56 protein-coding genes and 1 pseudogene (1 of these 57 running past the window's edge) are annotated in these 57671 nt (G+C 31.4%); 31 read left to right on the top strand and 26 right to left on the bottom strand.

Annotation, left to right across the window (positions count from 1 at the left end):
- Together ABD730_RS02890 and ABD730_RS02885 are read left to right on the top strand one after the other, a co-directional pair.
- A protein-coding gene (locus tag ABD730_RS02890) for a PAS domain-containing sensor histidine kinase (protein ID WP_344712417.1) crosses the window boundary here: on the top strand, positions 1-2065 show its 3' portion. The gene continues 4037 nt to the left of window position 1, outside the view; 2065 of the gene's 6102 nt are visible here — the last part of the coding sequence; the start codon falls outside the window, past its left edge; it ends in the stop codon at positions 2063-2065.
- A gap of 2 nt (positions 2066-2067) precedes the next feature.
- Complete coding sequence (locus tag ABD730_RS02885) at positions 2068-2466, top strand: response regulator (RefSeq protein ID WP_215924805.1); 399 nt, start codon at positions 2068-2070, stop codon at positions 2464-2466.
- A 26-nt stretch (positions 2467-2492) separates the two neighbouring features.
- Here the strand turns inward: ABD730_RS02885 and ABD730_RS02880 are convergent, their stop codons facing one another.
- Positions 2493-3131, bottom strand: a complete 639-nt coding sequence (locus ABD730_RS02880) for an alpha/beta hydrolase (protein ID WP_344712415.1) — start codon at positions 3129-3131, stop codon at positions 2493-2495.
- A gap of 53 nt (positions 3132-3184) precedes the next feature.
- Between ABD730_RS02880 and ABD730_RS02875 the strand changes: the two genes are divergently transcribed.
- From ABD730_RS02875 to ABD730_RS02855, 5 genes are all read left to right on the top strand, one after another.
- A complete protein-coding gene (locus ABD730_RS02875) occupies positions 3185-3610 on the top strand; it encodes a PaaI family thioesterase (protein ID WP_334469791.1) in 426 nt (141 codons plus the stop codon).
- Between the two features lie 3 nt (positions 3611-3613).
- Positions 3614-4732: a chorismate-binding protein gene (locus ABD730_RS02870; protein WP_344712413.1), complete on the top strand. Its 1119-nt coding sequence runs from the start codon at positions 3614-3616 to the stop codon at positions 4730-4732.
- Positions 4733-4816: 84 nt separating this feature from the next.
- Positions 4817-6577 (top strand): 2-succinyl-5-enolpyruvyl-6-hydroxy-3-cyclohexene-1-carboxylate synthase, encoded by a 1761-nt coding sequence (gene menD, locus ABD730_RS02865; RefSeq protein WP_344712411.1) that lies wholly within the window; start codon positions 4817-4819, stop codon positions 6575-6577.
- Positions 6578-6685: 108 nt separating this feature from the next.
- Positions 6686-7024 carry a DUF2853 family protein gene (locus ABD730_RS02860; protein WP_215924800.1) on the top strand — a complete coding sequence of 113 codons (339 nt, stop codon included), beginning with the start codon at positions 6686-6688 and terminating at the stop codon, positions 7022-7024.
- Positions 7025-7110: 86 nt separating this feature from the next.
- Positions 7111-7941, top strand: a complete 831-nt coding sequence (locus tag ABD730_RS02855) for a CvfB family protein (RefSeq protein WP_215924799.1) — start codon at positions 7111-7113, stop codon at positions 7939-7941.
- On the opposite strand, the gene ABD730_RS02850 is transcribed toward ABD730_RS02855, so the two are convergent.
- Positions 7929-8354: a hypothetical protein gene (locus ABD730_RS02850; RefSeq protein WP_344712408.1), complete on the bottom strand. Its 426-nt coding sequence runs from the start codon at positions 8352-8354 to the stop codon at positions 7929-7931. The genes ABD730_RS02855 and ABD730_RS02850 overlap by 13 nt on opposite strands.
- A 117-nt stretch (positions 8355-8471) precedes the next feature.
- Between ABD730_RS02850 and ABD730_RS02845 the strand changes: the two genes are divergently transcribed.
- The 5 genes from ABD730_RS02845 to ABD730_RS02825 all read left to right on the top strand — a co-directional run bounded on the left by ABD730_RS02845 (position 8472) and on the right by ABD730_RS02825 (position 13864).
- Positions 8472-9311: a 1,4-dihydroxy-2-naphthoyl-CoA synthase gene (locus tag ABD730_RS02845; RefSeq protein ID WP_334469800.1), complete on the top strand. Its 840-nt coding sequence runs from the start codon at positions 8472-8474 to the stop codon at positions 9309-9311.
- A gap of 15 nt (positions 9312-9326) precedes the next feature.
- Entirely contained in the window at positions 9327-10232 is a 906-nt protein-coding gene (gene menA, locus ABD730_RS02840) for a 1,4-dihydroxy-2-naphthoate octaprenyltransferase (RefSeq protein ID WP_344712406.1), read from the top strand.
- A 58-nt stretch (positions 10233-10290) separates the two neighbouring features.
- The gene (locus ABD730_RS02835; protein ID WP_215924795.1) at positions 10291-10968 is read left to right on the top strand and encodes a metal-dependent hydrolase; all 678 of its coding nucleotides are present in this window, start codon (positions 10291-10293) and stop codon (positions 10966-10968) included.
- Between the two features lie 42 nt (positions 10969-11010).
- Positions 11011-11829, top strand: a complete 819-nt coding sequence (locus ABD730_RS02830; RefSeq protein WP_344712403.1) for an alpha/beta hydrolase — start codon at positions 11011-11013, stop codon at positions 11827-11829.
- Positions 11830-11908: 79 nt separating this feature from the next.
- A complete protein-coding gene (locus ABD730_RS02825; protein WP_334469807.1) occupies positions 11909-13864 on the top strand; it encodes a YgiQ family radical SAM protein in 1956 nt (651 codons plus the stop codon).
- A gap of 12 nt (positions 13865-13876) precedes the next feature.
- Here the strand turns inward: ABD730_RS02825 and ABD730_RS02820 are convergent, their stop codons facing one another.
- On the bottom strand, positions 13877-14773 hold the full coding sequence (locus tag ABD730_RS02820; protein WP_344712401.1) for a sterol desaturase family protein: 897 nt from the start codon (positions 14771-14773) through the stop codon (positions 13877-13879).
- 59 nt (positions 14774-14832) lie between these two features.
- Between ABD730_RS02820 and ABD730_RS02815 the strand changes: the two genes are divergently transcribed.
- From ABD730_RS02815 to ABD730_RS02800, 4 genes are all read left to right on the top strand, one after another.
- Positions 14833-15867, top strand: coding sequence for an o-succinylbenzoate synthase (locus ABD730_RS02815; protein ID WP_344712399.1), 1035 nt, complete (start codon positions 14833-14835; stop codon positions 15865-15867).
- A 1-nt stretch (position 15868) separates the two neighbouring features.
- The gene (locus tag ABD730_RS02810; RefSeq protein WP_215924790.1) at positions 15869-16804 is read left to right on the top strand and encodes a CPBP family intramembrane glutamic endopeptidase; all 936 of its coding nucleotides are present in this window, start codon (positions 15869-15871) and stop codon (positions 16802-16804) included.
- A gap of 3 nt (positions 16805-16807) precedes the next feature.
- Positions 16808-17893, top strand: a complete 1086-nt coding sequence (locus ABD730_RS02805) for an AMP-binding protein (protein ID WP_344712397.1) — start codon at positions 16808-16810, stop codon at positions 17891-17893.
- Between the two features lie 192 nt (positions 17894-18085).
- The gene (locus ABD730_RS02800) at positions 18086-20224 is read left to right on the top strand and encodes a YfbK domain-containing protein (RefSeq protein WP_344712395.1); all 2139 of its coding nucleotides are present in this window, start codon (positions 18086-18088) and stop codon (positions 20222-20224) included.
- Between the two features lie 73 nt (positions 20225-20297).
- On the opposite strand, the gene ABD730_RS02795 is transcribed toward ABD730_RS02800, so the two are convergent.
- From ABD730_RS02795 to ABD730_RS02785, 3 genes are all read right to left on the bottom strand, one after another.
- A complete protein-coding gene (locus tag ABD730_RS02795; RefSeq protein WP_215924787.1) occupies positions 20298-21155 on the bottom strand; it encodes an OmpA/MotB family protein in 858 nt (285 codons plus the stop codon).
- Between the two features lie 103 nt (positions 21156-21258).
- Complete coding sequence (locus ABD730_RS02790; RefSeq protein ID WP_344712392.1) at positions 21259-22251, bottom strand: glycosyltransferase family 2 protein; 993 nt, start codon at positions 22249-22251, stop codon at positions 21259-21261.
- Positions 22252-22701, bottom strand: coding sequence for a type I restriction enzyme HsdR N-terminal domain-containing protein (locus ABD730_RS02785; protein ID WP_344712390.1), 450 nt, complete (start codon positions 22699-22701; stop codon positions 22252-22254).
- Positions 22702-22856: 155 nt separating this feature from the next.
- On the opposite strand from ABD730_RS02785, the gene holA reads away from it, so the two are divergent.
- Positions 22857-23861, top strand: coding sequence for a DNA polymerase III subunit delta (gene holA / locus ABD730_RS02780; protein ID WP_334469817.1), 1005 nt, complete (start codon positions 22857-22859; stop codon positions 23859-23861).
- A gap of 1 nt (position 23862) precedes the next feature.
- Here the strand turns inward: holA and ABD730_RS02775 are convergent, their stop codons facing one another.
- Positions 23863-24390: a GNAT family N-acetyltransferase gene (locus tag ABD730_RS02775; protein ID WP_334469819.1), complete on the bottom strand. Its 528-nt coding sequence runs from the start codon at positions 24388-24390 to the stop codon at positions 23863-23865.
- Between the two features lie 56 nt (positions 24391-24446).
- Positions 24447-25001, bottom strand: a complete 555-nt coding sequence (locus ABD730_RS02770; RefSeq protein WP_334469821.1) for a thioredoxin family protein — start codon at positions 24999-25001, stop codon at positions 24447-24449.
- Between the two features lie 35 nt (positions 25002-25036).
- Here ABD730_RS02770 and ABD730_RS02765 point away from each other — a divergent pair, with 35 nt between their 5' ends.
- Positions 25037-25372: a tRNA-binding protein gene (locus ABD730_RS02765; protein ID WP_215924781.1), complete on the top strand. Its 336-nt coding sequence runs from the start codon at positions 25037-25039 to the stop codon at positions 25370-25372.
- Between the two features lie 100 nt (positions 25373-25472).
- On the opposite strand, the gene ABD730_RS02760 is transcribed toward ABD730_RS02765, so the two are convergent.
- The 3 genes from ABD730_RS02760 to ABD730_RS02750 form a co-directional block, all read right to left on the bottom strand.
- On the bottom strand, positions 25473-27974 hold the full coding sequence (locus ABD730_RS02760) for a M14 family zinc carboxypeptidase (protein ID WP_344712386.1): 2502 nt from the start codon (positions 27972-27974) through the stop codon (positions 25473-25475).
- 84 nt (positions 27975-28058) lie between these two features.
- Positions 28059-28448 carry a PUR family DNA/RNA-binding protein gene (locus ABD730_RS02755; RefSeq protein WP_215924779.1) on the bottom strand — a complete coding sequence of 130 codons (390 nt, stop codon included), beginning with the start codon at positions 28446-28448 and terminating at the stop codon, positions 28059-28061.
- 66 nt (positions 28449-28514) lie between these two features.
- Entirely contained in the window at positions 28515-30269 is a 1755-nt protein-coding gene (locus ABD730_RS02750; protein ID WP_344712384.1) for an ABC transporter ATP-binding protein, read from the bottom strand.
- A 131-nt stretch (positions 30270-30400) separates the two neighbouring features.
- On the opposite strand from ABD730_RS02750, the gene ABD730_RS02745 reads away from it, so the two are divergent.
- The 4 genes from ABD730_RS02745 (at position 30401) to yajC (ending at position 33675) form a co-directional block, all read left to right on the top strand.
- Entirely contained in the window at positions 30401-31504 is a 1104-nt protein-coding gene (locus tag ABD730_RS02745) for a Glu/Leu/Phe/Val family dehydrogenase (protein ID WP_215924777.1), read from the top strand.
- 106 nt (positions 31505-31610) lie between these two features.
- Complete coding sequence (locus tag ABD730_RS02740) at positions 31611-32555, top strand: transcription antitermination protein NusB (RefSeq protein WP_334469829.1); 945 nt, start codon at positions 31611-31613, stop codon at positions 32553-32555.
- A 229-nt stretch (positions 32556-32784) separates the two neighbouring features.
- On the top strand, positions 32785-33363 hold the full coding sequence (locus ABD730_RS02735; protein ID WP_334469831.1) for a DUF1573 domain-containing protein: 579 nt from the start codon (positions 32785-32787) through the stop codon (positions 33361-33363).
- A gap of 21 nt (positions 33364-33384) precedes the next feature.
- Entirely contained in the window at positions 33385-33675 is a 291-nt protein-coding gene (gene yajC / locus ABD730_RS02730) for a preprotein translocase subunit YajC (RefSeq protein WP_215924775.1), read from the top strand.
- A gap of 209 nt (positions 33676-33884) precedes the next feature.
- Here the strand turns inward: yajC and ABD730_RS02725 are convergent, their stop codons facing one another.
- The 4 genes from ABD730_RS02725 to ABD730_RS02710 all read right to left on the bottom strand — a co-directional run bounded on the left by ABD730_RS02725 (position 33885) and on the right by ABD730_RS02710 (position 40341).
- Positions 33885-35813 carry a DUF4139 domain-containing protein gene (locus tag ABD730_RS02725; protein ID WP_344712380.1) on the bottom strand — a complete coding sequence of 643 codons (1929 nt, stop codon included), beginning with the start codon at positions 35811-35813 and terminating at the stop codon, positions 33885-33887.
- 399 nt (positions 35814-36212) lie between these two features.
- Entirely contained in the window at positions 36213-36632 is a 420-nt protein-coding gene (locus ABD730_RS02720; RefSeq protein ID WP_344712378.1) for a thiol-disulfide oxidoreductase DCC family protein, read from the bottom strand.
- Positions 36629-38797 carry an endonuclease MutS2 gene (locus tag ABD730_RS02715; RefSeq protein WP_344712376.1) on the bottom strand — a complete coding sequence of 723 codons (2169 nt, stop codon included), beginning with the start codon at positions 38795-38797 and terminating at the stop codon, positions 36629-36631. The genes ABD730_RS02720 and ABD730_RS02715 overlap by 4 nt, the downstream gene beginning before the upstream one ends.
- Positions 38798-38847: 50 nt before the next feature.
- The gene (locus ABD730_RS02710; RefSeq protein ID WP_344712374.1) at positions 38848-40341 is read right to left on the bottom strand and encodes a YfcC family protein; all 1494 of its coding nucleotides are present in this window, start codon (positions 40339-40341) and stop codon (positions 38848-38850) included.
- A 56-nt stretch (positions 40342-40397) separates the two neighbouring features.
- On the opposite strand from ABD730_RS02710, the gene ABD730_RS02705 reads away from it, so the two are divergent.
- A complete protein-coding gene (locus tag ABD730_RS02705) occupies positions 40398-41072 on the top strand; it encodes a uracil-DNA glycosylase (RefSeq protein ID WP_334469842.1) in 675 nt (224 codons plus the stop codon).
- 356 nt (positions 41073-41428) lie between these two features.
- Here ABD730_RS02705 and ABD730_RS02700 read toward each other — a convergent pair whose 3' ends face one another.
- From ABD730_RS02700 to ABD730_RS02680, 5 genes are all read right to left on the bottom strand, one after another.
- The gene (locus tag ABD730_RS02700) at positions 41429-42283 is read right to left on the bottom strand and encodes a substrate-binding domain-containing protein (RefSeq protein WP_334469844.1); all 855 of its coding nucleotides are present in this window, start codon (positions 42281-42283) and stop codon (positions 41429-41431) included.
- Positions 42284-43156: a nucleoside phosphorylase gene (locus tag ABD730_RS02695; protein ID WP_344712371.1), complete on the bottom strand. Its 873-nt coding sequence runs from the start codon at positions 43154-43156 to the stop codon at positions 42284-42286.
- 3 nt (positions 43157-43159) lie between these two features.
- On the bottom strand, positions 43160-44089 hold the full coding sequence (locus ABD730_RS02690; protein WP_344712369.1) for a DUF1835 domain-containing protein: 930 nt from the start codon (positions 44087-44089) through the stop codon (positions 43160-43162).
- A 5-nt stretch (positions 44090-44094) separates the two neighbouring features.
- A complete protein-coding gene (locus tag ABD730_RS02685; protein ID WP_215924766.1) occupies positions 44095-44424 on the bottom strand; it encodes a translation initiation factor in 330 nt (109 codons plus the stop codon).
- Positions 44425-44494: 70 nt separating this feature from the next.
- Complete coding sequence (locus tag ABD730_RS02680) at positions 44495-45445, bottom strand: isopenicillin N synthase family dioxygenase (protein WP_215924765.1); 951 nt, start codon at positions 45443-45445, stop codon at positions 44495-44497.
- Positions 45446-45591: 146 nt separating this feature from the next.
- Here ABD730_RS02680 and ABD730_RS02675 point away from each other — a divergent pair, with 146 nt between their 5' ends.
- The 3 genes from ABD730_RS02675 (at position 45592) to ABD730_RS02665 (ending at position 49113) form a co-directional block, all read left to right on the top strand.
- Entirely contained in the window at positions 45592-47592 is a 2001-nt protein-coding gene (locus ABD730_RS02675) for an alpha-ketoacid dehydrogenase subunit alpha/beta (protein WP_344712366.1), read from the top strand.
- Positions 47593-47652: 60 nt separating this feature from the next.
- On the top strand, positions 47653-48273 hold the full coding sequence (locus ABD730_RS02670; RefSeq protein WP_344712364.1) for a hypothetical protein: 621 nt from the start codon (positions 47653-47655) through the stop codon (positions 48271-48273).
- A 414-nt stretch (positions 48274-48687) separates the two neighbouring features.
- Positions 48688-49113: a 3D domain-containing protein gene (locus tag ABD730_RS02665; protein WP_215924762.1), complete on the top strand. Its 426-nt coding sequence runs from the start codon at positions 48688-48690 to the stop codon at positions 49111-49113.
- Here ABD730_RS02665 and ABD730_RS02660 read toward each other — a convergent pair.
- The gene (locus tag ABD730_RS02660; RefSeq protein WP_344712362.1) at positions 49097-49663 is read right to left on the bottom strand and encodes an ExbD/TolR family protein; all 567 of its coding nucleotides are present in this window, start codon (positions 49661-49663) and stop codon (positions 49097-49099) included. The two genes, ABD730_RS02665 and ABD730_RS02660, sit on opposite strands and share 17 nt — an antisense overlap.
- Before the next feature lie 137 nt (positions 49664-49800).
- On the opposite strand from ABD730_RS02660, the gene ABD730_RS02655 reads away from it, so the two are divergent.
- The 4 genes from ABD730_RS02655 to ABD730_RS02640 all read left to right on the top strand — a co-directional run bounded on the left by ABD730_RS02655 (position 49801) and on the right by ABD730_RS02640 (position 53654).
- Positions 49801-51315, top strand: coding sequence for a DEAD/DEAH box helicase (locus tag ABD730_RS02655; protein WP_334469855.1), 1515 nt, complete (start codon positions 49801-49803; stop codon positions 51313-51315).
- Positions 51316-51466: 151 nt separating this feature from the next.
- Positions 51467-52150 (top strand): hypothetical protein, encoded by a 684-nt coding sequence (locus ABD730_RS02650; protein WP_344712359.1) that lies wholly within the window; start codon positions 51467-51469, stop codon positions 52148-52150.
- Positions 52151-52582: 432 nt separating this feature from the next.
- Positions 52583-53059, top strand: a complete 477-nt coding sequence (locus ABD730_RS02645; protein WP_334469860.1) for an Hsp20/alpha crystallin family protein — start codon at positions 52583-52585, stop codon at positions 53057-53059.
- A gap of 106 nt (positions 53060-53165) precedes the next feature.
- Positions 53166-53654, top strand: coding sequence for a hypothetical protein (locus tag ABD730_RS02640; RefSeq protein ID WP_344712357.1), 489 nt, complete (start codon positions 53166-53168; stop codon positions 53652-53654).
- A gap of 104 nt (positions 53655-53758) precedes the next feature.
- On the opposite strand, the gene ABD730_RS02635 is transcribed toward ABD730_RS02640, so the two are convergent.
- From ABD730_RS02635 to ABD730_RS02615, 5 genes are all read right to left on the bottom strand, one after another.
- Complete coding sequence (locus tag ABD730_RS02635; RefSeq protein WP_334469864.1) at positions 53759-53992, bottom strand: hypothetical protein; 234 nt, start codon at positions 53990-53992, stop codon at positions 53759-53761.
- A 308-nt stretch (positions 53993-54300) separates the two neighbouring features.
- Positions 54301-54510, bottom strand: a complete 210-nt coding sequence (locus ABD730_RS02630) for a hypothetical protein (protein WP_334469866.1) — start codon at positions 54508-54510, stop codon at positions 54301-54303.
- A 120-nt stretch (positions 54511-54630) separates the two neighbouring features.
- Positions 54631-54855, bottom strand: a complete 225-nt coding sequence (locus ABD730_RS02625; RefSeq protein ID WP_334469868.1) for a hypothetical protein — start codon at positions 54853-54855, stop codon at positions 54631-54633.
- A gap of 145 nt (positions 54856-55000) precedes the next feature.
- Positions 55001-55726, bottom strand: a complete 726-nt coding sequence (locus tag ABD730_RS02620; RefSeq protein ID WP_334469870.1) for a hypothetical protein — start codon at positions 55724-55726, stop codon at positions 55001-55003.
- Between the two features lie 177 nt (positions 55727-55903).
- Positions 55904-56986 carry a DUF4932 domain-containing protein gene (locus tag ABD730_RS02615; protein ID WP_344712352.1) on the bottom strand — a complete coding sequence of 361 codons (1083 nt, stop codon included), beginning with the start codon at positions 56984-56986 and terminating at the stop codon, positions 55904-55906.
- A 471-nt stretch (positions 56987-57457) separates the two neighbouring features.
- Between ABD730_RS02615 and ABD730_RS02610 the strand changes: the two are divergent.
- Positions 57458-57646, top strand: a pseudogene (locus ABD730_RS02610) (IS110 family transposase); the annotation flags it as partial.
- Positions 57647-57671: the final 25 nt, after the last annotated feature.

The raw sequence follows: 57671 nt of genomic DNA, 5'->3' as shown, positions 1-57671 counted from the left end.
TACGTTTTACAGTTATGTTCATCCAGAAGATAAAGAATATATTACGGACTATGTAGAAGGTTCGTTCCTAGAAAAAAAGTTCCCAAGTAATTTTATACACCGTATTATTACAGGTAGCGGAAAAATTAAAACCGTCCATTTCTTAGGGGAAGTTATTCTAAATGATAAAGGCGAGGTTATTGAAATGATGGGAACTTGCCAAGATATTACCGAACAAAAGATGGAGGAAAATAAGTTTAGAGGCTTATTAGAATCAGCTCCAGATGCTATGGTAATTGTAGATGAAAACGATGAAATCCAATTAATAAATAAAGAAGCCGAAAGATTATTTGGTTACCATATGGACGAGTTGATAGGTAAGAAGGTAGAAATGCTTATTCCTAAACGATTTGAAGGTATGCATACAGAGCATCGTGCTAGTTTTTTTAGTGATGATCCTGAGAAACGATTAACATCAGCGAGAAAAGAATTATATGGCTTAAATAAGGAAGGTAAAGAAATTCCTATTCAAGTAAGTTTAAGCCCTCTTGAAACAGAACAAGGCCTATTGTTATCTGCAGCAATACGAGATATAACTGCGCAAAAACAAGCCGCAAATGAAATTTTGCGTAAAAATCAGTTATTAACTTTTGCAGAGAAAATAACGATGATGGGGAATTGGCAATGGAATCTTATTACCAATGCTGTAGAATGGTCTGCCAACTTGTATAATATTTTTGGAGTAGAAGAAAGCGTAGCAATATCATACGATACCTATTTTAGCTTTGTTCATATTGATGATAAAGAAAAGGTAACTGAGTATATAGAGAAGTCAATTAACGATAAAAACGATGTTGATTTAATGCATCGTATTACATTAAGAGATGGAACAGTAAAAACCATACAACTTTTGGCTGAAGTTGTGGTAGATAGTATGGGCAATGTGGTTGAAATGGTAGGTACTTGCCAAGATGTGACAGCGCAACGTATGGCAGAAAACAAATTTAGAGGCTTGTTAGAGTCAGCACCAGATGCCATGGTAATTGTGAATGCAGAAGGGAATATTCAACTGATCAATAAACAAGCTGAAAAACTATTTGGATACACTGCAGAAGAATTAATAAATAAATCCGTTGAAATTCTTATTCCTAAACAATTTTCAGAAGATCATGTATTGCATCGTGATGGATTTTTCGCTAATCCTAGAGTGAGAACCATGGGAGTTGGAAATGAAAAAGAATTATTTGCCAGGAACAAAAATGGTATGGAAATACCAATACAAATAAGTTTAAGCCCACTTCAAACAGAAGAAGGCTTATTAATTTCAGCGGCTATAAGAGATATTACCATACAAAAAACCGCACAAGAAAAAATAATAAATGCTAAAAATGATTTAGAAATTTTAGCACAGAAATTAATTATTCAAAACAGTCAACTTGCAGATTTTGCGCAGATTACCTCTCATAACTTACGGGCGCCAGTAAGTAATCTAAATTCGCTTTTAGGTTTTTATGTAGAATCTGATGATGCTGAAGAAAAGGACTTTTTGTTTAAAAAATTCGAGGCCGTTATTAACCATCTTACCGTAACCTTAAATACCTTAGTAGAAGCATTAAAGATTAGAAGTGATAACTCTAGGGAGAAGGAAGATATTTTGTTTGAAGATGTATTAAAAACAACAACAGATATTTTAAGTGGAGAAATATTAAAAACTAATGCTATAATTAAAGCGGATTTTTCTAAATTGCCATTAATAAATTATGATAAAATTTATTTAGAAAGTATTTTCCTCAATTTGATAGGTAATGCAATAAAGTATAGGTCTAATGATAGAGACCCAGAAATTAACATTAGATCAGAAAGAGACAACGAAAAAATTAAATTAACGATATCTGATAACGGTTTAGGTATAAATTTAGATAGGCATGGTAATAAAATTTTTGGTTTAAATAAAGTATTTCACAGACATCCTGACGCTAAAGGAGTGGGGTTATATATGACCAAAACACAAATTGAAGCTATGGGTGGAGCTATTAATGTATCGAGTAAAGTTAATGAAGGGACAACATTTACAATAATTTTTTAATTATGAACAGTAATTACAATATATGTGTGGTTGATGATGATGATATTTATCAATTTACTATTGTTAAAATACTTAAGTCCATTGATTTAGATAAAAAAATAAGTCTTTTTTCAGATGGTGAAGAGGCCTTAGAGTTTTTGATAGATAATCTTTATAATAATGAAGAACTTCCAGATATCATATTTTTAGATATAAATATGCCTATTATGGATGGTTTTCAATTCATGGAAGAGTACGTTAAGATAAAACCAAAATTAAACAAGAAAATAATTATCTATATGGTGTCTTCTTCTGTAGACCCTGTGGATATTGAACGTGCTAAGAATATTAGTGACATTTCTGACTATATTATAAAACCTATAAAGGCGGGACAGTTACAAGAAATTATGGCTAATCTTTAAATGGCGGTTTGTTGTTGAAGTTTGGCTTAGACCAATTTTTCAATAAACTCAACATTTACAACATGTGTGCCTTTAAAAGGCATAAAGCTAACCTTGTCTCCAAATAGATCTGTGGCTCGTGCTGACTCAAGTACAATTCTTTGCTCATCTAAGTATTCATCTTCAGTGCCATACATGAGTTTTACCTTGGTGTCTTTAGATAGATACTTATAATCTTTAGCGGTTAATTCTTTTGGAATTCCACCAGAATGAAGAACAAGCTGATCACATTGCAGTTGGCGTTTTGCAATATATCGCATGGCTACACTAACGCCTTGAGAATAGCCAAAAACGATTAAATGAACACCTTCAGGAATTTTTTCAACTTCTAATACCGCATCAATATAGTTTACAATATTTTCCATTCCGGCTTCGGTATTATCACGCGTTAGCCAATTAGCACCAACATGCATTTTAGGTTGAATATAAAATTTGCTGGGAGCTTGTGGCGCAATAATGTAATTGTCTTCAGCATTTAAACCTTTGAAGTATTTAAGAAAATAACGACTCATATAGCCCATGCCATGACACACCAACCAAACCGTTTTTGTGCGTTCCGTAAGTGTATTTAAAGTAGAGTAGGAGTTGGTACTGGTGTATGAGATTTCTTTCTCTTGTGAATTCATTTTTCTAGGCGGTTTCTGTATCTTTGTAATCGATTCAAAAATACTATTTTTATATGCAAATGACTAAAGAGGATTTCCTAGCCAAAGCGAATGCAGCAAGCAAAAACACCTTAATGGAAACCTTAGATATTGAAATGGTGGACTTTGGAGATGATTTTTTAGTGGCCAGAATGCCTGTAACATCCAAAGTGTACCAACCAGATGGAGTATTACACGGAGGAGCGACAGCAGCTTTAGCAGAAAGTGTTGGTAGTTTTGCATCGCATATTTTTATAGATACCGAGAATATGTTTGTACGTGGCTTAGAAATTACAGCGAATCATCTAAAAAGTGTAACCGAAGGTTATATCTATGCTAAAGCGACGTTTTTGCATAAAGGACGTACCACACAACTGCTAGATATTAGAGTGACAGACGAAGCCGATAATCTTATCTCAATATGTAGATTATCTACCATTTCACTTCCAAAAAAGAAATAAGTAATGGATGCGATGTCCTTTTTTGATGCTCTAGAGCAGCAATACAAAAACAATTTACCTTTTGTAGTTTATAGTAGACCAATTAATTCAATCATTAAATCTTGGTTGCAAGAAGATGATACTGTTCATAAATCGGAAACATTTACTGAGAGTGGATTTTTATTTGCTCCTTTTGATCTTAAACAAAACAGTATTCTTTTTCCAAAAGAACGCTGTCTATATTCTGAAATAACGACGGATAGTTTAGACGTTGAAGATTTTGAATCTACCGCAATCATTCAAAGTGAAACTGAGAGAATTCAACATATCGATTTAGTTTCTAAAGGTATCCAAAGTATTAAAAATAACGATTTACAAAAAGTAGTATTATCACGCTGCCAAACAAAATCACTTCAAGATACGAATCCATTAACCATTTTTAAACGCCTTTTTAATACCTATTCAAATGCGATGGTGTACTGTTGGTACCATCCTAAAGTAGGACTATGGATTGGAGCTACGCCAGAGTTATTATTAAAAGTTGAAGGCAAACGACTCACCACCATTTCTTTAGCAGGAACACAGCCTTATCAAAGCCAGTCAGTGGTAACTTGGACAAACAAAGAGTTTGAAGAACAGCAAATTGTAACGGATTTTATAACTGAACAATTAAAACCATATACGTCAAACATTAATGTATCAGAAGTAGATACCGTAAGAGCCGGAAACTTGTTACATCTTAAAACGAGAATCATCAGTGTTTTAAAAGACGATGCAGATTTAAAAGCTATAATCGAAGCCTTACATCCAACTCCAGCAGTTTGTGGGTTCTCTAAAGCTAAAGCAAAGGATTTTATTCTTAATTATGAAAACTATAATAGAGAATATTACACTGGTTTTTTAGGCGAATTAAACCTAAAACAAAGCAAAACCCGGAACACTAATAGACGTAACGTAGAGAATAACGCTTATGCAGTTGTAAAAACACAGTCTAATTTCTATGTAAATTTACGCTGTATGCAACTCAAAGATGCCAAAGCAAACATTTATGTAGGTGGAGGTATTACCAAAGCTTCTAACCCAGAGAACGAATGGGAGGAAACTGTGAATAAAACAGCCACAATAAATATGGTACTTAATTAAGTGTAAAATGTAATCGTTATTAGTTATATTTTTAGTTGAAGCTCTATTTCATTATCTCCTTTTATTAGGTAATTTTGTATTTATATGAAGTACTCAAAAATACCTTTGTCCCAAACTATAGTTACTTTATGCAAAACGCATAATATAAAACACATAGTTATTTCTCCAGGCAGTAGAAACGCCCCTTTAACCATTGGTTTTACTCACGATGATTTTTTTAACTGTTATAGTATTGTAGATGAGCGTTGCGCAGCATTTTTTGCTTTAGGTATTGCTCAGAAATTACAAAAACCTGTTGCAATAGTTTGTACATCTGGAAGTGCCTTATTAAATTATTATCCTGCAATTGCAGAAGCGTATTATAGTAATATCCCATTAGTGGTTTTGTCTGCAGACAGACCAAAACATTTGATAGATATTGGAGATGGACAAACTATTAAACAAAAACGAGTTTATGGAGAACATGTTTTATATAGTGCCAATTTAAAACTCGATTTAAAAAAGACAGATAATACACTTCCAGAAAATGAATTGCGTATTTTTAAAAATATTGAGAATAAATTAGAACGATTTTTAGGGTTACAGAAAGATATTCAGACGTATAATGAATCTGAAATTCATGATGCATTAACAATGTCTAAGTTAGATTCAGGTCCTGTTCATATTAATATTCCATTTGACGAACCTCTATACGATATTGTAGATGAGTTATCTATAAATCCAAAGCCTTTCAAAATTCAAACAAGAATAGATAAAGTAGACGAATTTGAAATTAAGAGTTTAGTAGATGTTTGGCATAACGCTAAGCGAAAAATGATTTTAGTAGGTGTCTTGCAGCCCAATTCTATTGAAGAAAAATGGATACAAGAAATTGCAGACGATGATAGTATCATTGTATTTACAGAAACGACATCTAATTTACATCATCCTCATTTTTTCCCAGGAATAGATAAAATGATAGCACCTTTAGATGATGATGGTTTTAAAAATCTTCAGCCAGATATCTTGGTTACTATAGGTGGCTTAATTGTTTCAAAAAAGATAAAAATATTTTTAAGAACCTATAAGCCAGAACATCATTGGCATGTTGGTTTGTCTAGAGCAAATGATACTTTTTTCTGTTTAGAAAAACATATTAAATTAAGCCCAAATGCATTTTTAGCTGCGTTTTTACCACAAGTAACACATCATACAAAAAGTACTTATAAATCGACTTGGCTTGGGTTGCGTCAAAAGCGAAGAAAGCTACAAGAAACGTATTTAAGTACACTACCATTTTCTGACTTTACGGTTTTTAACTCAATTGTAAAAAGTGTACCAAAACAAAGTCAATTACACGTAGGAAATAGCTCTGCAATTCGTTATGCCCAATTATTTCAAATACAAAAAAGTGTCGATGTATTTTGCAATAGAGGAACAAGTGGTATAGATGGTAGTACAAGTACAGCTATAGGTGCCGCAGTTGCCACAGAAAAGCGAACAACATTTGTAACGGGAGATTTAAGTTTCTTTTACGATAGTAATGCACTTTGGAATAATTATATACCCAAAACATTTAGAATTATAGTGGTGAATAACCAAGGTGGTGGCATTTTTAGAATTCTTCCAGGTCATAAAAACACAGAGAATTTTGACACTTATTTTGAAACTAAACATGGTTTAAACGCAAAACACTTATGCGAAATGTATGGTTTTGAATATCATATGGCTTCAGACGAAGTGTCTTTAGAAGAAAATTTAAAATCATTTTATGCTATTTCTAAGCAACCTAAATTATTAGAAGTCTTTACAAACTCTCGTGTTAATGATCAAATTCTATTAGATTATTTTAAGTTTATCAAGTAAATTAAGGATTAAATTAAAGTTAAGATGTGACTTTTTCATTTTAAGTGTTTCTAAAAAATACTTACCTTTAGGAAAACTAATTTATTTAACTTAAAAACATAGTGTAACATGAGTAAAAGAGATGATTTAATTGTAAAATACGCGGCAGATTTAAAAGATAAATGTGGTGTTGATGCTGATATGGATTTATTAACAAAAGTAACTGTTGGTTTAGGTCCATCTATTTATAATGCAGATTCTTCTACCGTTTCTGGTTCAGATGAAAAAGAATTAGCGACAGTGAAAAATAACTATTTAATCAAGAAATTAGGATTAAAAGATGGAGCTGATTTAGATAAAGGAATTGATGCTGTAATGGAAACATATGGAAGATCTAATAGATCTAAATATAGAGCTGTAGTTTATTATTTATTATGTAAGCATTTCAAAAAAGAGTCTGTTTACTAATAGCTAACTTTTTAAAGTATAAAGAAGCGTTATAATTAAATAATTATAGCGCTTTTTCTTTATATTAATATGAATATCTTTGCAACATGATAAATTTAGGCGAATACAATACATTAGAAATTTTAAGAGATACAGAACCAGGCTTATTTTTGGGTGATGGAGCAGAAGGTGAAGTCCTGTTACCTAATAGGTATGTACCAAAAGTATTTGAAATTGGTGATAAAATTGAAGTTTTTGTTTATTTAGACAATGAAGAACGACCAGTTGCAACCACAGATCATCCTTACATTAAAAAGGATGACTTTGCCTTGCTGCGTTGTAATCAAGTTACAGATTATGGTGCCTTTTTAGATTGGGGACTGGTAAAGGAATTGTTTTGTCCTTTTAGAGAGCAAGCCTTTAAAATGAAAGCAGGTGGTTGGTATTTAGTACATTGTTATTTAGATGACGAGTCTGAACGTTTAGTAGCGTCGAGTAAAACTAATCGGTTTTTAGATAATAAAGAATTAACAGTTGCACAGTTTGATGAAGTAGATTTAATTGTTTCACATCCATCAGAGTTAGGCATGAATGTCATTGTCAATAAAAAACACTTAGGCTTAGTCTTTAAGGATGATATTTATAAAGATATTAGTGTTGGTGACCGACTTAAAGGTTTAGTAAAAAAAGTACGACCAGATAACAAGTTAGATATTTCATTAAATCAAATAGGTTATAGGAATATAGAACCAAATGCAGAGTATATTTTAAATGAATTACATGATAATGGTGGCTTTATACCACTTCATGATAAATCTAACCCTGAAGATATTAAGGATCAGCTTCAAATGAGTAAGAAAAGCTTTAAAAAAGCGATAGGCTCGTTATACAAAGAGCGTCAAATAGAAATAAAAGAAGACGGTATTCACTTATTGTAAGAATCGGGATTTTGTAGAGACAAAGTGTCTTCAATCCAAGTAATAGCGTTTTCAAAATCTTTAAATACTTTTCTGTTGAATTTGAAAAAGAGACTTTCGATTTCAATGATACGTTCCGTAAGATTGCTATAAACAATTATAGCATAAGCTTTTAGGTTTTTAAATGTTTCGTTAAATATTTTTGCGTCATTGAGGTTTATAGAATAAGAATTTATTCTATTAGCAATAAAACCAAAGGGTCTATCCTTAAAATGTGTTTTTACTATAAAAGAGAGCTCATCAAAGTTTTTAAAAGTTATATCAGCTCCTTCTATAAACTCTGCAACCATAAAATTTTGGTAAAGATATACAGTTCCTAATTTTATTTTATAGGTCTCAAATGGTTTATTATATATGTTGGGATTATAATGCATTGTAAATTAATAATATACCCGCAAATATACTATGCTTGCATAACAAAATAAAGTAAAAAATAGAGTTTAGCGTATTATTATTAATTTCTTACTTTTGCGCTTAAAATATTGATAAATATGAGCCATATAGATTGGAAAGTTGCCAAGTCTTATGAAGATATAACCTATCATAAATGTAATGGCGTTGCCAGAATTGCATTTAATAGGCCAGATATACGTAATGCATTTCGTCCAAAGACCACTTCAGAACTGTATGATGCATTTTATGATGCAGGTGAAGATGTGAATATTGGTGTCGTGCTTTTGAGTGCAGAAGGCCCTTCTAGCAAAGATGGTATTTGGAGTTTTTGTTCGGGTGGAGATCAAAAAGCCAGAGGTCACCAAGGATATGTTGGAGAAGATGGTTACCATCGTTTAAACATCTTAGAAGTGCAACGCTTAATTCGTTTTATGCCAAAAGCAGTTATTGCTGTTGTACCAGGTTGGGCTGTTGGTGGAGGTCATAGTTTACATGTCGTTTGCGATTTAACTTTGGCAAGTAAAGAACATGCTATCTTTAAACAAACTGACGCAGATGTTACTAGTTTTGATGGAGGATATGGTTCTGCATATTTGGCAAAAATGGTCGGTCAGAAAAAAGCAAGAGAAATCTTTTTCTTAGGAAGAAACTATTCGGCTCAAGAAGCTTTTGATATGGGAATGGTAAATGCGGTTATTCCTCATGAAGAATTAGAAACGACAGCTTACGAATGGGCTCAAGAAATATTAGCAAAGTCACCAACATCTATAAAAATGCTAAAATTTGCAATGAATCTTACAGATGACGGAATGGTTGGTCAGCAAGTATTTGCAGGTGAAGCGACCCGATTAGCATATATGACAGATGAAGCTAAAGAAGGAAGAGATGCCTTTTTAGAGAAAAGGAAGCCTAATTTTCCTAAAAAATGGATTCCATAATTTAACCAAGCTTAAATGAAGAAAATTAAACCGTGGCTTTTAGCCATGCGCTTAAGAACATTACCACTTTCTGTCTCTGGAATTATTCTTGGTAGTTGTTTTGCTTATTACAATGGCCATTTTAATCCTTGGATTTTATTTTTTGCAATTCTAACCACTATAAGCTTACAGATATTATCTAATTTAGCTAATGATTATGGTGATGGAATAAAAGGAACAGATAATGATGAGCGTGTTGGGCCACAACGTGCCATACAAAGTGGTGCTATTACTCCAAACGAAATGTTTGAAGCCATACGATTTAATGTTATTGTCGTAATTATATTGACTTTATCCCTTTTGTGGGTAGCTTTTGGGCCTAATAATTTTCTTTATATAATTTTATTTGTAATTCTAGGTGGACTGTCTGTTTATGCCGCTTTAAATTATACCATGGGAAATTCTCCTTACGGTTATCGTGCACTTGGTGATGTTTTTGTATTTATATTTTTTGGATTAATAAGTACCATTGGAAGTTATGTCCTTTATATGCAAGTTTTAGATCATGTAGTTGCGTTACCAGCCATTGCATTGGGCTTGTTAAGCGTTGGTGTATTAAATTTAAATAACATGCGAGACATAGAATCTGATACCAATGCAGGTAAAATTACATTAGCTGTTAAATTAGGATTATCACGAGCTAAAAAATACCACTTTATCCTTATCATAGGAGCCATGCTAATTACCGTAATATTTTCAATATTATATTATGTAGCACCTTATAATTTTATGTATTTACTTGCTTTTATTCCGTTAATAATTCATGTTAAAAAAATAAAATCAGCCATAGAACCTGATGATTTTGATAGCCAATTAAAGGTTTTGGCATTGTCTACATTTCTGTTTTCACTGCTATTAGGAGTTGGCTATATTTTGTATTAATTTTAAAGAATATTTCAGCTTTTAAATTACAAAACTGTATAACATTAATAATAAAAACATGAAAATTACATTCTACGGTCATGCTGCATTAGGGATACAAATTAAAGATATTAATATTTTAGTCGATCCTTTTATTTCTGGAAATGAAAAAGCATCTGCGATAGATATTGATGCCTTAAAAGCCGATTATATTTTAGTGACCCATGCACATCAAGATCATATTTTAGATGTTGAAGCGATTGCTAAACGTACAGGAGCAATCATTGTTTCTAATTATGAAATTGTAACACATTATCAGAATAAAAATTTAGAAGGACATCCTATGAATCATGGTGGTTCTTGGGATTTTGAATTTGGAAATCTTAAATACGTTAATGCTATTCACACGTCGTCTTTTCCAGATGGTAGTTATGGTGGGCAACCTGGTGGATTTATTATTGAAGGAGAACGCAAAACCATTTATATTGCCGGAGATACAGCTTTAACTATGGATATGAAGCTCATTCCTATGCAAACTAAATTAGATTTAGCCATATTGCCAATAGGGGATAACTTTACAATGGGCATTGATGATGCTATTCTTGCTAGTGATTTTATAGAATGCGATAAGATCTTAGGTTATCACTTTGATACTTTTGGATATATAGAAATTGATCACGAAGTTGCGAAACGTAAATTTTTTGATAAGGATAAGGATTTGATGCTTTTAGATATAGGTGAAAGCGTTGAGTTATAAAATCATTTTTTTAGTCATAAATTTTAAAGTAAAAATTCAAATATGAAAAACTTAGCTTGCCTTCTGTTTTTATCTATCCTTATGTTAAGTTGCAAGAATGATGTACCACAATACAATGACTCAGTTCCAGTACACGATGATTTTAAAATAGAATCAAAATTTGTAAACGAAACCAGAGTCATCAATGTATGGACACCACCAAATTACAAAGCGACTAATGATTCTTTTCCTGTTTTGTATATGCCAGATGGAGGTATTGTTCAAGAAGATTTTCCGCACATAGCAAACACAATTGCTAAACTTGTTGAGAATAAAAGTATTCCACCAATTATTCTTGTTGGCATTGAAAATACGGATAGAGGAAGAGATTTATCAGGCGCTTCTGTAATAAAAGAAGATGAACAATATTGTCCATTAACAGACGGAGCTAAAAATTATAGAGCATTTATTTTGGAAGAATTAGTACCTGAAATAAATAAAAAATATAGAACAACTGAAGAAAGGGGAATTATTGGAGAATCATTAGCAGGACTTTTTGTTGTAGAAACCCTTCTTTTAAATCCAAATACGTTTGATTTTTATATTGCTATGGATCCCTCTTTATGGTGGAATAACCGTCATTTAGTACGTAAAGCAAAAGTTTTTTTAGAAAATACATCTAACAAAAAAATAAGATTTTGGTTTGCAGGTTCTGCTAACGAGACCATTTCTCCACACACCAACAATCTTGCAAAAACATTAGAGAATAAAGCCTCAAAGAACTTAGTGTGGAAATATTCTGATGAACCTAATGAAAAACACAATACCATTTTTAGAGCAACAAAAGAAAAAGCTTTGACTTGGATTTTAAATGTTAAATAACAATTATTTTACCATTTTAATCATTGATAAATCTAGTATCCTATCTGTAAAACTAATTTAGCCGTATCTTTGCCACGTTATGAAAGTTAATAAACTCACAGATTGGTTACCAACCACAAATAAAGAAGTTAAAATTAGAGGTTGGACAGAACTAGATGTTATACTATTTAGTGGCGATGCCTATGTAGACCATCCGTCTTTTGGACCAGCAGTTATTGGTCGTATTTTAGAAAGTTATGGATTAAAGGTTGCTATAGTGCCACAGCCTAGTGTAAATGATAATCTGCAAGATTTTACGAAGCTTGGAACACCAAAATTATTTTTTGGAGTCACAGGTGGTTGTATGGATCCTATGGTGAGTAATTATACCGCAAGTAAAAAACGTAGAGATAAAGATGCTTATACACCAAATGGTGATAAAGGATTTAGACCAGATTACGCTACATCTGTATATTCAAAGATTTTAAAAGAAAAATTTCCAGACGTCCCTGTTCTTATAGGTGGTATTGAAGCGTCCTTACGTCGTGTTACACATTACGATTATTGGAGTGACAAACTTATGCCAACTATTTTAGAAACCTCTAAAGCAGATATGTTGGTATACGGAATGGGAGAACAACCTTTGCGAGAAGTTGTTGAATTGCTACAAAAAGGTGTACCATTTTCAAGTTTAAAAACTATAAAACAAACGGCTTTTTTATTAGATGAAGATGAAGCACTTCCCAAAAATAAAAATTGGGATGATGTCGAAATTCACTCACATGAGATTTGTTTAAAGGATAAAAAGAAATTTGCGTCTAATTTTAAAGTGATTGAACAAGAATCAAATAAACTTAAGGCAAATAGAATCTTACAAGAGGTAAATAACCGTAAACTGGTAATAAATCCACCTTTTCCAACGATGTTAGAAGAAGAGATTGATGCTTCTTTTGATTTACCATACACACGTTTACCACATCCAAAATATAACAAACGAGGACCAATACCTGCGTTTGAAATGATTAAGTTTTCAATTAACATTCATCGTGGTTGTTTTGGAGGTTGTAGTTTTTGTACCATTTCTGCTCATCAAGGCAAATTTATTGCTAGCCGAAGTGAAGAGTCCGTTTTAAGAGAAGTTGATAAAGTGGCAAATATGCCAGATTTTAAAGGTTATTTATCAGATATTGGCGGGCCTTCTGCTAATATGTATAAGATGAAAGGGAAAGTGCAATCCATTTGTGATAAATGTGTCGCTCCTTCTTGTATTTCGCCTGTAATTTGTAGTAACTTAGATACATCTCACAAACCGTTAACGCAATTATATCAGGCTGTAGATAAACATCCTAAAGTAAAGAAATCTTTTATTGGAAGTGGTATTCGTCACGATATGTTAGTGCCAGAGTTTAATAAAAATGCCGACCCAAAAGAATTAGATGCTTATACTGAAGAAGTCATGACAAAGCATATTTCTGGTCGACTAAAAGTAGCACCAGAGCATACTTCAGATCCTGTTTTAAAATTGATGCGTAAACCTTCGTTTAAGTATTTTCATAAGTTTAAAGAACGTTTCGATAAAATCAATATAAAGAAAGATTTAAAGCTTCAATTAATTCCTTATTTTATTTCAAATCATCCTGCTTGTGAAGTAGAAGATATGGCAAATTTAGCTGCCGAAACAAAAGATATGGGATTTCAGTTAGAGCAAGTACAAGGATTTACACCAACACCAATGACCGTTGCAACTGTCATTTATTACAGTGGTTATCATCCATACACTTTAAAGCCAACTAAAACACCAAAATCTAAAAAAGAAAAAGATGAACAACATCGTTTCTTCTTTTGGTATAAAAAGGAAAACAAAGACTGGATTAAAAAAACGTTGAATAAAGTTGGTCGAACAGATTTAGTAGAACGATTATTACCAGAAGATAAAAAAGACAAAGGCTGGAAAAGTGTAAATCTTAAAGAAGTAAAAAACACATTTGATGATGCGGTTCCTGCAACATATGCTCGTCGAAAAAAGAAACACAAACCTCGAAAGAAGAGACGTTAGACTTTAGATAGATTATTTTCTAGAATTATTTTCTAACCATTCATTCCGTAGATCATCCGAAACTTTTCCTGTACCATCATGTTTCCAACCTGGTGGTTTAATTAGGTAAAGGAATCTATGCTTTATAGATTTTTGACCTGTAAAAGCATCTTTCAGCATATGTAGCCATTCAATAAATGCAATTTTTACGGGGTTGTAAGTGTTTATATTTGTCACTAAACCGTATCTAACTTTTTCATCTTTTAATTCGGCTTGAAACGTTCCAAATAATTTATCCCAAATAATCAAAATTCCAGCATGATTGCGATCTAAATACATAGGGTTACTTCCATGATGTACTCTGTGATGCGATGGTGTATTAAAAATAGCTTCAAACCATTTAGGCATTTTGTCTATAGTTTCGGTATGAATCCAAAATTGGTACAACAAGCTAACAGACATTTGAAGTAACAACATTGCAGGATGAAAGCCTAATAATGGTAACCATAACCAAAAGATAAAGGTGTAAAATCCTCCAGACCACGTTTGCCTTAAAGCAGTACTCAAATTATAATGCTCAGAAGAGTGATGTACCACATGAGACGCCCAAAATAAACGACATTCATGAGATACGCGATGAAACCAATAATAAGCGAAGTCATCTGCAAAAAATAATAGTATAAAAGACCACCAAGCTATAGGAATAGTAAACAATCTAAAATTGTCATATATCAAAAAAAACACGAATAATACTACAGCTTTACTTGCAAAACCTAAAATAACATTACCTAATCCCATAGCAATAGAAGAGAAAGCATCTTTAGCTTCATAGCTCTTAATGCGCTGTTTCGTAGTTAGATATAACTCTAGTAACATTGCCAAGACAAAAAAAGGAATAGCGTACAAGATTATATTAGGAAAATCAGGCATTATGAGTTGTTATTTGAGCTCTAATTTACGAAATTAATTGACTATTTTTGAATACTCTTATGAAAGCAGAATACAAACAATATATCTTAAATTTTAAGCGGCCAAGTGGAACATCGCGTGGAGTAATGACCACAAAAGAAACGTGGTTTATAAAATTAGAGCATCAAGGTAAAACGGGAGTAGGTGAGTGTGGTATTTTAAGAGGTTTGTCTGTTGACGATAGACCAGACTATGAAGAAAAATTGAAATGGGTTTGTAATAATATTCACTTAGGTTTAGACAACCTTTTAAGCGAACTTACAGCGTATCCAAGCATTCAATTTGGATTGGAAACGGCCTACAAATCTTTAGGTAGCTCAGATTCGTTTGAATTATTTCCTTCTGAGTTTTCAAGAGGAAAAGATGGCATACCCATAAATGGTTTAGTTTGGATGGGCAACGAAGATTTTATGCGAACCCAAATTAAAGATAAAATTGAAGCCGGTTTCAGTTGTATTAAACTAAAAATTGGAGCAATAGATTTTCAAACGGAATTAGACATTTTAAAATCGATTAGAAAGGAATTTTCAGTTTCAGATATTGAATTACGAGTTGATGCTAATGGAGCATTTTCAACAGAGGATGCTTTAGAGAAGCTAAAACAGCTTTCAGAATACCAATTACATTCTATAGAACAACCTATAAAAGCACAACAATTTGAGGCCATGTCTAAGCTTTGTGATGTAACACCTTTGCCAATTGCCTTAGATGAAGAATTAATTGGAGTATTTTCTAAAGCGAACAAGCAAACACTATTACAAACAATAAAACCTCAATATATTATTTTAAAGCCAAGTTTGGTTGGTGGATTTGGAGGGAGTAAAGACTGGATTAACGCTGCAGAAGATTTAAATATAAAATGGTGGATAACAAGTGCCTTAGAAAGCAATATTGGTCTAAATGCCATATCGCAATGGACTTACACTTTAAAAAGTAAAATGCCACAAGGTTTAGGAACAGGAAGTTTATTTACAAACAATTTTCCTTCGCCTTTAATTGTAAAAAATGGTACTTTGCATTACAATTTAAAACAACATTGGAAATTTAATTTATAACATGAATTATATACAACAAGCCTACAAAGGACAACGCGAACTTTGGATGTTTTTCTTAACTACATTCTTAATTGCTGGTATTTTTATTGGGAATTTTATTTATTTTTTAATCGCTGATCCAGCAGATTTAGAAATGGCCTATGAAATGATGAAGCAAATTCCGGCTAACTTGTCATTAATAATGAATCTTTTGCCTTTTGCTTTTTTATTAGGACTATTATTTGTGTTGGTAAAATATGTACACCAAAGAAGTCTCTTATCGTTAACAACAACACGACCTAAAGTAGATTTTAAGCGTATTTTATTTTCGTTTTTGATGATAACAATATACACCATTGTTACCTTTTTTATAGGCTATTCAATAGATTCCTCTGAAATTGTATTTCAGTTTAATCCCGTTAAATTCGCAATCCTATTTCTAATAAGTATACTCTTGTTTCCATTTCAAATTGGTTTAGAAGAATATTTATTTAGAGGTTATTTAATGCAGCATATAGGTGTTTTAGTAAAGAATAAATGGTTTCCATTAATTTTTACGTCTGTATTATTTGGCTTAGCACATAGTGCAAATCCAGAAGTTGGAGCCGTAGGGTTTTGGCAAATGATGATTTTTTACGTTGGTACAGGATTATTATTAGGAATAATGACTTTAATGGATGAAGGCTTAGAGTTAGCTTTAGGATTTCATTTAGGAAACAATCTTATAGCATCTTTGTTAGTAACTGCAGATTGGACTGCTTTGCAAACAGATGCCTTATTTAAAGATATGTCAGAACCAGGATTAGGTTCAATATCAGAAATTATATTACCCGTTTTACTAGTTTATCCACTAATGCTCCTCATTTTATCTAAAAAATATGGTTGGACCAATTGGAAAGATAAATTATTCGGAAAAGTAACAGAACCTCCAAAAGAAAATTATAAAATAATAGAATAACCTATGACACCAACATACGACAAAGTACATAACCGTTTTAAGTTTAACGGCTTACATTTTAGTCATGAAGAATTAAAAGAAGTTGCTTACAGTCTTATTAAGGAAGGTAAAGCCTACGAAAAAGTAACTGGAGATTTTTTAATAGATTGGTTAAATAAAGATGATTTTTTAATTGTAACAACGTCAGGTTCTACAGGTTATCCTAAAGAAATTAAATTAAAGAAACAAGCCATGGTCAATTCTGCCATTGCTACAGGTAACTTTTTTGGATTAGAGCCAGGAGATAAAGCTTTACATTGTTTGCCTAGCCATTTTATTGCAGGTAAAATGATGTTTGTAAGAGCTCTAGTTTTAGGTTTGGAAATTGATTTTGTAGAGCCTGCAGCTCATCCTGTTTTTGATTATGAAGTGCCTTACGATTTTTGTGCGATGATTCCGTTGCAGTTAAAATATTCTATTGATCAAATTCACAATATTAAAAATATCATTGTTGGTGGATCTAAGGTTACAAAACCATTATTAGAAAAAATTAAAAATTGTAAACCTAAGTTTTTTGAAACCTACGGAATGACTGAAACTGTAACTCATGTTGCTGTTAGGTCCTTAGAATCTAAATCAGGTAAAAAAGAGCCTTATTTTACGGCTTTACAAAATATTAAGTTTAAACAAGACGATAGAAACTGTTTAGTTATCCACGCCCCAAAATTGGTAAAAGAAACTTTAGTTACTAATGATATTGTAGACTTAAAATCTGAAACTAGTTTTCAGCTTTTAGGCCGTTATGATAATGTTGTTAATTCTGGTGGTGTTAAGTTGTTTCCAGAACAAATAGAAGATAAACTACAACCCGTAATTAGTAAACGTTTTATTGTTGCTGGTGAAGAAGATGTTACACTAGGAGAAAAATTGATTCTTATTGTTGAAAACCCTTCAGATTCTATTGCTGTTATTCAAAAAAGAATTGAAGAATTAAAAACACTGGATAAATTTGAAGTCCCTAAGAAAATTTATACAATAGATAAATTTCCTGAAACTAATAATGGGAAAATTCAACGTAAAAAGACTTTAAAAGCTGTAGTTGGTAGTTAAGAATAGTGCTTCAACAATAAAATTTGAGAAACGATTAATTAATTGTTTTAAAATACAGAACTATAAATAACCAGTATTTAATTCTACCATTAAAGCCATACGTTAACTCATTCAAAGCAGTACTTCACTCATTGTACGTTTAGTATCATAATGTTTGTTTATAGGTTTACACAAACTTATAAATCAACTATTATGAAAAATCTAATACTTATGTTATGTCTTGTATTGTCATCTTGGCAAATACAAGCACAAGAAAAAACAATTTCAGGAATTGTTACTACAGCTTCAGATGGCACGGCATTACCAGGTGCTAATGTTAATATTAAAGGGAGTAAGAAAGGAGCTTTAACTGATTTTGATGGAAAATTCTCATTAAGTGCTCAAGTTGGCGACATTATTATTGTTTCTTATGTTGGAATGCAAACAGAAAATGTAATAATTGGATCAAAATCGGTCTATAATATTGCATTAAAAGCAAGTGTAAATACACTGAATGAGGTTGTTATTAAAGGCTATTCTGGCGCTACTAAAAGGACCACTGTTAGTAGTTCGCTTTCAACAGTTAGTGCTGAATCTTATGAAATCAGTAATAAACGATTAAAAAAGCGTGCAAGAAGAAAAAATAAGAATAAAACGTCTGACCAATTAACAGGTCAAGCAGCAGGTGTTAATGTGAGTACGGGTTCTGGTAAGCCTGGTCAAAGTGCTACTATTATTATTCGTGGTAGAAATTCAATAACTGGAGATACAGCGCCATTATTTATAATAGATGGTGTTCCTGTAGATCAAGATAATTTCCGTAATTTAAAACGAAAGAATATAGCTAATATATCTGTATTAAAAGATGCTAAAGCAACTGCTATTTATGGTAATAGAGGCAAAGGTGGTGTTATACTTGTTACGACTAAAGCAGGAAAGAAAAGAATTCCAAATAATGAAGACTATGCTAAAATTATAGAAAACCCATTTAAACGCGCAAATTTAACACCATTATCAACGTTTTCAATAGATGTAGATAAAGCAGGATATTCTAACGTAAGACGAATGATTAATAATGGACAAACAGTGCCACCAAATGCTGTAAAACTTGAAGAAATGGTTAATTATTTTAACTATAATTATCCGCAACCTACAGATGAACATCCTTTTTCTATAAATACCGAAATTGTAAAAACACCTTGGCATAAAGACACGCAGTTGGTTAGAATAGGCTTGCAAGGAAAAACTTATGAGAACGATAAACTTCCGGCTTCTAACTTAACCTTTTTACTAGATGTTTCTGGGTCTATGGGCTCTCAGAATAAATTACCATTATTAAAAAGAGCTTTTAAGCTACTTGTAAACCAATTACGCGAAAAAGATAAGGTATCTATTGTTGTTTATGCAGGAGCCGCCGGAGTGGTTTTAGAACCAACATCTGGAGATCAAAAAGAAACCATTTTAAACGCTTTACAGAATTTGAATTCTGGCGGTTCTACAGCTGGTGGTGCGGGAATTGAATTGGCTTATAAATTAGCAGAAAAGAATTTTAAAAAAGACGGTAATAATCGTGTTATTATTGCAACAGATGGTGATTTTAATGTTGGAGCTTCAAGTGATAAAGCGATGCAAACATTAATTGAAGAAAAACGTAAATCTGGTGTGTTTTTATCGGTTTTAGGTTTTGGTTATGGAAACTATAAGGATTCAAAATTAGAAACCTTAGCCGATAAAGGCAACGGAAATCATGCCTATATAGATAATATGCAAGAAGCTCAAAAAGTTTTTGGAAAAGAATTTGGGGGAACACTTTATACAATAGCAAAAGATGTGAAAATTCAAGTGGAATTTAATCCTAAAAAAGTCCAGGCTTACAGATTAATTGGGTACGAAAATAGATTATTAGCAGATGAGGATTTTGTAGATGATACCAAAGATGCTGGTGAGTTGGGAAGTGGACATACCGTAACTGCATTATATGAAATTATTCCAGTGGGAATAAAAAGTGATTATCTAAAAAAAGTTGCAGATTTAAAGTATACCCAATCTAAAATAGCGTCTAATTATGAAGATGAACTATTTACGGTAAAATTCAGATATAAAAAACCAAATGAAGATAAGAGTATAGAAATGGTTCATGTTCAAAATAATAATATAACAGAAGCATCAAACGATATGAATTTTGTTTCCGCTGTAGCATTATTTGGAATGCAGTTAAGAGGTTCTAAGTATTTTAATCAAGCCTCAGTATCTCAGGTTATTACTTTAGCAGAACGTGGAAGAGGAGAGGATACAGATGGTTATAGAGCAGAGTTTATAAGACTGGTAAAGTCTTATGATAATTTTAATTAATATGTTTGGAAAACAAATAATAAAAAACCCAATGCCTTTGCATTGGGTTTTCTTATTTTAAAAGCTACTAGAATTAATTTTCAGTAGATAAGTTTTTCATTTCTGTTTCAACCATTTCATAGAATTGGTCAATTTTTGGTAATACAACAATACGTGTACGTCTGTTTTTTGCTCTATTTTCAGCAGTATCGTTATCTACTAAAGGCACATAAGAACTACGACCAGAAGCAATCAATTGTTGTGGGTTTACGCCTAAGCTTTCTAAAACTCTTACTACAGAAGTAGCACGTTTAACACTTAAATCCCAGTTATCTAATAATGGAGGCTTACTGTAAGATACGTTGTCTGTATGCGACTCTACCATAGCTTCAAAGTCTGGTTTACTATTAATAACTTTAGCTACTTTTCCTAAAATTTCATTTGCTCTAGTAGTTACGTTATAGCTGCCACTTTTAAATAATAATTTGTCAGCAATAGAAATGAATACAACACCTTTTTCAACATTTATTTCAATATCTGGATCGTTGATTCCAACTGCTTTTTTAAGGCTTGTTACAACGGCCAATGTTACACTATCCTTTTTCGTTAGTGCATCTTGTAATCTTGTAATTTTTAAATCGCGTTCTTTTAAGCTCTCTAAAGATTTTTCAAGGTTTTCTGCACCTTTTTGTGTTAAGGTTGTTAAATTTCCTTTGGTATCAATTAAATCTTGATTTGCTTTACGTAAATCATTTAACTGATCTTTCATTGTTTCTACTCTTGCATTAGCTGCAGCAACATCAGAAAGACAGCTATTTAATTTTACTGTTGCCGTATTTAATAAGTCTTGAGATTTCTCATATTTTTCTTGAAGTGCAAGATGTTCTTTCTTTGCGACACAAGATGCTAATAGCATCATTGAGCAAACACTTAATAACATTATTTTTCTCATAATTGATTTTTAGTTTTAATCGTTAATTACAACATTCAAAATTATGCAAAAGAATAACGGCTATGACAAGGATTAACAAAAATTTTAACAGTTTTATAAACAATTAAAATTTAGTCTTCTTTTTTATAAAATAAGACCAAACAATAGAATTGATTTTATAATATCCAAAACGTTTAGGTAATTGTTTCCTTTGCTTTAAAAGACGTGGTAAATTGTAGTAAAATGAGAGGTGTGCTTTAAGAATAGCAACTAAAAATGCGGGTTTGAGTTGAAATAGAAATCTAGCAGATGCTACACCATCAAGTACCATTCTAATGCCAACTCTAAAAAGGACATTAGAATCTGTATTTTTAAATAGTGTAAATAAACTATTTCTAAAATTGAGATATGTTTTCTTAGGATTAGTATTATTTAATGTCGCACCACCAACATGATAAACCGTAGACGTACCAACAAATTTTGTGGTATAATTTTTATTAAATGCACGCCAACATAAATCAATTTCCTCCATGTGAGCAAAATACGACTCATCAAAACCTTCTAATGCTTTGTAAACGAAGTTTCTAATAAAAAAACAAGCACCAGAAGCCCAAAATATTTCGCTATTATCGTTGTATTGTCCTGTGTCTTTTTCAATGGTATCAAAAATGCGACCACGGCAATAAGGATAACCATATTTGTCAATAAATCCACCAGCCGCTCCAGCATATTCAAATTGCGATTTGTTTTTATAGTCTAATATTTTTGGTTGAATGATTGCCGTTTCAGTATTTGTATTAAATTCTTCTAAAATGGGTTGAAGCCAATTTTTGGTCACTTCAATATCACTATTAACTAAGCAAAGTAACGGTTCTTCTACTTGTTTAAGTGCCTCATTATAACCTTTGGCATAACCACCATTAGTTGTGTTTTGAATTAGTTGTACTGTCGCAAAATGTTCAGAAACAAAAGCAACAGAATTGTCTGTTGATGCATTGTCAGCAACATAGATTACAGCATCATCGGAATAGTTTATTACTGAAGGGAGGAATTTTTCGAGTAATGATTTCCCATTCCAGTTTAAAATAACAATAGCAATGTCTTTGGTTTGAAGCATTTAATTGGATTTATAATCAGGAATAGTTTTTAAAAAGGAATACCGTTCATTTTTCATATCCATTTCGCAATAATAATGATTTAAACCGTTAGTTACCATTAAATACGTGGCGTTTAATATCAAATTATAACGCGCAATTTGGTCAAAAGTAGTTTGGTCTATTTTTATGTTGTGCGATTTACATTCTACAATTAAGTGAATACTACCATCTAGATTAAATACCACAACATCATAACGTTTCTTTAAGCCGTTTATAGTCAGCTCTTTTTCAACATTAATTAAAGATTTTGGAAACTTTTTAGTATTAATTAGATAATGAACACAGTGTTGTCTAACCCATTCTTCGGGTTGAAGAATGATGAATTTTTTCCGAATGACATCAAAAATAGAAACTTTATTTTCTGTACTTTTGAAACGGTATTCAAACTTTGGAAAGTTGAGTTCTTGCAACACTTAGAGACGCTAATTTTTTTCAAAGTTAAAGTAGAATATCGCAAATCACAATTTTCATTACTAAAATCCTATTTATTTAATATAAACGGGCTTGTAACTATTGAAATTTGGAATTTTAAACTTGGAATTTTAAACTTGGAATTTTTAAAGCATTGGACGACGTAAAACAATTAGTAGCTACAATTAAAAAGGGAGACCTTAAACCTATTTATTTTTTAATGGGTGAGGAAGCGTATTATATTGATAAGATTTCAGATTATATTGAAGAGAACGTTTTAGATGAGGCAGAAAAGGGATTTAACCAAATGGTGCTATATGGAAGAGATGTTTCTATAGACGATATTGTGAGTAATGCCAAACGGTATCCAATGATGGCAGAGCGTCAAGTGGTTATTGTTAAAGAGGCACAAGATTTAAGTAGATCTATTGAGAAGTTAGCAGAATATGCAGCTAATCCTCAGCCTACAACGGTTTTGGTGTTAAATTATAAGTACAAAAAATTAGATAAACGTAAGGCTTTATATAAAGCTATTAATAAGGTTGGAGTTGTTTTTGAGAGTAAAAAAATGTACGAAAACCAAGTTGCCGACTGGATTAGACGCGTTTTAGCTGGACAAAATTATAACATTTCGCCAAAGGCAGCTCAGATGTTGGTAGAGTTTTTAGGAACTAACCTCAGTAAAATAGATAACGAACTTAATAAGCTTAAAATCGTTTTACCAGAAGGTACACAGATTACACCAGAACATATTGAAGAGAATATTGGAATAAGTAAAGATTACAATAATTTTGAATTACGAAAAGCGGTTGGACAGCGTAATGTTGTAAAAGCACATAAAATAGCTAAGTATTTTGCAGACAACCCTAAAGACAATCCAATGGTGGTTACGGTTTCGCTATTATTTGGATTCTTTTCTCAATTATTGCACCTTCATGGTATGTCTGACAGAAATCCACGTAGTGTCGCATCAGCTCTAAAAGTCAACCCTTATTTTGTAAATGAATATCTAGATGCTGCCAAGAATTACCCTATGAAAAAGGTAAGTTATGTTATTGGTGTACTGCGCGAATTTGATGTAAAAAGTAAAGGTGTTGGTTCTAAGGCAATGCCAGAAAAAGACCTTCTTAAAGAATTATTGGTTAAGATTATAGGTTGATTTACTGTTTTTGGTGTTTTATGATATACCAGTTGCATAAATCTCCTTCATACTCAAAAGTGCCAGAAGGTTGCATTCCTACTTTTTTAAGTATGGTATTAGAGGCTATATGATTAACGTCTGCAGCCGCTCCAATTTCTTCTAATTTTAAAGTATTAAAACCATACTCTAAAGATGCAAATGCCGCTTCAGTGGCATAGCCTTTGCCCCAAAATTGTTCTTTTAGTCGGTAACCCAAGTCGTAATAGCTAAATTCCTTTCTAAGCTTTTCTTCAAGTTTTAATCCCGCCCAACCTACAAATTCATTGGTTGATTTTTCAATTATAGCTAAACGACCTAAACCATTAGTTTTATATTGTTGTAAAATGTTAGCAATCATAGCTTCAGACTGCTCAATAGTTTTTACAGGATTATTCCCAAGAAAGAGATGAACTTTAGGATTAGAATCCAATTCAAAAAAATCTTGCGTATCTGCTATTGTAATAGGCCTTAGAATTAAGCGTTTGGTTTCAATATTGTCAAAAATCATTGGCTAAGGTGTTGTCTAATGGTTTATTTGTTTTCAGTTTTAAATAATGCAAAGTATTATTTCCACTTAATATTACAGCCCATACTTGGTTTTTGGTTTGGATTTACGGGGTTATTATTAATTAAGGCATCCATAGCAGCTCTAATATCTTTTCCTGTTACAGGTATACCATTTCCTGGTCTAGAATCGTCTAATTGACCTGCATAAACGAGTATTAAATCACTGTTAAATAAGAAAAAATCTGGTGTGCATGCGGCATCGTATGCCTTGGCAACATCTTGTGTTTGGTCATACAAGTACGGAAAAATATAGTCGTTATCTATGGCGTTCTTTTTCATTAAATCCGGATGGTCTTGCGGATAATTTTCTACATCATTACTAGAAATAGCAATACAATTAATACCTTTTGAAACGTAATCTTTAGCCAATTGTGATAGTTGGGCATTTACATGAATTACAAAAGGGCAGTGGTTACAGATAAACATGACTAAAGTTGCAGTTGTGCCTTTTAATTCTTGAAGAGATTTTGTAACATCATCAACAGTATCTACTAATTTAAAATCTGGTGCTGTTGTGCCTAAAGGCAACATATTTGATTCTGTTCGTGCCATTATATTATGTCTATTTTATTTATTAATTTTAGAGAATGGAAAAGATAATAACTTATGAAGACTTTACAAAGGTAGATTTACGTATTGGGACAATTATTGAAGTGAATGATTTTCCTAAAGCTAGAAAACCTGCGTATAAATTAACTATAGATTTTGGCGATTTAGGAGTTAAAAAAACTTCTGCACAAATAACAACGCAATACAAAAAGGAAGAATTAGTAAACAGACAAATAGTGGCTGTAGTTAATTTCCCTAAAAAGCAAATAGCCAATTTTATGAGCGAATGTTTGGTGGTTGGAGCCGTAAGAGCAGACGACGTGTTTTTGTTGCATCCTGAGACTAAAGTTAAAAATGGAATGCAAGTGTCTTAAGTTTTAAAATGTAATTGTATTACAAAAACAGACTAAGCCACCTTTTTATTTTTTGTCTATGAAGTAGCTTGTGTTATTAGTTTTGATTCCCAACAAACAACTACATCTCTTCTCTAAAGAAAATAGCATTCATTAACAGCTTATTCGTTCCATACCAAAAGGCTCTAAAATTAGTGTTATCAGTAAAGCCAATGACCTTTCCACGGCCAACACGATTAATTTTTAGAGGTACTGTTTTACGTATACTATCTAAATTTTCTTCAGAAATATAACCACTTAATAAAGGCTTTTTAGTGTACTGAATGGGGTTGTTATAGCTGTTTTTATCCTCATTTATAAATAATGTTGAATTTCTAAACATCGGAAGTTTATCATTTTTATAACCAAAATTAATAGGATGTGAACGGTCTAATTCAGCTTCAAAAATGGCACCTCCAATAACTTGTGCGCCTCTAAAATCGCTACGTTGTTCGTAATTAATATTTTTAGCTATGAGCTTATTTTTCTTAAAATCAATGGTCATTAACTTTTTGGAGTTTAGCCATTTTAATGCATTTTTATATGCTACTAAAGTGCCGCCATCTTTAATCCAAGATTGTAATTTTTTTGTATTGCTTTCGCTTAATCCAGAAGAATTTACCATTATAATGGTATTGTAACGGCTTAAGTCTGCTCTTTTCATAGTTTTAGTATCAAGCTTTGTGGCAATAATATCGTAACGAGTGTCAAACAAATGCCAAATTTCACCAGCATCATAAGAGGTGATACCATCTCCAACTAAAAGAGCGATTTTTGGCAATTCTAAAGCTTTAAAATTTCGACTTCCTAGATCTATACCTTCGTTTAAACCTGTTGAAACGGCATCAATTTTAATATGACTTTCTTGGGCTTTATCATTTAGAAATGTATATATCTCAGTTGCAGATAAATTTTGGTTCTTTGCAGGAATCATTATAGTTCCATAATCGTAAGCTTTGTCATTAGATTTAAACTGTTTTACGGCCACCTTTGCTCTTAAGCCTTTTTTTAAGATAGCATTTAATAGTTTTGGTGAGTAATACTCATTCCATTCAAATAAATAAGCGTATTCACTTTTAGAACTTACACCTCCAGAAAGCTGCTGTAAGTTTTTAACGCTATTGCCAGCGTTTGCCATTGTTGTTTCTGTATAATCGAGATTAAATGCTAAAGGAAAAGTCCAAGCCGAAATATCGTAAAACAAACTGTCTTTAAAAGCGGTTCGCGTTTCAAACATGGCATTGATTAATCTTGTATTCTTTTGATTTTTAGGAACCACATAGCTATAACCTTTTTTATATTTTTTGCCATCTTTTGAAAAATCAGATTTTAATTCATGAAAATCAATACGGTGACGTTTTAAAATTTCGGCTAAATGATAGGTTTTAGCAGCATCTTTTTCATCACCAAATATAATGGCTTTTTTGCCTTCTTTAGAGGCTTCATTCCTAGCGTCTTTAAAGAAATTATGTTGGTACTCTAAAATATCTTTTCGCATACCATTAGCAGCTGCTAGTGTAGATAAAACAGCTGTAAATTGATTTTTTATAGTAAATGGAAATGTTAAAAGACCATTTTCACTTTCTTGTACATGACCTCTAGAACTGGCTTGTTCAAATAAAATTCCAATACCACCATTTATGTCAGGAAAGGTAGATCCTTTTCCGTAATAGAAGTCGTCAAAACTTTCTTCAGAATAATACAATGAACCAATTTTGTCTAATGCTTTGGCGTGATAAGTTGCAATACCTTTAGTTAAATCTTGATTTAATTGTGGTGTTAATGGATGTGTACGTGACGGAATTCCAGGTTGAAAAAAGAAACTTGCATTGGTTCCCATTTCATGGTGATCGGTTAAAATATTAGGTAACCAATTGTGAAAGGTTTCTATACGTGCTCTAGATTCTGGTAATTGCACAGGCAGCCAATCTCTATTCATATCAAACCAATAATGATTGGTACGTCCGCCTGGCCAAACTTCGCTATACTCTCTATCGTTAGGGTCTGGGTTTAGGTTAATATTTTTATTAGAATTTGCCCAATAAGCGAATCGTTGTAAGCCATCTGGATTTAAAGAAGGATCAAGTAAAATAACCGAATGCTCTAATAAATTGTCAATTTCAGAACCTTCTGCTGCAGCCAAATAATAAGCGGCTAATAACGCTGCGTTAGAACCACTAGGTTCGTTACCATGAATTGAAAAGCCTTGATAAACAACTATAGGTCTATTCTCTAAATTAGCAGAATTTGTTTCTGTTGCTTCGATATGAGCAGATTGAATGGCTTTTAAATTTTGATGATTTTTTTGTGATGTTATGGTTAGTAGGAGTAGAGGTCTATTTTCAAATGTTTTTCCTCTATCTTCAATAGTTATACGATTTGAAGCATTTGCTAATGCTTTCATGTATTCTACTAATTTATCGTGTGTGATGTGCCATTCGCCAACATGATGACCAATGACGCTTTGTGGTGTAGGAATACTTGGGTTGTACTCTATATTTTGAGGTAAGTAGTACGATAAGTCGGTTTGCGATTGAGAAAATAATGATGTAATTAAAAGAAAGAGTAGAAAAATGCGCTGCATAAGGTAATGGTTAGTTAGAGTTTAAAAATAAAAAAACCGTTACAAAGTGTAACGGTTTTGGTTATAATTTAACAGAAGTTAATTTTAAATATCATCAAAACTGATGTCTGTAAAACTTTCTGTCGTTTTAGTATCTTCAAGCGTTTTAGCTTCTTGAGCTACAAAATTATCTTCACGTTTAAAGTCTTTTTGATGACGTTCGCTAATAACTTCTTGACCTTTTTCATTAATAATATAATCTGTCATTTCAGCTAAGATTTCTTTAAACTCAGTGAAATCTTCTTTATAAAGGTAGATTTTATGCTTTTTATAATGGAAAGAACCATCGTCATTAGTGAATTTTTTACTCTCAGTAACCGTTAAATAATAATCACCAGCTTTAGTAGCTCTAACATCAAAGAAATAGGTTCTTCTTCCAGCGCGTAATACTTTAGAATATATTTCTTCTTTGTCCATCATTTCATAATCACTCATAACTCTATTTTATTTTTTAATTTCAATCCAAAAATCTAAAAAAAAAGTAACCTAAGCAACAAATAATTACATTTCTTTTTCTGAAAGTTGTTTAGTGTATAACTCTTTATAGTAACCATCAGTATTGATAAGGCTTTCATGATTTCCAGACTCAATGATTTTACCATCTTCGAGAACAATAATTGTATCTGCATTCTTTGCAGAAGAGACTCTGTGACTTACAATAATTGTTGTTTTATCTTTTGTGAGCTTCACTAAGTTTTTTAAGATTTTTTCTTCTGTTTCTGTATCAACAGCAGATAAGCAGTCATCAAATAATAAAATATCTGGTTTTTTAATAATTGCTCTAGCAATAGAAACACGTTGTTTTTGACCACCAGAAAGGGTAATACCACGTTCACCTAAAATAGTATCGTAGCCTTTATTAAAATCAATAATATTTTTATGGACTTTTGCATTTTTTGCCGCTTCTATAACGTCTTCGTCTGTGGCATCTTCTTTTCCAAACTTGATATTGTTCTTTATGCTATCAGAAAATAAGAATGCATCTTGTGGGACATAACCAATACTTTCTCTAAGACTGTAAAGGTTTAATTCCGAAATAATAGTGTTGTCTATTAAAATTTCCCCCTTATTAATATCATATAAACGTCCTATTAAATCTAATATGGTAGACTTTCCTGAGCCTGTTTTTCCTAAAATGGCTAAGGTTTTACCAGATTTTAAGGTAAAACTAACGTCTTTTAGAGCTTCAATATTAGTGTCAGGATATACAAAGGATACATTTTTAAATTCAATATCACCTTTAATTGGTGTCAATTCTTTAGCTGTATTTTTAATATCTGGTTCAGTCTTTAAAAACTCATTAATACGTTCTTGCGATGCTTCGGCTTGCTGTATTAAAGAGGTTACCCAACCTACTGTTGCTACTGGCCAAGTTAACATATTTACATACATGATGAACTCTGCAATGGTACCAATATGATCTATTTTTCCGCTCATGTACTGCATACCTCCAACGTAGATTACAATAAGGTTACTAACCCCTATTAATAGAATCATTAAAGGAAAAAACAGGGCTTGTACCTTAGTAAGGTTTATCTGTTTTTGACGGTTTTCTGCAGAAAGATTTTCAAATTCAATATTAGTTCTTGGTTCTATTCCGTAAGATTTTATTACAGAAATACCACTAAATGTTTCTTGAGAATATGTTGACAGGGTGGATAAGGATTGTTGTACAATGGTACTACGTTTATTTATTAATCTACTTAATTTATAAATAATAACAGAAAGTATAGGTAAGGGGAGTAATGTATATAACGTTAGCGTAGGCGACCTATCTATCATGTAAATTAAAGCGACAGCAAATAAGGTAATGGTGTTAATGGTATACATTAATGCCGGCCCAACATACATTCTTACTTTACCAACATCTTCACTAATCCGGTTCATTAAATCACCAGTTCTGTTTGATTTGTAAAAATTTAGAGATAGAATTTGATAATGTTTATAAATTTCATTTTTGAGGTCATACTCAATGTAGCGTGACACATTAATAATCGTTTGACGCATTAAAAAAGTAAAGATACCTGCAACTACTGCGGCTCCAACAATGTAGAGTACATTAATAATAAGTTCACTTTTAAAGGCCTCATAGGCAATTTTGTCATTGAAATAGTCTGAAATCACATTAATAGACGATCCAACAAGTCTTGGAGTAAATAGTGCAAAGACTTTTGCAATTATGGTAATAAAGACACCGATAATTAAGCGATATCTGTACTTTAAAAAATATTTATTGAGGTGTTTTAATGCTTTCATACTGTATTTGGTAGGTCAAAAGTATTACGATAATCGTATTTTATAGTTAATATTTTGCTAATCCTCTATTAATAATTTATTTTTGCGAGCTGTTTTTAGAATATCTATAAACACCCTAAAATTTAACTTACATGACTTCAGAAATTATAACTTCAAAAGAATTGAAAAAAATGGATCCAGTTTTTGGACAACACTCTTTTGACGATCATGAGCAAATTGTTTTTTGCAATGACAAAGATACTGGTTTAAAAGCTATAATCGGTATTCATAATACAGTTTTAGGACCAGCTTTAGGTGGTACTAGAATGTGGAATTATGCTAATGAGTGGGAAGCCCTTAACGATGTATTGCGCTTATCTCGAGGTATGACATTTAAATCTGCTATTACAGGTTTAAATTTAGGTGGAGGTAAAGCTGTTATTATTGGTGATGCTAAAACTCAAAAAACACCAGAATTAATGCGACGTTTTGGTGAGTTTGTTCATTCATTAAGTGGCCGTTACATAACTGCAGAAGATGTAGGTATGACAACAGAAGATATGGATACTGTTAGAGAAGTAACACCTTATGTAACAGGTATCTCTGAGAGTAAAGGTGGAGCAGGTAACCCATCGCCAATTACTGCTTATGGTGTTTTTATGGGAATGAAAGCCGCTGCAAAGTTTAAATTTGGTTCAGAAATTCTAGAAGATAAAAATGTATTTGTCCAAGGAATAGGAAACGTAGGTGAAGCTTTAGTAGAACATTTGGTTAACGAAGGTGCCAATGTTACCATTTCAGACATTAGCCAAGATCGTTTAGAAGAAGTACGTGCTAAATATGGCGCGACTATCTATGGTGGAAATGATATTTATAGTGAAGCTATGGACATTTATGCACCTTGTGCTTTAGGCGCAACTATTAACGACGATACCATTTATAAATTACAAGCTAAAATTGTTGCTGGTGCTGCAAATAATCAGTTAGCAGAAGAAAGTAAACACGGAGCAATTTTACAAGAAAGAGGTATTGTTTATGCACCAGATTTTTTAATTAATGCAGGCGGAATTATTAATGTTTATGCAGAATTAGAGAATTATGACAGACAAGAAATAATGCGTAAAACAGAAAATATTTACAATACAACACTTGAAATATTAGATAATGCTAAAGTTAATAATTTAACAACGCATAATGCAGCTTTAAATATTGCTAGAGAGCGTATTGAAACTCGTAAGAGAGAAAATTTAAAATAGTCTGCATTTAATTTTTATTTCAGAATTAAATAATAGTATTTTTGCAAGGTGAATCTTTTAAAGATTCACCTTTTTTTAATAATCAAAATAAATCGAGTTCTTACACATGCTAAACCGAAGACACATCAGAATTAAAGTAATGCAATCTATGTATGCTTTTAAAGGAACAGAAAGTGATGATTTAATAAAAGAACAAAAGTTTTTGCTTCATAGTTTAGAAGGCATGTACGATTTATACCTCTCTCAATTAGCTTTGTTAATAGAGTTACATAAAAAGAGTAAAGATTACAATGCTAAACTTCAGAATAAACTAATAAAATCTGATGCAGATAAAAATCTTAGTTTAAAGTTTCAAGAAAATCAACTTTTGCATCTTATTAGTAGCAATACCATGTTACAAGAAGCTATCTCTAATAAAAAATTGAATTATTGGGATTTAGATTTTGAATATGTGGATATCATTTTTAAAGCCATTTTAAAAAGTGATTTGTATAACGCTTATACAGCAGAAGAGGAAACTAGTTTCAAAAAAGATAAACAATTTATTTTAGATGTTTTTACTGAAATTATAGCGCCAAACGATAAGCTCTATGATTTTTTTGAAGATAAAAAACTCACTTTTGTAGATGATTTACCAGTCGTAAATACTGCAATTCTAAAAGTCTTACGAAAATTAAAACTAACATCGCCAGAAACTGCTTTACTACCAGATTTGTATAAAGACGATGATGATAAAGAGTTTGCTATTGAGTTATTTAAAAAAACCTTTTTGAATAGCTCTAAGTTTGGTGATGAAATTGGTAAAAAAACAACCAATTGGGATTCTGGACGTTTAGCAAGCATCGATGGAGTATTACTTAAAATGGCACTTTGTGAGTTTCAGAAATTTTCATCAATACCATATAAAGTTACGATGAACGAATATTTAGAAATTGCAAAAGAATATTCTACACCAAAAAGTAGCTTATTTATTAATGGAATTTTAGATAAAATAGTTAAGGAATACCAATCTGAAAATATCCATGTTAAAGTTGGAAGAGGGTTAATGTAGTGTTATTCTTAGAGGTATTACTACACCGCTTAATGCTATTTTTTAATGTTTTATTCCATAAATTTAACGAGATAGCGGTTGAATTTCAACTTTTAAAGCTTTAAAAACACGCCTAAGACAGTTTTTTCTGACAAAAAGCATGTTAACTAGGGGTTAATAATTTTTAATCATTAAAATAATTACTAACTTCGCCAATTGAAATAATTATCTAACAAAAAAAATAAAAGTAATGAAAAAAGTAATTTTAGGACTTAGTGCATTATGTATGATCGCTTTTACATCTTGTAAAGAAGACGCAGCTAGTAAGATTAAATCTGAAAATATCGCAGTTGCTGCAGAAAGAGATGCAAATGCCGGTGATTTTCCAGTAATTTCTTTTGACAAAAAAGAGCATGATTTCGGAACAATCGAAAACGGAACTCCTGTAGAAACAACTTTTAAATACACAAACACAGGTAACTCTATGTTAGTTGTAAGTAATATTAAGAGTACATGTGGTTGTACAGTACCATCTAACTGGACAAAAGAAGTTGCACCAGGTGAAACAGGTGAATTTGTTGTAAAGTTTAATGGTAAAGGAAATGGAAATAAAGTAACTAAGTCGGTTACAATGACTACTAATACAGAAAAAGGTAGTGAGATTGTTAAGATTTCTGCTTTTGTAGAAAAAGATCCTAATGCACCAGCAGCAGCTAAAACAACTAGAGCAACACAGCCAAGTACTGTAAATCCTTTAGCTACAGATAATGCTGCAGCTCCAAGAAAGTATTCTACACAGCCAGGTCACGAAGGTCATAACCACGATTAATTTTTATTGATATAACACTGAATGGAAGGAATTGGATCATTTTTACCGTTTATTGCTATTTTTGCTGTGATGTATTTCTTTATGATTGCACCACAAATGAAACGTTCTAAACAAGAAAAAAAGTTTGCTAGCGAATTAAAACGCGGCGACCGTATAATTACTAAAAGTGGTATGCATGGTAAAGTTGTAGAGCTAAATGATAAAGATAACAGTTGTGTTATTGAAACATTAGCAGGGAAAATTAAATTTGACCGTTCTGCAATTTCTATGGAAATGAGTACCAAATTAAATGCACCAGTTACTGTAAAATAAACGAATTGCATTATAAATATAAAAAGACTGTTCATGTATTTGAACAGTCTTTTTTTTATAAAAACTTCAAAACGAAAACAGATTTTCTACCACAATTTATGATACTTCTAAGAAGGATAGACTAATCTTCTAAAAAGAATAAAACTCATTCCTAACTAACTGAAGTTAGGGTTTTATTGATTCTGTTTCGCTTTGAAGCTGTAATTTAATTACAAGTTAACGCGTTTATCTTTAGGAAATTTTACAGTATAGGAATGTTTAACATTTTTTGTTCCTCCAGACTTCAAATTTATAACCCATTTCATTATTCCTTTAGTATCATTATAACTAGAGTTATCTGTTTCAATATTATCTATTTTAATCGCTTTATTCTGACTCTTAGGTATACGGTCCAAAACGGTTAACAAGATATCTGTTTGTTTATTGTTTTTAATTTCAATTTCAAAAGCTTTTTGAATCACTTTATTACTACCTATAAAGGTTGTTCTTTTAAAATTGTTAAGTTGTGTGCGTTTTACAACAATGTTTGGATCTACTCCAAGTGAGATTGTTAAACTATCTGTAGTTGCACTTGGGTTAATATTTGTTTTACCAGAATAACTACCTTCAAAATAAACATTGGCTTCTGCAGGTAATAAATTATACTGTTCCCAATTTCCGATTTTAGCAGTTAAAAACACATTTTCATTTAAAACTGGTGCCGCAAAGTAATTATAAGTTGCAGGAACATTATATTTATCTATTTCTATAACAGAAATATCACCATCTGAAGGAATACTGTGTTTTTTGTCAATTTTGAAACTAATACTTGTAATACCTTCTTCAATTATATTTCCGTTTGTTGTATAATTTTCTGTTTCAATATATGGGTCATCATCAAAATCTTCATCAATCATATTTTGTATGCTTTTTGCTTTTACTGAGCTCGAAGATGTTGCTTTAGTTCCGTACCCTATAACAACAACTTCATCTAAAGTAGATATGTCATCTAAAGTCACATTCATGATACTAGAATGTATTGGTAGCTCTTCGGTTTCCATACCTACATAAGAATAAACAAGCGCATTCCCTGTTGTTGTTTTTAAAGTGTATTTGCCATCAAAATCTGTTTGAACTCCATTAGATGTTCCTTTTTCAATAACACTAACTCCAGGTATAGGTGTACCATCACTAGAACTCGTTACAATTCCTGTTATGGTATTTACGGATGGATTATACTTGAAATTATAATTTCTTATGGCACGTTGCGATTGATAGTTGCTATAAGCATTAATAAAGTTTAGATATTTAGGAGTTACAATTGGCTTTTCATTATTGGTATTTGGATCACTTGTTGAAAGTACGAGGGCAACATCTGTCCAGTCACAACCCGAATTTTGATACACGTGCGCTTTATATTCTAAGCTTACAGGATTATTAATTTTTTCGGCTTTAAGATCGTAAATGGGAACCCATCCTGCATGTTTAATATTGTATTTAATTTTTAAATCTAAAGATAATGCAACTTCACTGTTTAATGTGAGTTTAATTTCTCCTGTTTGTGTTTTTTCTTCAACATTAAATTCAGCTAACTGATGTTTTATATTGGTTTTTATAGTTTGTTGATTTTCAATTTCTAAATTTGATTTGTTTATTGCTACCCTTAATGCTGTAATTCTAGTTCTGTAATAGGCGGCAAATGTCTTAAGTTTTTCTAAACTGACAACTGTAGTTTCATTTCCTAAATGTTTGTTGCTTTGTATAAGACTTAATTCTTCGTTATAACCAGCAATTAAATCATATTGGTATTGAATTTTAGAATCAAGATGTTTTAATTCATTTTGTAAAGCTAAAATAGAATCACTTTGCTTTTGTTTAGATAAATAGTTGATACCATAATTAATGGATAGGATAGAGGCATCTTTTAATCCTGAAATTTGAATACTACTTTCTTCAACAAACGGTGATAAACCATTAAATGTAATTTCAGATTTTCCTGAGTTAATTTTAAGTGAAGCCTCACGATTAATTTCTGCTCCATCGAGATATACAGTTACAGTTGTAATTTTACTAGGTTGCTGAAATGCGTTTGCTAATTGTGTGCTTAATACAAAAAGAAAAATAAGAAATGTTTTTAAGAGTTTTAGATGGGTTGTCATAATGTTAGAGTATTAGTTTTATCTAAAATTATGGCAATATAAATCCCAATGTAATCATAAATGAGTTAAGTGTATAGTATGAGAAGTAAAGGTGTGTTATCAGTTAGTAAGACTATTATTGTTAAAATGTAATTTATAGATAGAATTGACATTTTTAAGACCTAAATCAATTTTATAGTGCCTTATATCGAGTTTTTTATGTAACATTTAGAGATGCGTATATATTTACAGTAACAAAATAATGTGCTATTAATCAACTCTTTATTTTCCCTCATTATAAATGAATTGAAACAACAATTTTTGTTTAAATTAAATTAGTTTTAAGTAAGTTGTTAATTTATAAAAGCCTTTTCATTGGTTATGAAAAGGCTTTTTTTATGAATTAAATTTGTAATTTGGTTAATCTAAAAATTTAGATTTTAGTTCTGGTGTAGGAATCATACAGGCTTCTTTTTTACCATACCATTTGTAACGATTCTTAGCAATATAGCTGTATACCATATTTCTAATAAATGTAGGTACAATAAAAAAAACAACCAATAAATTTGAAGGCATACCTAAATGCTTTGCAATATGAATAGCTGCTGAAGATTTAGACTTAATAGTATTGCTTTTTGGATTATAGAGTAAGATAGAATCGGTGTTGACTGTGTCTATATTGAATTTTTCAATAATTTCTTCTCCAACGTCACTTTGTAATGGAGCAAATAAGAATTTATTTTTTTTATCCCGTTTAATAACATACAAAACACTAGAGTTGCAAAGATTGCACACTCCATCAAAGAGAATTAATTGTTTGTTATGAGGAATATCTATCATTTTTTTACGGCTTCAACGAGTTCCAGTTGGTCTAAACTCACATTAGTAGTAAACATACCATAATTTACATTGGCTTTATTTTTTTCAATGCTATCAATACTACCAACGGCTCTACCATCTTGTAGTCGTACTCTGTCTCCAATTCTTAAAATAGGTTTTGGCTTTTCTACGGGTTTAGCTTTCTTTTTAGCTTCTTTTTTCTTTTTACGGATGACTTCAACTTTCTTTTCAGCCTCTTGCTTTATCTGTTTTTCTTTTTGCTTTTCGGCACGCTTTTGTTTTGCTGATACTTTTTTTCGTTTCGAATTTTCAATCTGAACTAGCTTAAATAGCTCAGCCATTAATTCACGTTTCTTCTTGTCTTCAAAATACTTTTCAGAGATATCGTTGACTTTCTGACCTAAGTAAATTAAGCGTTGGTTAGAATCGTATAATTCTTGAAAGCTTTCTAATTTCTTTTGAACTTTTGCATTGACTTCCTCTAACTTATCGGCTTCAGATAACTTCTTCTTTTCGTTTTCTTTAAGAGAGCGTTCCGTACGTTCTAATTTACTGCGTTCTTTTTGAAGTTTTGCAATAGTAGCATCAAATCGTACTTTACCACGTTCAATCTTCTTTTTAGACTTGTTAATTAAACTATAAGGAATTCCATTTTTTTGAGCTACTTCAAAAGTAAAGGAGCTTCCGGCTTGCCCAACAACCAATTTATACATTGGTTCTAAGGTGCGCTCATTAAAAAGCATATTGGCATTTTCCATGTATGGCAATTCATTGGCCAAAAGCTTTAAATTAGAATAATGTGTTGTAATTATTCCAAAGGCTTCTCGTTCATAGAAAACTTCGAGAAACGTTTCAGCAAGAGCTCCACCTAATTCTGGATCACTACCTGTTCCAAATTCATCAATTAAAAAGAGCGTTTTGTTATTACACTTCTTCAAAAAATAATTCATCTGTTTTAAGCGGTAACTATAAGTACTCAGATGGTTTTCTATAGATTGATTGTCTCCAATATCACTCAGAACGCGATCAAATAAACAGACATGGCTACGCTCGTGTACAGGAATTAACATGCCACTTTGCAGCATAACTTGAAGCAATCCTACCGTTTTTAAAGTGATACTTTTTCCACCTGCATTGGGACCTGAAATCACAATAATTCTACTGTCTTTTTCTAATCCAATAGTTTGCGGAAACGTCTTTTCTCCTTTTTCTTTATTATTTAAATAGAGTAGAGGATGGTAGGCATCTCGTAAATGCATACTGCGTTCTTTAGAAAGCTCAGGAAGAATGGCATTCATGCTCTGCGCATATTTTGCTTTCGCAGAAATGACATCTAGGTTGATTAAAAATTCTTGATAATCTCTAAGAAGTGGTAAAAATTCACGAATAAAATCCGTTAGCTCTTTAAGAATTTTAATAACCTCTTCTTTTTCCTCGTATTCTAAATTATTGAGCTCTCTGGTATGTTGTAAAGTCGTTTCAGGCTCTATGTAAACAATGCTTCCGGTTTTACTACCTCCCATTATTGCGCCTCTTACCTTTCTACGGTACATTGCTTTTACGGCAAGCACACGTTTATTATCTACAACAGATTCTCTAATATCATCTAAATAATCAAGATTATGATAGGTGTTTAATGCTGAAGAAAAACTACTATTAATTTTACCTTTAAGCAGGTTAATAGATTTGCGTAAACTAGAAAGTAGAGGTGAAGCATCATCTTTTATATCTCCAAAACGATCTACTACAGCATCTACTTGTTCAATAATGATGGTGTTGACTTCAATATGTTGACCAAATTGTTGAAGTTTAGGGTAATAGTCTTTAAATTTTTCTAGAAACTTCAGAATAGAATTAACGGTCAACGACATGCTTACTATTTTCTGTAAACCAGCCACTTCGAGATAGGTGTTTTCTATCTTAAGTAGTTTTAATTCTTTGGCAATGGTGTCAAAACCATGATTAGGTATTCTATTATCATTTTCAAAGGACGATAAATATTCATTAACGTAAATAAGTTCGGTCATTAGCGCCTCTGGATTTTTAAAAGGAAGTATCGCCAAAACCGCTTCTTTACCCAAAGCTGTAAGTGTATGTGCGCTAATTTGATCTAAAACCGTAAAAAACTCAAGGTCGTTTAAGGTTTTTTCATGAATGTTTATCATGTAGTATTGTACGTTTTTTTAGAATTGCAAAGTTAGGATATTATGTAATACTATAAGTATGAAGACACCGCTAATACTATTAAGGTGACAATAAGTAATACGATAAACAATGGCATTATAAATTTTAACCATTTGCTAAAGTTGATTTTGGCAACTGCTAAGGATGCTAAAATTAAACCTGTAGGATTTATTAGGTAGAAAAGGCCTAAGCCGTACTGATACGTATTAACCACAATTTCACGACCAATTCCTACAGTATCTGCCAAAGGCGCCATAATTGGCATGGTTAAAACAGCCATTCCTGAAGAACTAGGAATAAAGAATGATAATCCAGAATAAATCATGGTCATTGCACTTGTAAATACCCCTTTATTCATTCCAGTAGTAACATCACTAGCGTAATACAATAATGTATCGCTTATTAAACCATCTGTCATTAACACAGTAACACCTCTTGCTATTCCTATAATAAGTGCTACACCCAAAAGATCACCAGCTCCTTTTACAAAGGTGTCTATAAAGTCGGTTTCACTGATTTGAATTATAATGCCGATAATAATAGCACTAATTAAGAACACAGTTGTCATTTCTACAAACCACCAATCTAACATTGAAACACCAATAATCATCAGAATAAAACTACAGGTAAACACAAATAAGGCCAATTTTAATCTCCAATTAAAATTAATATGCGTGGTATCTTTTAGCGTAAATAATTGCGCAATTTGTTCTCTTTGAGCGTAAATAAGTGATTTGCTTGGGTCGTTTTTAACGCGTTTTGCATATCGCATGATATAGATAATGGTAATAGACAAGCATACAAACAACATAAAAATACGTCCGTATAATCCGGTTGTCCAATTTATACCTGCGGCATCACTAGCAATAATGGTAGAAAAAGGATTAATGGTAGAACACATACTACCAATTGCAGAGCCCAAAAATATACAAGCAACACCAACAAGAGCATCGTATTTAGCTGCTAAAAACACAGGAATTAAAATAGGGAAGAAGGCAATGGTTTCTTCGGCAAAACCAAAGGTAGTTCCGCCCAAAGCCACTAAAGTGGTTACCAATACAATAAGCAAAGATTCTCTACCTTTTAATACTACAGCTAATTTGGTAATGGCAGCATCAAAAGCACCAGAAGCATTTAAAACACCTATTAGTCCACCAATAATTAATACAAGAAAAATGATATCAGCAGCCTCAATAATACCTTTAACTGGAGATTTTACAAAGTCGAAAAAACTTTGAGGTTTGGCATCTAGTTTATTGTAAGTTCCAGGAATATTAATGGGTTTATAAATGTCTCCGTTAGTAAACTTCTCAACAGGAATTTTAATATTCAAATCATCTAATGATGCTTGAGTTGCTGCTAAGCTTATTTCTTCATCTAGACTTAAACGTGTAAATTTGTCTGTTGCCGCGTTATAACTTAAAGTATCATATTTACCTGCAGGAACAAACCACGTTAAAAGTGTTACTAATCCTGCAATTATAAATAATATGGTTTGTGCAGAAGGGAATTTTAAATTTTTCATTCTGAGTTGTTTATTCGTGAATTTAAGTCGTAATAAGATATAATCTGTTATAAAATATGAATGTAAATATAGACCAAAGCTGGAAAACTTATCTTAATCCAGAATTTGAAAAACCTTACTTTAAAGATTTAGTAGCTTTTATAAAGCACGAATATAAGACCCAGATTTGTTTTCCAAAAGCATCTGATATTTTTAATGCATTTAATCATTGTGCTTTTAATGAGGTTAAGGTTGTAATTATTGGTCAGGATCCATATCATGATATTGGGCAAGCTAATGGCTTAAGTTTTTCTGTAAATGATGGTATCAAACATCCACCTTCATTAGTGAACATATTTAAAGAGTTAGAACAAGATCTTGGAATACCTTACCCAATTAGTGGGAATTTGATGCCATGGGCAGATCAAGGAGTTTTACTATTGAATGCCACATTAACGGTTAGAGCGCATGAGGCGGGAAGCCATCAAAAGAAAGGTTGGGAGCAATTTACAGATGCAGTGATACAAACGATTAGTGCAGAAAAAACAAATGTTGTATTTCTACTTTGGGGAGGATTTGCTAAAAAGAAAAAGAAACTAATAGATAGCTCTAAACATATTATTTTAGAAAGTGGACATCCATCTCCATTAAGTGCTAATAGAGGGTATTGGTTTGGTAATAAGCATTTTAGTAAGACTAACTCCCAGTTGGAGCAAGTTGGCGAGATTTCAATTGATTGGAAACTAGAGTAGGAGATTTATCTGAAGATGATTTTTCGGTAGATGGGGTTTCAGTTTTAATAGTATGTGGCATGTTATTATCAACTTTTCTAGTTGTTTTGTTGCAACTAAAAATTAACAATAAAAAGTTTATTGCAACCAAGAAAGATAAAATAAGCGTAATCGTAAGAATCATATTATTCTCTTGTTAATAGTAATGTAATTGTTAATCAAATGTAATTAAATTTTTGAAATACTGAAAGTTATCAACACAAACAGTTGCATTCTTAATAAAACTATTTAGAATATAGTGTTTAATATAAAAATAAAAAATGCTTGTTTTTTATGATTGCTAACAATCAATTTTTTAACTCATATAATAAATGAGACTATAATTTATGAATTAATTTTGAGTAATCCACTTTTTTTGAAATAATTTTTAAATCATGAAGCTGATTTTGTACATTTTTAATCGTTTTTTCGTTCATTACACTTTGCGACCACTCAGTTAAAGATAACCATTCTTGTACGTCTTCTAGTTCTTGTTCGTAACGATTAGCAATGGTTTTGTCTATGCTTGGAATAGATTTAAAATCTGCAGTGGTTTGGTTAATAATTTCTAAAATGGTTTTTAATTGCTCTTCATTATTCTCTATGAATTTGTCGCTAGCAGCAATAACAAAGCATGGCCAAGGCGAAGGACAGTTGCCAATACGTCTAAAAATACCATTATCTACATAAGGTTTGGTGGTGAACTTCTCCCACATAAAATAATCAGCTTTATTTTCTGTAAGTCCTCTTATGGCACCATCAAGGTTTTTAATAACTTCAAATTTGAGATCTTTTTCTAAATCCCAATTGTTGTTTTTTGCATTTATATAGGCCATAAGATGAGATCCAGAGCCATATCTACTGATTGCTGCTCTTGTTCCTTTGATATCGTCTATGGTTTTAAAATCTGAATCTGCTGCGACATGAATTCCCCAATTTAAAGGGGTTTGAACAAAGGTTTGAACTATTTTAGAGGGATTATCTTCAATGATATCTTTAACAATTCCTTCTGTTAAGATAACGGCCATATCAATTTCACCTGAGCGAAGAGCTTTTGTCATTGCACCAGTTCCTCCGTGATAATCGTGCCATCTTAGATTAATATCTTGGTCTTTATATTCGCCATTTTTTAGCGTTAAATACCATGCTAAATTAAAGTGTTCTGGTACTCCACCAATATTTACTTTTTTCATTTAAATATTCACGATACGCTCTAAAGCATATTTAATTAATTTATCAACTGTCTTTTTTGGATCTTTACTAAAATCACCAGTTGCTCTGTTTGCTATAATAGCATTTAAAGATAATGCTTCATGTCCTAATAACTTTGAAAGTCCATAAATAACAGAAGTTTCCATTTCAAAGTTAGTAATTCTATAATCCTTATAGCTAAAGTTATCTAATTTTGTGTTAAGACCTGCGTCTTGTAGTGGCAAACGTAAAACTCTGCCTTGAGGGCCATAAAACCCACCTGCAGTTCCTGTCATACCTTTAAAGATGGTATCGCTTTCAAAGTACTTCTCTAAATATTTACTATTGTTAATAATGATTGGTCGTGCTTTATTTTTATCCCAATTAGTATGTTTAATAAATTCATCTTCAATTTCAGGGTTGCTTATACCTTCAATTTGATAAAAATGCAACATACCATTAATATCTAAGGCATGAGTACTAATTAAAAATGCATCAACAGGAATATCTTTTTGTAATGACCCAGAAGTTCCGATTCTAATAATATTTAGACTTGATAATTCTGTTTTTGGTTTTCGGGTTTCTAAGTCAATATTAACTAAAGCATCGAGTTCGTTTAAAACAATATCAATATTATCAGGCCCAATTCCTGTTGAAATAACGGTTAAGCGTTTGTCTTGATAGTAACCGGTTTGTGTTTTAAATTCACGTTTTTGAGTGCTAAATTCTATGCTGTCAAAATGCTTTGTTATTTTTTCTACACGATCTTGATCACCAACAAAAATGATGGTGTCTGATATATGTTCTGGTTTTAAATTTAAATGGTAAACACTACCATCTGGATTTAATATAAGTTCTGAATCTTTTATAGACATTAGTTAAAGTTTTTTGATTAATTTATTTTGAGTAACGCTAAATTGAAAGTCTAGTCGTTTTACACCACCATAAGTCATATCATTGTTTACTTCTTGGGCATAATTGTAATGCCTTAATAAGGCTTCGTGTCCTTTTCTATTTAACGTGAGTTGATTTTCGGATTTTTCAAAAAAGATAGACAATTTATTAATAAGACGTTTTAATTGGGTGTCTCCATAACCATAATAACCTTGGTAGTTTAGACTATAACCTAGTAAATGATGTTCAGATTTTATATCGTTATCTCTTACGAGTCTAAGAATATTATCTTCTAAAACATTTAAGCCACTTTGCTGGTGTGGAAAACGTTTTAGATGTGCTTTTAAGCAATTGCTCATATACTTAAAACTAGAATTTGTAACAATATAAGGTTTTAAGATATTGTGATCTTTACCACAGTACGTTCTCCATAATGCAATGGCTAAGTCAATGTCATCCTGTGTTAGTAGTACTTTGTTTTCGTAATGCGTTTTTAGTTGTTCTGGATTTAATTCGGCTAGAGCTTTTAAACTTTTTTCGCCTTTAACTCGTCCACTACAAATAAGATATAGTGGTTTTTTTATGTTTTTTTGGTGGAGTAAATTAATAACACCTAATAGGTTGATATGGCAAAATAAATCATACTCAAACCATAGGTTTATTTCAGTATATGCTTCAGTATTATCTAATTTAGAGAGTTCTTTTTGAAGTTCTTTAGAATCTACCTCAATGTCATAATATTCTTTTAAAAACTCAGAACGAAGATTAAAAAAATCTTCAGAATCTATTTTTGGAATTGTAGGACCTTCGCATAACATTTCTTGCCATGTAAGAATATCTTCTGTAAAGTCCAATTCTCTTAAATAGTCGGTAAGACTATTGCCATTAGTAATATGTAGACAATTTGTAGCCATAAAATTTAACCTCCAACACGTTTTACATTAAATCCTTTAGCTTTTAGCATAGCCATTATTTTATCTCGGTAATCTCCTTGAATTATAATTTTATCATCCTTAAAACTACCACCAACACTAAGTTTGGTTTTTAATTCTTTGGCCAATGCTTTAAAGTCTTCGGTAGCTCCAGTATAGCCTTCTAGAATGGTTATAGGTTTCCCTTTTCGCTTTTCGTATTTGCAAAGTATGGGATCGTCTTGTAGCCATATATTAGTCTTAGAATCTTCTGAGTTTTCAGTTGGTTCTGGTGTATGGTCTGGGAAGAGGTTTTTTAATTGATCTTGTAAATCCATTTGTTCAGTCTTCAGTGCTTAGTCTTCAGTTTTCAATAGTTGCTTGTAAACTGAAGGCTGTATACTACAACTACTTTTTAATAAGTCCAAGCTCAATTAAACGTTCGTTTAAGAATTCGCCAGCTGTAATGTCTTCAAACTGTTTAGGATTATCTTCGTCTATACAGCTTTCTAGGACATTTAATTTCATTTCGCTTACAGGATGCATAAAAAATGGCATAGAGTAGCGTGATGTTCCCCAAAGTTCTCTTGGAGGATTTATAACACGGTGAATTGTAGATTTCAATTTATTATTAGAATGTCTAGATAGCATATCACCAACATTTATCATAAGTTCGTCTGGTTCTGCAATAGCGTCAATCCATTCACCATCATGACGTTGGACTTGTAAACCACGACCTTGTGCACCCATTAACAACGTAATAAGGTTAATATCTCCATGAGCTGCTGCTCTTACTGCATTTTTAGGTTCTTCTGTAATTGGAGGATAATGAATTGGTCGTAAAATTGAATTCCCATTATGAATATATTTATCAAAATATGTTTCTTCTAAATCGAGGTATAAGGCTAAAGCTCTTAATACATATTTAGCTGTTTTCTCTAACATTTGATAGGTTTGTTTTCCTACTTTATTAAAATCAGCTAATTCTTTTACAATCACATTTTCAGGATATTCTTTTCGGCGTTCTTCATCGTCTTCAACATATTGCCCAAAATGCCAGAATTCTTTTAAATCTCCTTCTTTTTTTCCTTTAGCACTTTCTTTACCAAAAGAAACATAACCACGTTGACCACCAATACCTGGAATTTCATAACTTTTTTTAACCTCTAAAGGTAGATTGAAAAAGTTTTTGACTTCTTCATATAAATTATCGACTAAAGTATCGTCTAAAAAATGTCCTTTTAAAGCTACAAAACCGATGTCTTCATAAGCTTTTCCTATTTCGTCTATAAACTTTTGTTTACGTTTAGGATCATTAGAAATGAAATCCTTTAAATCTACGCTAGGTATTCTGTCCATTAGATTATTGTTTAAATTTTTGTGAATATACAAAGTTAACAATAATAGTGTTAAAAATTAGATCGAATTTATTGACAATTTCGAGTCTTATATGGTTTATTGTAGCAAATTTATTTACATTTGAAACATTAGATAAATGACATTTTATGCCAACGATCACAAAAAGTAATATAGCCTACGACAAAAGAAATTTAAGTGATAAAGCCCTACTAAAGCTTTATTACAATATGCTAAAGCCACGATTAATAGAAGAGAAAATGCTCATTCTGTTGCGCCAAGGTAAAATTTCAAAATGGTTTTCGGGAATAGGACAAGAAGCTATTTCAGTAGGTGTAACTATGGCCTTAAAGCCTAACGAGTATATCCTTCCTATGCACAGAAATCTTGGGGTTTTTACAACACGTGAGATTCCGCTACATCGTTTATTTTGCCAATGGCAAGGTAAAGCAAGTGGTTTTACTAAAGGTAGAGATCGTTCGTTTCACTTTGGGACGCAAGAATACAATATTGTAGGAATGATTTCTCATTTGGGACCACAATTAGGTGTTGCAGATGGTATAGCCTTAGCGAATTTATTAAAGAATAATGGCAATGTAACAGCCGTTTTTTCAGGTGAAGGAGGAACAAGTGAAGGAGATTTTCATGAAGCTCTAAATGTTGCTTCTGTTTGGCAATTACCTGTAATTTTCTGTATTGAAAATAATGGTTACGGACTTTCTACGCCTACGAGTGAGCAATATAATTGTAAACACTTAGCCGATAGAGGTAAGGGGTATGGTATTGAGTCCTTTATTTTAGATGGAAATAATATTATAGAAACCTATACTAAGGTACAGAAATTAGCCGAAAGCATAAGAAAAAGACCGCGTCCAATATTAATAGAGTTTAAAACTTTTAGAAGAAGAGGGCACGAAGAAGCAAGTGGAACAAAATATGTGCCTCAAGAATTGATGGACGAATGGGAAGCCAAAGATCCTATAGAAAATTTTAGAAGCTTTTTGTTTAGTAAAAAGATTCTGAGTCAATCTATAGATGAATCCTATATCACTAAAATTAAATCTGAAATTGATTCTGCTTTAACATCAGCCTATGCAGAGCCTAAAATAATTCCAAGTGAAACAGCTGAGTTAAATGATGTTTATAAATCATTTGATTATAAAGAGGTTAGACCTAATAATGAAACAAAAGAATTACGTTTAATTGATGCCATTTCTGAAGGCTTAAAACAATCCATGCAAAAGCATCAAGATCTTGTAATTATGGGACAAGATATTGCAGAATATGGTGGTGTTTTTAAAATCACAGAAGGTTTTGTAGAAGAGTTTGGAAAAGATAGAGTTAGAAATACACCTATTTGTGAATCTGCTATTGTTGAAACTGCTATGGGGTTATCTATATCAGGCATAAAATCTGTAGTAGAAATGCAATTTGCAGATTTTGTAACCTCTGGATTTAACCCCGTTGTTAATTATTTAGCTAAATCACATTACAGATGGCAACAAGAAGCTGATGTCGTGGTAAGAATGCCTTGTGGAGCAGGAGTTGCTGCAGGTCCATTCCATTCGCAAACCAACGAAGCTTGGTTTACTAAAACACCTGGATTAAAGGTGGTTTATCCAGCGTTTCCTTATGATGCTAAAGGTTTATTAGCTACAGCAATTAATGATCCTAACCCTGTATTGTTTTTTGAGCACAAAGCGTTATACAGAAGCATTAAACAAGAAGTACCAACGGATTATTTTACCATCCCATTTGGTAAAGCAGCGTTTTTAAAAGAAGGCGAGGCAGTTACAATAATTACCTATGGTGCAGGTGTGCATTGGGCTTTAGAAACGCTAGAGAATAATCCAGATATTTCAGCAGATCTCATAGATTTAAGAACTTTGCAACCTTTGGATAAGGAAGCAATTATAAATTCCGTTAAAAAGACAGGACGCGCTATTATTCTCCAAGAAGATTCACTTTTTGGTGGTATTGCTAGTGATCTTTCTGCTATGCTTATGGAAACTTGTTTTCAGTATTTAGATGCACCTGTAAAACGTGTGGCGAGTATGGAAACTCCGATTCCTTTTATTGGGCAGTTAGAAGATCAGTATTTGGCCAAAGGGAAGTTTGAAGGTGCTTTAAGGGCTCTTCTTAGCTATTAGATACGTAGTTTAGTGCATGTATATGAAATACTTGTAATTTAGGCTTAAAAGAAACTTAAAATGAAGCACATATTTTTAGTATTAGCAGCATTAATTTCTTTACAGCTTAAAGCTCAAGATACTATTTCTACGGATCAATTAATTCACAAAGAGAAAATAGGTGTACATAACCGAAATTTTAAACTTGGTGGATTTTATTTTAGTAAAAGTTCTAGCGTAAATGCTGCGAATGATTCGGTTAATTTTATTCGTCCAATGATATTCTTTAAAGACGGAACTATTAAGCAGTTTGATTATATTGGCAATTCATCTATTACTTTAAAAAAAAGAGGAAAAGGTCAAAAATGTGTTCTTAAGCCTAAGGAAGATTTTGAGACGATTATTACCTTTTTTGAATGCTATGCTGAAGTTGTCCAATTAAAAGAAATTTACAGTGTGTATTCTATAGAAGGAGATGAGTTAAGAATTCAAGCTTTAGGAACTGATTTTTTTACGGAAACTAGAGGTCGTGTTCTTAACGATAGTACATTTGTAATTACCAAAAGTATCAACTATGGGACTAAAAAAGTAGTAGATAAAAATTACACGTATCAGTTTCGTGCTTCAAAAAAGCCAGACTCAACAAAATTTAAACCTTCCTCTGTAATACAACAGTATTATCTTAAGCAGAGTAATGATTAAAATATTCTAAAATAAAAAAGTCAATTTCTTTTTTTTCTGAAACTGACTTTTTTTGATTGATTTGATTTTGATTGATTTGCGCTTTATTATGCTTTAATGGTTTTTAAGTCATCATCTAAACTATTAGAAGTATTGACAATTTTTGATAAAACTCTCATAATTATTGGTTTTTGATTGGTTGATTTATTGATTGATGAATAAGGTTATTATCTATAACGTCTTTTAAGATTCCAAGTGTAACTTTTAGTTTCTGTAGACGTACTTGATAATTGATTGTTGTTTAAAGTTCTCATGATTTATGTATTTTTAATTGGTTATACTAATAAGACGATGAAATATTATTTTTGTTACAGTACTTTGTATAACATAGTACGATTTAACAAATTTTAACAATAATCGAGTAGCTTTATTACTATGAAAACACACTACTATTTAATAATACTATTAGTTATTAATGTTTATAATTGTAAACATAGCGTAGAAAGTGATTGTACTTTAAAACAACTAAAAGTAACGGCTACAGCTTATAATTCTTTAAGTTACCAAACCAATTCCAATCCTACAATTACGGCTTTTGGTGATAGTTTAAAACCAGGATTACGATATATAGCTGTATCTCGTGACTTATTAGATTCTGGATTAGTACACAACACTAAAGTGAAAATTCAAGGTTTCGATAGCTTATTTACAGTCAAAGACAAGATGAATCGTCGTTGGAGAAAACGTATCGATATTTATATGGGTAATGATGTAAAAAAGGCAAAAAAATGGGGCAAGAAAAAGCTTAAGATTGAATACTGTATAGAAACCAATGATTCATTATCTAAAGAGAACGTTTAACCATAATTTCAGAAACGATAAAAGGATAAGCTTTCTTAACTATTTTTAATTCGTCCTTTGATAATTGATCAGGTGTTTTATTAAATGTTTTTTTTGCGTAGCGTTCTCGTAAATCGTAATATGCTTTTGTAATTTCATCTTGTACAGAAATAAACAAATCATACTTAGTAAGAGCATCATGACTTAAAGAAATGACAGCTTTTTTTGGATGATCCGAAGATTCTAAATTTTGTTCACCTTCACAGTAATGGCAAGTATCACTGCCATTATTATCAATAAAAGTTTCAACGAGTTCTTTAATTTCAGTAAGTTCTACAATGTTGTCTTCAACCATAATTTGTTGCTTTTCATTCATGGACACTTGTAATAAGTTACGTTCAGGAATATCTGCAGTACAGTCTGGAGTATCGCAAACCCTTGGCAATTGCCTTAAAATACCTTTGTCTGCTGAAATAGTGGTAGTTACTAAAAAGAAAATTAGTAACAAAAAGGCAATGTCTGCCATAGATCCTGCATTGACCGATGCAGATTGTCTTCTAAATGATTTCATAATAAGTTATATTTAAATGTTAATGAAATGTGAAATACAATAACAATACCAATCTTGTTAAATCTTGTTAACAATTCATTATAGAACCCTAACAATGTGCTATTTTTGCGAAATTAACCAAGTACTAAAATTACTTTATGTCGTCAGAAACCGAAACTATTCAACAAAATGCAACTGAGAAAAGCCTCTATGATTACCAAATCAAAGACCTTAATCGCATTTTTGATGTGATGGAAGAGGAATCGGATGATTTTAATCTCTTATATCAATTACCAACTGGAGGTGGGAAAACAGTTATTTTTTCAGAAATAGTAAGACGATATGTAGAGCAGCACAATAAAAAAGTCGTTATTCTTACCCACAGAATTGAGCTATGCAAGCAAACTTCTAATGTGTTATCTGGTTTTAATGTTAAAAATAAAGTAATTAACAGCAAAGTTAAAACACTGCCAGATCAAGACGATTTTCAGTGTTTTGTTGCAATGGTAGAAACCTTAAATAACCGTTTGTCTGACAATGATTTTGAGCTTAAAAATATAGGTTTAGTAATTATTGATGAAGCACATTATAACTCTTTTAGAAAGTTATTTAAATTTTTTGAAAACTGTTTTATTCTTGGAGTAACAGCAACACCTTTAAGTAGCAACATTAAGTTGCCAATGAAGGATAATTATAAAAAACTTATTGTTGGAGATGATATCTCTACGTTAATAAAAAATGGTTTCCTTGCCAAAGCCGAAGTTTCTAATTACGATGTTGGGTTAACATCTTTAAAAATAGGAATTAATGGTGATTATACTGTAAAATCTTCTGAAGCATTATATACCAACAGTTTAATGCAATCTAAATTGTTGTTGGCGTATGAAGAAATGGCAAAAGGTAAAAAAACACTAATTTTTAACAACGGTATTTATACCTCTAAAGAAGTCTATTACACGTTTAAAAAAGCAGGTTATAATGTTAGGCATTTAGATAATACGGCAAGTAAGCAAGAACGTAAAGACATCTTAAAATGGTTTAAAAATACACCAGATGCTGTTTTATCTTCGGTAAGTATATTAACCACGGGTTTTGATGAGCCTTCTGTAGAATCTATTATTTTAAATAGAGCCACACGTTCCTTAACCTTATACTTTCAAATGATTGGTCGTGGTAGCCGAATTTATAAAGACAGAAAATCGTTTCAGGTTATAGATTTAGGTAATAATGTCGCGAGGTTTGGAGCTTGGGATCAGCCCGTAGATTGGCAACATATTTTTAAACATCCAGACTTTTATCTAGAGAATATTGTTGATGATGAATTGTTAGAGCGTGATTTTGTTTATAAGATGCCAGATTCATTAAAGGTGAAATTTAAAAAATCGTATACCTTAAATTTTGATGTTAAAGCAGAATACAAAGACGTTATTAACTCTGGTAAAAAATCCTTTACAGTTATTGAGCGTTCTATAGCGCAGCATTCACAAATTTGTATAGATAATAGTGAAGATGTTTTTGATGCAAGAGAGCTAACTAAAGATCTTCAAGATGAAATCGCTTTTAGGATAAAACAGTATTGTTATTGTATAATGAATAGTACTCAAAATTATAAAGACTGGCTCTTTGAAGAATACAATAGAAAGTTAAGAATAAGCTTTAATGGCAAGTTTTAACGTTTTTTTGTAAAGATTTCTATTTTTATGCGTTTATTTTGAAGAATAGGTATGATTATTGTGATTAAATAATAAGAAAAATTAAAACGAATTTTAGATAGTGAAACCCATTAAATTCATAGCGTTTATGTTCTGTATACTTTGCAGTACAATGGTTTTTACTCAAGTTAAAGACAAGGAGACTAAGTCTATTCCTATTCCTGCAGAAATTTCAAAAAAGAAAAAAGATTCTACATTAATTAAAGTTAAGGTTGCACCAATTCTTAAAAAGGAAGATCAAAAATCGAACGAGAGTCCTAATAATAAAGAAGAAAAATTTGTAATTAGAGAAACTAAAAAGCCTTTCTCTATGATTGAAAATGACGGTTTAAAAAGCCCAAGTGAAATTTTTGAAAAGCGTTGGAGAAAGGAAGCTATAAAAGGTGGCATTATTAGAACTATGTCTGACCAGTTTTTGGGTGAGCATAATGTAGATACAAAATTTGTAAACATTGTTTGTAGAGATCATGAATATCCTGATGGCGATCGTGTTCAGATTTTAATTAATGGCATCATAGTAAAACACAATCTTGTACTTACGGCTAATTATAGACGTGTAGAAGTTGATTTGATAGAAGGTAGAAATACTATTGATATCGTAGCTTTAAACCAAGGTGAATCTGGACCAAATACAGCCGAGTTTGTGGTTTATGATGATAAAGGTAATACGATTTCCTCTAAGGAATGGAACCTGTTAACAGGCGTAAAGGCAACTATTGTTTTTAATAATGAAAAGGTCGTTATTAAAGAAAAGAATGCTGAAGAGGAAAAGGACAAAACAGCTTCTAATAATTAAAACGCTATTTTGCGAGTCTTCTTTACTACAACTTTCCTGAAGTTATAAAGCTTTCTAACTTTATAAAAGAAGCCAAATAACGCTTAAAACATCTACTTTAAATGATAGAATTATTTTAATAAAACACCAATTATAAAAGATAATCTATTTTATATATTGATAGTGAAGTAATAAAGATGTGTTTAACAAAAAAAGCATGTAAACAACTTATATTTAGATGTGTAGTGTGCGGTGTTTAAATGTCAACTTGACATTTTTTTTAGTAAAGAGCCAACAATAATTCTGAAAAATTGACACAAAAATCAATAATTATAAGTAAATAACTATAAAAAAATAGGGTATATACATTTTGGTATTTTTTTTGTTTTATTTACACCGAAATCAATTAAGATTTCAAATTTGAAATAATGTTTAATTTAAAATTTTGTAATTATGAGCAATTTAGTTAGTGTTCCTAAAAACGGAAATTTAGCGAACAGAAATTCAAATCAAAACTTTCCAACTTTATCAAATTGGTTAGATGATATTTTTAACCGAGACTTACCATCAGTATTTACTTCAAACTTTAATACAGGAATTACTTTACCAAAAGTAAATATAAAAGAAATTGCTGATGCCTATATAGTAGACATGGCAGTTCCAGGTTTAAAAAAGTCAGATTTTCAAATCGATATTGATAATCAAGTATTGTCAATTTCTACAGAGATTAAAGAAGAAAGTGAACAGAAAGAAGCAAACTACACGCGTCGTGAATTTGGATACTCATCGTTTAAAAGAACCTTTAGTTTGCCAGAAACTGTAGATGAAGATAAAATAAAAGCAAGTTATACTGAAGGTATTTTAAGTATTCATTTACCTAAAAAAGAAGAGGCAAAGCAAAAGCCTGTTAGAACAATTAAAATTTCATAACTATATTAGTTTTTAGTTACATGTTTAAGATGAGGCTGGTTTGTAGGCCTCATCTTAAACTATTAATCAGATGATTTAAAGGTGTCTCATTTTAAAATTTAAAATAATGAAAAAGTACATTTTATTATTAATGACAGTTTTTTTATGTGTTAGTTGTAGCGGACAAGAAAACAAAGCAAAAAAAGGAGAAACAAAAGAAGCCAATAAAGCTATAGCAGAAGTACCTAAGGGATCATGGAAAGTAGATAAAGAGTTTGACGAAAACGGAAACTTAATAAGGTATGATAGTATTTATTCTTGGTCTTCTAGCAATATGTATAACGATTTGTCTCCTATGGATAGAGATAGTTTGATTGAGTCTTTTAGATCAAGATTTTTTACAAACTTCTCACAATTTGAAGATCAGGGATTTGAAGATATTTTTTCTCAAGATTCACTTTTTAGTAATCGGTTTTTTAATGATGATTTTTTTGGAAGCAGTTTTGGAAAAGATTTTATGAATATCGATAAAATAAGAGAACAAATGCTTAAAAGGCAGATGGAATTTTTAGAAAAATATCAATCAGAATTTATTAAACCTGAAGACGAAAATTAAATAGTTTTCGTCTTTTTTATTTTGGTAAACCTAATAATCAACTTATCAAATCTCGAAAGGATATTAGAAGTAGAGTGGAACCTAGCAATTACATAGATATATTGTTAGGGTTTGTTTTTTATCCATTCAACTGCACTTTTAGACATTTTTTTATAATCGTGACCTACACTTTTTATCGTGTCTATTTCCCAGTTAAATATCCAATTATTTTTATGTTTCAATTCTTTATTCGCATTAAAAAAAGTTGTTCCACGTTCCAATCTATGGGCACCTTGTTCCATAGCCAAACGTGTTGTTCTAAAAGTCCCTAAGCTAGGGTCATTATCTAATTCTCCCAATAAGATAATTAATCTTTTATGATAAGATTTTTGTAAATCAATGTCTGTTTTCTGAATACCATAAGGAAATTTAAGTTTCTCGTTTGGTAAGCTATAAAACCCAGAATTAGCTATAAATAATAAGATTGTTGCGTGTTTGTCTTTTTACTTTTAAAATGAGTGAATTTACCGTTAAAACTTTCTCATATTTTTTTCTTCTTAAATGGCAGTTAAGTACCTAATTTAGCAAATAAATCACATATAGAATATGCTGTAGGAATGTTTCTTAGTTGTTAGTAGCCAAGTAATCAGCTGTATATTGAAGTTAGTTATTTTGTTGTTTTATTTTTTCTTGCTGTTTTTTTTATGTTACGGTGAGTCATTAGTCCCATAAAAATCCCAAAAAATGAAGCATAAAATATAAATTTCCAAATATTAAAATTTTCTCCATCAGCATAGTCAAATCCTGCCATTCCTGATGCAAAAATAATTCCGCTAAATAATCCGGCTTTAATTATTGATTTAGTCTGTGTCTTCACTGCTACTGATTCTTTGTACTATTACACAATATTTTTAATTCCGTTTTAGTAAGTCTTTTTAAAACCTGTTAAGATCTGCATTAAGTAATGTAATATCCATTTAGATTTAAGTCTCTATGCTTACTTAAAAGTCCGTTTTGTTTTAACTGTTCTATTCAATAGGTTTTTATTTAAAACCTGGTATATCACAGCAAAACCAATAAATGTAAATATGATATTTAGAATATTAAGTACAATTTCAGATTTTATATAAACACCAATATGTGGTTTAATCATTAATGTTAAACCCAAGCTAAAGATGATTGAAATAATTCCAGCTAATATTTTTAAAATCATTTTCTTCATTTATGAATCCGTTATGTTTGTTAGTGTGTTGTGTGTGGTTATGTGTTTATGCAACTAATTTAGCAAATAAATCAGAGATAGAATATTTCACAAGAATATTTGTAAGTAGGCTAGACCTAGTAATTGATTATGCACGTTGTTGCCATTAATTATTTCTTTCGATTAGTTCCTTTAAAAAATCATTGTAAATATTAGTGCAGGTTTCGTCTTTAAACTTCAATTTATTACTTCCTAAAGTTAAATAATAATAGGTTGCTGGCATACACCTTTTAGATGCATCGTTTAAGAGTCTTAATTTCTTTTCGAAAATTATAAGTTTGTCAAGGTCATTTTTACTAAGCTTAATTACGTTCTTTTCTTTAATTTTTTTTCCACTTCCATTCCATTTTTTTACAATCTTATATTTCAGAATTGTATTATTTTCCCTAGGAATAATTTGAAGTTTAGTATTTGCATTAATACCACAGCTACCACTTGAAAATTCTAAATTCCATTTTTTATTTTCTAAGAGGCTAGTTTCTATAAAAGTTTTCACCTCATAATCTTTCATTTTGTCGACAAGTAGATATATTTTTTGTTTTTTGGAAGTTATGATATAAGTTGTATCTAATGTTTGATTAAATATGTTTTGATATTCAATTTTGACTTTATTTTCAAATGTTTCAAACTTACAAGGAACAGGGAAAAACATTTTGGGATCAATTGCTATTGTTTTATGTTTTGTTAAAATTTTAAAATTAATTTCAGAGATATGGGTAATAGAGCTTTTTTTACTGTTATGGTCTAGTGCAATCAATTCAAGAGTATTTTGACTAACAATTGTATTGATGAAAGCAAATAAAAATAAAGTTGTCAGTCGGATGTTTTTCATAATTAATGGTAACGTGTTTGTATCTGGTTTGCTTTACCTGTTCAAAGTGCTCGAATGTTACGTGGTTAGACATTAAAGTTAGCAAATAAAACTGAATAGTCATGAGCCTAGTGAACTGGGCGTAGCAAAAAATATCCGAGGGCTTTAGTAAGTAGGTTAGAACGTTACCACACGTTATTATTTGGATGCTGATTCTTTTATTAAATTTATACAATCAATATAAGTTTTCTCAAAAGCGACTTTATTCTCTGGTCTATATTCAGTTAATCTTTGGTAAATTTCTTTTCTTACGTCTGTACATTTGGTCAAATAAAAATCATTTCCTCTACTATTTTTATCAAATCTCTCCATCATAATGGCCTGCAATGGATAAACAATCATATGGTCAACTTTATCTGTAATTTTAATGTCATTACAATCTTTACAAATGGAATTGTATTGACTTAATTTTCCTATATGTTTATCAAGTAATTTATTTGTAACAAGATGCGAAATTTCGTGATATAAAACTCCTCTTGTTGAATTATCTAATTCCATAATTTCATTAGAAGAATTCGGTTCAGTATATAATTCGCAATAATTTGCTAAAATAATTGCTCGTTTTTTTGCATTGTAATTGTCGTAGAAATCTATTGCTTTATTATTAGCACTATTTGTTAATTCCACAAATACAATCAGTTCCAGGTCTTTTTCATTTATTTGATAAAAAGACATCACTTTATCGAATAATTTTTCGTCTGCAACTTGCTTTTCTATTTGTGAAATAGCCTGATTATAATAATTACTATTGCTTTTATAGAATTTATTGAAATTTGATTTTTTATAAAAATCTACCATTAAGGGTTTTACAGAATCAAGTATTCTTGTGTTTAATCCATAATATTTTAATTCTTTCGTATAAGTGCTGTCAAATTCAAATGTTTGTAAGTCCTTAAACATAAGTCCAATAGTTGAGAAATCAATTCCAATGTTTTCATCCTCGTAAACCCAATTTATTAATGGATGGTTTTTATATTGAAGAAATTGATCATTAACACGTTTTAAATACTCTGTTTGGCATGGTCTCGTATTTTCAGGGACTATATCTTGAACTGCAATATTGAAAATAGTTCTAAAAAATTCAGTTCGTTCATCAATTTTAAAAACGACCTTATCTTCGTTTTCAATTTTCGTTTCTAAATTATCAGTCGTTTTTTTTTCTTTGCAAGCTAAAACTATAATTATAAGAAATAAGCTGGTCAGGAAATTAATTTTTTTCATTGTCTATTTTGATATAATAGATTGTGTTTTTTGGAGGTTGTTACAGTTTAGGTCTAATATGTGGAAACGTGTTTGTATCTGGTTTGCTTTACCTGTTCATAACGCTCGAATGTTGGGTGGTAAGCATTAAAGTTAGCAAATAAAACCTAATAGTCACGAGCGTAGCAAAAATCTGCGGGGATTTTAGTAAGTAGGTTAGTACAAGCAATAAATTATACACGTCTTAAGTTTGTAATTCATTAAATTTAATTAATAATCAGAAAGAACAAAAGAGAGCATTAAGGTTACTATACACGGTGAAGCATTAGACATCTGCAACATTGCTAATCCTCTCTCTTTTACTACTTAAACTTCGTTCAGTTCTGTGAGACCTAGATTTGGTTTTTAAGTTGTTGAAATATGAGCAGCGATGTTCTTTCCAAATTTCAAGTTGTTATGACTAAAGATAGAAAAATTTACGGTATTCTTGTGTTTTTAGCAGCGTTTTCGGCCTATAAATATAACCGAGGCTGCAAAGCCTTATATGATAGAATTGTAGCTAAAGGAAAGCGTGCAAAATTAGCATTAATAGCGGTAGCGAATAAGTTGCTAAAACAGGCCTTTGCTATTGCAAAAAGCGGATTACCTTATGATGAAAACTATGTTTCAAAATTAGCTTAAAGTTGCTTGTTTTTTAACTCAGTTC

Origin of the sequence: Winogradskyella damuponensis (genome assembly GCF_039538385.1) — a bacterium.
GTDB lineage: Bacteria > Bacteroidota > Bacteroidia > Flavobacteriales > Flavobacteriaceae > Winogradskyella > Winogradskyella damuponensis.
Note: the sequence above shows the minus strand (reverse complement) of the source record. Positions and strands in the feature narration are given on the sequence as shown.

Excerpts from the sequence above, each read along its gene's own strand:
- ABD730_RS02885 (WP_215924805.1), top strand. The coding sequence starts at position 2,068 with ATGAACAGTAATTACAATATATGTGTGGTTGATGATGATGATATTTAT.
- ABD730_RS02880 (WP_344712415.1), bottom strand. The coding sequence starts at position 3,131 with ATGAATTCACAAGAGAAAGAAATCTCATACACCAGTACCAACTCCTAC.
- ABD730_RS02875 (WP_334469791.1), top strand. The coding sequence starts at position 3,185 with ATGCAAATGACTAAAGAGGATTTCCTAGCCAAAGCGAATGCAGCAAGC.
- ABD730_RS02870 (WP_344712413.1), top strand. The coding sequence starts at position 3,614 with ATGGATGCGATGTCCTTTTTTGATGCTCTAGAGCAGCAATACAAAAAC.
- menD (WP_344712411.1), top strand. The coding sequence starts at position 4,817 with ATGAAGTACTCAAAAATACCTTTGTCCCAAACTATAGTTACTTTATGC.
- ABD730_RS02860 (WP_215924800.1), top strand. The coding sequence starts at position 6,686 with ATGAGTAAAAGAGATGATTTAATTGTAAAATACGCGGCAGATTTAAAA.
- ABD730_RS02855 (WP_215924799.1), top strand. The coding sequence starts at position 7,111 with ATGATAAATTTAGGCGAATACAATACATTAGAAATTTTAAGAGATACA.
- ABD730_RS02850 (WP_344712408.1), bottom strand. The coding sequence starts at position 8,354 with ATGCATTATAATCCCAACATATATAATAAACCATTTGAGACCTATAAA.
- ABD730_RS02845 (WP_334469800.1), top strand. The coding sequence starts at position 8,472 with ATGAGCCATATAGATTGGAAAGTTGCCAAGTCTTATGAAGATATAACC.
- menA (WP_344712406.1), top strand. The coding sequence starts at position 9,327 with ATGAAGAAAATTAAACCGTGGCTTTTAGCCATGCGCTTAAGAACATTA.
- ABD730_RS02835 (WP_215924795.1), top strand. The coding sequence starts at position 10,291 with ATGAAAATTACATTCTACGGTCATGCTGCATTAGGGATACAAATTAAA.
- ABD730_RS02830 (WP_344712403.1), top strand. The coding sequence starts at position 11,011 with ATGAAAAACTTAGCTTGCCTTCTGTTTTTATCTATCCTTATGTTAAGT.
- ABD730_RS02825 (WP_334469807.1), top strand. The coding sequence starts at position 11,909 with ATGAAAGTTAATAAACTCACAGATTGGTTACCAACCACAAATAAAGAA.
- ABD730_RS02820 (WP_344712401.1), bottom strand. The coding sequence starts at position 14,773 with ATGCCTGATTTTCCTAATATAATCTTGTACGCTATTCCTTTTTTTGTC.
- ABD730_RS02815 (WP_344712399.1), top strand. The coding sequence starts at position 14,833 with ATGAAAGCAGAATACAAACAATATATCTTAAATTTTAAGCGGCCAAGT.
- ABD730_RS02810 (WP_215924790.1), top strand. The coding sequence starts at position 15,869 with ATGAATTATATACAACAAGCCTACAAAGGACAACGCGAACTTTGGATG.
- ABD730_RS02805 (WP_344712397.1), top strand. The coding sequence starts at position 16,808 with ATGACACCAACATACGACAAAGTACATAACCGTTTTAAGTTTAACGGC.
- ABD730_RS02800 (WP_344712395.1), top strand. The coding sequence starts at position 18,086 with ATGAAAAATCTAATACTTATGTTATGTCTTGTATTGTCATCTTGGCAA.
- ABD730_RS02795 (WP_215924787.1), bottom strand. The coding sequence starts at position 21,155 with ATGAGAAAAATAATGTTATTAAGTGTTTGCTCAATGATGCTATTAGCA.
- ABD730_RS02790 (WP_344712392.1), bottom strand. The coding sequence starts at position 22,251 with ATGCTTCAAACCAAAGACATTGCTATTGTTATTTTAAACTGGAATGGG.
- ABD730_RS02775 (WP_334469819.1), bottom strand. The coding sequence starts at position 24,390 with ATGATTTTTGACAATATTGAAACCAAACGCTTAATTCTAAGGCCTATT.
- ABD730_RS02770 (WP_334469821.1), bottom strand. The coding sequence starts at position 25,001 with ATGGCACGAACAGAATCAAATATGTTGCCTTTAGGCACAACAGCACCA.
- ABD730_RS02765 (WP_215924781.1), top strand. The coding sequence starts at position 25,037 with ATGGAAAAGATAATAACTTATGAAGACTTTACAAAGGTAGATTTACGT.
- ABD730_RS02760 (WP_344712386.1), bottom strand. The coding sequence starts at position 27,974 with ATGCAGCGCATTTTTCTACTCTTTCTTTTAATTACATCATTATTTTCT.
- ABD730_RS02755 (WP_215924779.1), bottom strand. The coding sequence starts at position 28,448 with ATGAGTGATTATGAAATGATGGACAAAGAAGAAATATATTCTAAAGTA.
- ABD730_RS02750 (WP_344712384.1), bottom strand. The coding sequence starts at position 30,269 with ATGAAAGCATTAAAACACCTCAATAAATATTTTTTAAAGTACAGATAT.
- ABD730_RS02745 (WP_215924777.1), top strand. The coding sequence starts at position 30,401 with ATGACTTCAGAAATTATAACTTCAAAAGAATTGAAAAAAATGGATCCA.
- ABD730_RS02740 (WP_334469829.1), top strand. The coding sequence starts at position 31,611 with ATGCTAAACCGAAGACACATCAGAATTAAAGTAATGCAATCTATGTAT.
- ABD730_RS02735 (WP_334469831.1), top strand. The coding sequence starts at position 32,785 with ATGAAAAAAGTAATTTTAGGACTTAGTGCATTATGTATGATCGCTTTT.
- yajC (WP_215924775.1), top strand. The coding sequence starts at position 33,385 with ATGGAAGGAATTGGATCATTTTTACCGTTTATTGCTATTTTTGCTGTG.
- ABD730_RS02725 (WP_344712380.1), bottom strand. The coding sequence starts at position 35,813 with ATGACAACCCATCTAAAACTCTTAAAAACATTTCTTATTTTTCTTTTT.
- ABD730_RS02720 (WP_344712378.1), bottom strand. The coding sequence starts at position 36,632 with ATGATAGATATTCCTCATAACAAACAATTAATTCTCTTTGATGGAGTG.
- ABD730_RS02715 (WP_344712376.1), bottom strand. The coding sequence starts at position 38,797 with ATGATAAACATTCATGAAAAAACCTTAAACGACCTTGAGTTTTTTACG.
- ABD730_RS02710 (WP_344712374.1), bottom strand. The coding sequence starts at position 40,341 with ATGAAAAATTTAAAATTCCCTTCTGCACAAACCATATTATTTATAATT.
- ABD730_RS02705 (WP_334469842.1), top strand. The coding sequence starts at position 40,398 with ATGAATGTAAATATAGACCAAAGCTGGAAAACTTATCTTAATCCAGAA.
- ABD730_RS02700 (WP_334469844.1), bottom strand. The coding sequence starts at position 42,283 with ATGAAAAAAGTAAATATTGGTGGAGTACCAGAACACTTTAATTTAGCA.
- ABD730_RS02695 (WP_344712371.1), bottom strand. The coding sequence starts at position 43,156 with ATGTCTATAAAAGATTCAGAACTTATATTAAATCCAGATGGTAGTGTT.
- ABD730_RS02690 (WP_344712369.1), bottom strand. The coding sequence starts at position 44,089 with ATGGCTACAAATTGTCTACATATTACTAATGGCAATAGTCTTACCGAC.
- ABD730_RS02685 (WP_215924766.1), bottom strand. The coding sequence starts at position 44,424 with ATGGATTTACAAGATCAATTAAAAAACCTCTTCCCAGACCATACACCA.
- ABD730_RS02680 (WP_215924765.1), bottom strand. The coding sequence starts at position 45,445 with ATGGACAGAATACCTAGCGTAGATTTAAAGGATTTCATTTCTAATGAT.
- ABD730_RS02675 (WP_344712366.1), top strand. The coding sequence starts at position 45,592 with ATGCCAACGATCACAAAAAGTAATATAGCCTACGACAAAAGAAATTTA.
- ABD730_RS02670 (WP_344712364.1), top strand. The coding sequence starts at position 47,653 with ATGAAGCACATATTTTTAGTATTAGCAGCATTAATTTCTTTACAGCTT.
- ABD730_RS02665 (WP_215924762.1), top strand. The coding sequence starts at position 48,688 with ATGAAAACACACTACTATTTAATAATACTATTAGTTATTAATGTTTAT.
- ABD730_RS02660 (WP_344712362.1), bottom strand. The coding sequence starts at position 49,663 with ATGAAATCATTTAGAAGACAATCTGCATCGGTCAATGCAGGATCTATG.
- ABD730_RS02655 (WP_334469855.1), top strand. The coding sequence starts at position 49,801 with ATGTCGTCAGAAACCGAAACTATTCAACAAAATGCAACTGAGAAAAGC.
- ABD730_RS02650 (WP_344712359.1), top strand. The coding sequence starts at position 51,467 with ATGGTTTTTACTCAAGTTAAAGACAAGGAGACTAAGTCTATTCCTATT.
- ABD730_RS02645 (WP_334469860.1), top strand. The coding sequence starts at position 52,583 with ATGAGCAATTTAGTTAGTGTTCCTAAAAACGGAAATTTAGCGAACAGA.
- ABD730_RS02640 (WP_344712357.1), top strand. The coding sequence starts at position 53,166 with ATGAAAAAGTACATTTTATTATTAATGACAGTTTTTTTATGTGTTAGT.
- ABD730_RS02625 (WP_334469868.1), bottom strand. The coding sequence starts at position 54,855 with ATGAAGAAAATGATTTTAAAAATATTAGCTGGAATTATTTCAATCATC.
- ABD730_RS02620 (WP_334469870.1), bottom strand. The coding sequence starts at position 55,726 with ATGAAAAACATCCGACTGACAACTTTATTTTTATTTGCTTTCATCAAT.
- ABD730_RS02615 (WP_344712352.1), bottom strand. The coding sequence starts at position 56,986 with ATGAAAAAAATTAATTTCCTGACCAGCTTATTTCTTATAATTATAGTT.